This is a genomic window from Exiguobacterium sp. 17-1 (assembly GCF_023096305.1).
GTDB classification, from domain to species: Bacteria; Bacillota; Bacilli; order Exiguobacteriales; family Exiguobacteriaceae; genus Exiguobacterium_A; species Exiguobacterium_A sibiricum_A.
This window is the reverse complement of the sequence record NZ_JALIGJ010000001.1, coordinates 980,414-1,038,084: the sequence shown is the minus strand read 5'-3', so window position 1 is coordinate 1,038,084 and position 57,671 is coordinate 980,414. Positions and strand designations below refer to the sequence as shown.

Annotated in this window: 61 protein-coding genes (2 of these 61 running past the window's edge); 6 read left to right on the top strand and 55 right to left on the bottom strand. The window is 46.9% G+C overall.

The window, feature by feature from the left end; genetic code table 11:
* The 4 genes from MUN34_RS05095 to recU form a co-directional block, all read right to left on the bottom strand.
* Positions 1–845: the 5' portion of a ribonuclease H-like domain-containing protein gene (locus tag MUN34_RS05095; RefSeq protein WP_026828106.1), read on the bottom strand. Its footprint begins 340 nt before the window's first position; 845 of the gene's 1,185 nt are visible here — the first part of the coding sequence; its start codon is at positions 843–845; its stop codon lies beyond the left edge, outside the window.
* Positions 842–3,106, bottom strand: a complete 2,265-nt coding sequence (locus tag MUN34_RS05090; RefSeq protein WP_282104281.1) for a DEAD/DEAH box helicase — start codon at positions 3,104–3,106, stop codon at positions 842–844. Before MUN34_RS05090 ends, MUN34_RS05095 begins: the two co-directional genes overlap by 4 nt.
* A 106-nt stretch (positions 3,107–3,212) precedes the next feature.
* Positions 3,213–5,891, bottom strand: a complete 2,679-nt coding sequence (locus MUN34_RS05085; protein WP_247856988.1) for a transglycosylase domain-containing protein — start codon at positions 5,889–5,891, stop codon at positions 3,213–3,215.
* Between the two features lie 33 nt (positions 5,892–5,924).
* Positions 5,925–6,539 (bottom strand): Holliday junction resolvase RecU, encoded by a 615-nt coding sequence (gene recU / locus MUN34_RS05080; protein ID WP_026828104.1) that lies wholly within the window; start codon positions 6,537–6,539, stop codon positions 5,925–5,927.
* A gap of 74 nt (positions 6,540–6,613) precedes the next feature.
* On the opposite strand from recU, the gene MUN34_RS05075 reads away from it, so the two are divergent.
* The 3 genes from MUN34_RS05075 (at position 6,614) to MUN34_RS05065 (ending at position 8,852) form a co-directional block, all read left to right on the top strand.
* Positions 6,614–6,907 (top strand): DUF1798 family protein, encoded by a 294-nt coding sequence (locus MUN34_RS05075; protein WP_026828103.1) that lies wholly within the window; start codon positions 6,614–6,616, stop codon positions 6,905–6,907.
* Positions 6,908–7,162: 255 nt separating this feature from the next.
* Positions 7,163–7,408 carry a hypothetical protein gene (locus MUN34_RS05070; RefSeq protein WP_026828102.1) on the top strand — a complete coding sequence of 82 codons (246 nt, stop codon included), beginning with the start codon at positions 7,163–7,165 and terminating at the stop codon, positions 7,406–7,408.
* Positions 7,409–7,961: 553 nt separating this feature from the next.
* The gene (locus tag MUN34_RS05065) at positions 7,962–8,852 is read left to right on the top strand and encodes a DUF3800 domain-containing protein (protein WP_247856987.1); all 891 of its coding nucleotides are present in this window, start codon (positions 7,962–7,964) and stop codon (positions 8,850–8,852) included.
* Positions 8,853–8,902: 50 nt separating this feature from the next.
* On the opposite strand, the gene nth is transcribed toward MUN34_RS05065, so the two are convergent.
* From nth to bshA, 13 genes are all read right to left on the bottom strand, one after another.
* Complete coding sequence (gene nth, locus MUN34_RS05060; protein ID WP_247856986.1) at positions 8,903–9,571, bottom strand: endonuclease III; 669 nt, start codon at positions 9,569–9,571, stop codon at positions 8,903–8,905.
* A 5-nt stretch (positions 9,572–9,576) separates the two neighbouring features.
* A complete protein-coding gene (locus MUN34_RS05055) occupies positions 9,577–10,155 on the bottom strand; it encodes a DnaD domain-containing protein (protein ID WP_026828099.1) in 579 nt (192 codons plus the stop codon).
* 71 nt (positions 10,156–10,226) lie between these two features.
* Entirely contained in the window at positions 10,227–11,516 is a 1,290-nt protein-coding gene (gene asnS / locus MUN34_RS05050) for an asparagine--tRNA ligase (protein ID WP_348772889.1), read from the bottom strand.
* A 29-nt stretch (positions 11,517–11,545) separates the two neighbouring features.
* Entirely contained in the window at positions 11,546–12,727 is a 1,182-nt protein-coding gene (locus MUN34_RS05045) for a pyridoxal phosphate-dependent aminotransferase (RefSeq protein WP_247856984.1), read from the bottom strand.
* Positions 12,728–12,743: 16 nt separating this feature from the next.
* A complete protein-coding gene (locus MUN34_RS05040; RefSeq protein ID WP_026828096.1) occupies positions 12,744–13,211 on the bottom strand; it encodes a hypothetical protein in 468 nt (155 codons plus the stop codon).
* On the bottom strand, positions 13,208–13,378 hold the full coding sequence (locus MUN34_RS05035) for a YpmA family protein (RefSeq protein WP_012370646.1): 171 nt from the start codon (positions 13,376–13,378) through the stop codon (positions 13,208–13,210). Before MUN34_RS05035 ends, MUN34_RS05040 begins: the two co-directional genes overlap by 4 nt.
* 61 nt (positions 13,379–13,439) lie before the next feature.
* Positions 13,440–16,253, bottom strand: a complete 2,814-nt coding sequence (dinG, locus tag MUN34_RS05030) for an ATP-dependent DNA helicase DinG (RefSeq protein WP_026828095.1) — start codon at positions 16,251–16,253, stop codon at positions 13,440–13,442.
* Positions 16,254–16,354: 101 nt separating this feature from the next.
* Positions 16,355–16,738, bottom strand: coding sequence for an aspartate 1-decarboxylase (gene panD / locus MUN34_RS05025; RefSeq protein WP_026828094.1), 384 nt, complete (start codon positions 16,736–16,738; stop codon positions 16,355–16,357).
* Positions 16,739–16,740: 2 nt separating this feature from the next.
* Positions 16,741–17,571 carry a pantoate--beta-alanine ligase gene (gene panC / locus MUN34_RS05020; protein ID WP_026828093.1) on the bottom strand — a complete coding sequence of 277 codons (831 nt, stop codon included), beginning with the start codon at positions 17,569–17,571 and terminating at the stop codon, positions 16,741–16,743.
* Positions 17,568–18,407: a 3-methyl-2-oxobutanoate hydroxymethyltransferase gene (gene panB / locus MUN34_RS05015; protein WP_247856983.1), complete on the bottom strand. Its 840-nt coding sequence runs from the start codon at positions 18,405–18,407 to the stop codon at positions 17,568–17,570. Before panB ends, panC begins: the two co-directional genes overlap by 4 nt.
* Before the next feature lie 238 nt (positions 18,408–18,645).
* Positions 18,646–19,617 carry a biotin--[acetyl-CoA-carboxylase] ligase gene (locus MUN34_RS05010; protein ID WP_247856982.1) on the bottom strand — a complete coding sequence of 324 codons (972 nt, stop codon included), beginning with the start codon at positions 19,615–19,617 and terminating at the stop codon, positions 18,646–18,648.
* Entirely contained in the window at positions 19,578–20,723 is a 1,146-nt protein-coding gene (locus MUN34_RS05005; RefSeq protein WP_247856981.1) for a CCA tRNA nucleotidyltransferase, read from the bottom strand. Before MUN34_RS05005 ends, MUN34_RS05010 begins: the two co-directional genes overlap by 40 nt.
* A complete protein-coding gene (gene bshA, locus MUN34_RS05000; protein ID WP_026828089.1) occupies positions 20,710–21,852 on the bottom strand; it encodes an N-acetyl-alpha-D-glucosaminyl L-malate synthase BshA in 1,143 nt (380 codons plus the stop codon). The genes MUN34_RS05005 and bshA overlap by 14 nt, the downstream gene beginning before the upstream one ends.
* Before the next feature lie 173 nt (positions 21,853–22,025).
* On the opposite strand from bshA, the gene MUN34_RS04995 reads away from it, so the two are divergent.
* Complete coding sequence (locus MUN34_RS04995; protein WP_026828088.1) at positions 22,026–22,913, top strand: YitT family protein; 888 nt, start codon at positions 22,026–22,028, stop codon at positions 22,911–22,913.
* Between the two features lie 61 nt (positions 22,914–22,974).
* Here the strand turns inward: MUN34_RS04995 and MUN34_RS04990 are convergent, their stop codons facing one another.
* From MUN34_RS04990 to prsW, 26 genes are all read right to left on the bottom strand, one after another.
* Positions 22,975–23,655, bottom strand: coding sequence for a zinc metallopeptidase (locus MUN34_RS04990; RefSeq protein ID WP_247856980.1), 681 nt, complete (start codon positions 23,653–23,655; stop codon positions 22,975–22,977).
* A gap of 46 nt (positions 23,656–23,701) precedes the next feature.
* Positions 23,702–24,301, bottom strand: a complete 600-nt coding sequence (locus tag MUN34_RS04985) for a DUF1405 domain-containing protein (RefSeq protein WP_247856979.1) — start codon at positions 24,299–24,301, stop codon at positions 23,702–23,704.
* A 56-nt stretch (positions 24,302–24,357) separates the two neighbouring features.
* Positions 24,358–25,149, bottom strand: a complete 792-nt coding sequence (locus MUN34_RS04980) for a menaquinol-cytochrome c reductase cytochrome b/c subunit (RefSeq protein WP_026828086.1) — start codon at positions 25,147–25,149, stop codon at positions 24,358–24,360.
* Between the two features lie 41 nt (positions 25,150–25,190).
* The gene (qcrB, locus tag MUN34_RS04975; RefSeq protein WP_012370658.1) at positions 25,191–25,862 is read right to left on the bottom strand and encodes a menaquinol-cytochrome c reductase cytochrome b subunit; all 672 of its coding nucleotides are present in this window, start codon (positions 25,860–25,862) and stop codon (positions 25,191–25,193) included.
* Positions 25,863–25,865: 3 nt separating this feature from the next.
* On the bottom strand, positions 25,866–26,372 hold the full coding sequence (locus MUN34_RS04970) for a ubiquinol-cytochrome c reductase iron-sulfur subunit (protein ID WP_026828085.1): 507 nt from the start codon (positions 26,370–26,372) through the stop codon (positions 25,866–25,868).
* A gap of 104 nt (positions 26,373–26,476) precedes the next feature.
* The gene (locus tag MUN34_RS04965) at positions 26,477–26,917 is read right to left on the bottom strand and encodes a DUF2487 family protein (protein WP_026828084.1); all 441 of its coding nucleotides are present in this window, start codon (positions 26,915–26,917) and stop codon (positions 26,477–26,479) included.
* Positions 26,918–27,113: 196 nt separating this feature from the next.
* The gene (locus tag MUN34_RS04960) at positions 27,114–27,641 is read right to left on the bottom strand and encodes a ReoY family proteolytic degradation factor (protein ID WP_026828083.1); all 528 of its coding nucleotides are present in this window, start codon (positions 27,639–27,641) and stop codon (positions 27,114–27,116) included.
* Positions 27,642–27,669: 28 nt separating this feature from the next.
* Positions 27,670–28,932 carry a tetratricopeptide repeat protein gene (locus MUN34_RS04955; protein WP_026828082.1) on the bottom strand — a complete coding sequence of 421 codons (1,263 nt, stop codon included), beginning with the start codon at positions 28,930–28,932 and terminating at the stop codon, positions 27,670–27,672.
* Between the two features lie 44 nt (positions 28,933–28,976).
* Positions 28,977–30,230 (bottom strand): 3-phosphoshikimate 1-carboxyvinyltransferase, encoded by a 1,254-nt coding sequence (gene aroA, locus MUN34_RS04950; protein WP_348772886.1) that lies wholly within the window; start codon positions 30,228–30,230, stop codon positions 28,977–28,979.
* Positions 30,221–31,279, bottom strand: coding sequence for a 3-dehydroquinate synthase (locus tag MUN34_RS04945; protein WP_247856977.1), 1,059 nt, complete (start codon positions 31,277–31,279; stop codon positions 30,221–30,223). The genes aroA and MUN34_RS04945 overlap by 10 nt, the downstream gene beginning before the upstream one ends.
* Entirely contained in the window at positions 31,276–32,430 is a 1,155-nt protein-coding gene (gene aroC / locus MUN34_RS04940) for a chorismate synthase (protein ID WP_247856976.1), read from the bottom strand. Before aroC ends, MUN34_RS04945 begins: the two co-directional genes overlap by 4 nt.
* 22 nt (positions 32,431–32,452) lie before the next feature.
* A complete protein-coding gene (locus tag MUN34_RS04935) occupies positions 32,453–33,226 on the bottom strand; it encodes a CheR family methyltransferase (protein ID WP_026828078.1) in 774 nt (257 codons plus the stop codon).
* A 140-nt stretch (positions 33,227–33,366) separates the two neighbouring features.
* Positions 33,367–33,783, bottom strand: coding sequence for a nucleoside-diphosphate kinase (gene ndk / locus MUN34_RS04930; RefSeq protein ID WP_247856975.1), 417 nt, complete (start codon positions 33,781–33,783; stop codon positions 33,367–33,369).
* Between the two features lie 94 nt (positions 33,784–33,877).
* A complete protein-coding gene (locus MUN34_RS04925; RefSeq protein WP_034769845.1) occupies positions 33,878–34,840 on the bottom strand; it encodes a polyprenyl synthetase family protein in 963 nt (320 codons plus the stop codon).
* Position 34,841: 1 nt separating this feature from the next.
* Positions 34,842–35,549, bottom strand: a complete 708-nt coding sequence (locus tag MUN34_RS04920; RefSeq protein ID WP_026828075.1) for a demethylmenaquinone methyltransferase — start codon at positions 35,547–35,549, stop codon at positions 34,842–34,844.
* Positions 35,550–35,571: 22 nt separating this feature from the next.
* The gene (locus tag MUN34_RS04915; protein ID WP_026828074.1) at positions 35,572–36,150 is read right to left on the bottom strand and encodes a heptaprenyl diphosphate synthase component 1; all 579 of its coding nucleotides are present in this window, start codon (positions 36,148–36,150) and stop codon (positions 35,572–35,574) included.
* A 142-nt stretch (positions 36,151–36,292) separates the two neighbouring features.
* Complete coding sequence (locus MUN34_RS04910) at positions 36,293–36,565, bottom strand: HU family DNA-binding protein (protein WP_012370671.1); 273 nt, start codon at positions 36,563–36,565, stop codon at positions 36,293–36,295.
* 85 nt (positions 36,566–36,650) lie between these two features.
* On the bottom strand, positions 36,651–37,385 hold the full coding sequence (locus MUN34_RS04905; RefSeq protein WP_026828072.1) for a hypothetical protein: 735 nt from the start codon (positions 37,383–37,385) through the stop codon (positions 36,651–36,653).
* On the bottom strand, positions 37,382–37,558 hold the full coding sequence (locus MUN34_RS04900) for a DUF2768 domain-containing protein (RefSeq protein WP_034769842.1): 177 nt from the start codon (positions 37,556–37,558) through the stop codon (positions 37,382–37,384). The genes MUN34_RS04905 and MUN34_RS04900 overlap by 4 nt, the downstream gene beginning before the upstream one ends.
* 39 nt (positions 37,559–37,597) lie before the next feature.
* Positions 37,598–38,623, bottom strand: a complete 1,026-nt coding sequence (locus MUN34_RS04895) for an NAD(P)H-dependent glycerol-3-phosphate dehydrogenase (protein WP_026828070.1) — start codon at positions 38,621–38,623, stop codon at positions 37,598–37,600.
* A gap of 17 nt (positions 38,624–38,640) precedes the next feature.
* On the bottom strand, positions 38,641–39,951 hold the full coding sequence (gene der, locus MUN34_RS04890; protein ID WP_026828069.1) for a ribosome biogenesis GTPase Der: 1,311 nt from the start codon (positions 39,949–39,951) through the stop codon (positions 38,641–38,643).
* Between the two features lie 123 nt (positions 39,952–40,074).
* On the bottom strand, positions 40,075–41,208 hold the full coding sequence (gene rpsA, locus MUN34_RS04885) for a 30S ribosomal protein S1 (protein WP_026828068.1): 1,134 nt from the start codon (positions 41,206–41,208) through the stop codon (positions 40,075–40,077).
* 93 nt (positions 41,209–41,301) lie between these two features.
* Complete coding sequence (locus tag MUN34_RS04880) at positions 41,302–41,901, bottom strand: lysophospholipid acyltransferase family protein (protein ID WP_026828067.1); 600 nt, start codon at positions 41,899–41,901, stop codon at positions 41,302–41,304.
* A complete protein-coding gene (gene cmk, locus MUN34_RS04875) occupies positions 41,898–42,569 on the bottom strand; it encodes a (d)CMP kinase (protein ID WP_247856974.1) in 672 nt (223 codons plus the stop codon). Before cmk ends, MUN34_RS04880 begins: the two co-directional genes overlap by 4 nt.
* A gap of 74 nt (positions 42,570–42,643) precedes the next feature.
* Positions 42,644–43,300, bottom strand: a complete 657-nt coding sequence (locus MUN34_RS04870; RefSeq protein ID WP_026828065.1) for a flagellar brake protein — start codon at positions 43,298–43,300, stop codon at positions 42,644–42,646.
* A gap of 25 nt (positions 43,301–43,325) precedes the next feature.
* A complete protein-coding gene (prsW, locus tag MUN34_RS04865) occupies positions 43,326–43,985 on the bottom strand; it encodes a glutamic-type intramembrane protease PrsW (protein ID WP_026828064.1) in 660 nt (219 codons plus the stop codon).
* Between the two features lie 151 nt (positions 43,986–44,136).
* Here prsW and MUN34_RS04860 point away from each other — a divergent pair, with 151 nt between their 5' ends.
* The gene (locus MUN34_RS04860) at positions 44,137–45,105 is read left to right on the top strand and encodes an asparaginase (RefSeq protein ID WP_247856973.1); all 969 of its coding nucleotides are present in this window, start codon (positions 44,137–44,139) and stop codon (positions 45,103–45,105) included.
* 60 nt (positions 45,106–45,165) lie between these two features.
* Here MUN34_RS04860 and MUN34_RS04855 read toward each other — a convergent pair whose 3' ends face one another.
* The 8 genes from MUN34_RS04855 to MUN34_RS04820 all read right to left on the bottom strand — a co-directional run bounded on the left by MUN34_RS04855 (position 45,166) and on the right by MUN34_RS04820 (position 53,080).
* Positions 45,166–46,155 (bottom strand): YpdA family putative bacillithiol disulfide reductase, encoded by a 990-nt coding sequence (locus tag MUN34_RS04855; RefSeq protein ID WP_247856972.1) that lies wholly within the window; start codon positions 46,153–46,155, stop codon positions 45,166–45,168.
* 114 nt (positions 46,156–46,269) lie between these two features.
* Positions 46,270–47,535, bottom strand: a complete 1,266-nt coding sequence (locus MUN34_RS04850) for a Glu/Leu/Phe/Val family dehydrogenase (RefSeq protein WP_012370683.1) — start codon at positions 47,533–47,535, stop codon at positions 46,270–46,272.
* A gap of 131 nt (positions 47,536–47,666) precedes the next feature.
* On the bottom strand, positions 47,667–48,614 hold the full coding sequence (locus tag MUN34_RS04845; RefSeq protein WP_026828061.1) for a D-alanine--D-alanine ligase: 948 nt from the start codon (positions 48,612–48,614) through the stop codon (positions 47,667–47,669).
* 179 nt (positions 48,615–48,793) lie between these two features.
* Complete coding sequence (locus MUN34_RS04840; protein ID WP_026828060.1) at positions 48,794–49,384, bottom strand: adaptor protein MecA; 591 nt, start codon at positions 49,382–49,384, stop codon at positions 48,794–48,796.
* Positions 49,385–49,443: 59 nt separating this feature from the next.
* A complete protein-coding gene (locus tag MUN34_RS04835; protein WP_026828059.1) occupies positions 49,444–50,328 on the bottom strand; it encodes a MerR family transcriptional regulator in 885 nt (294 codons plus the stop codon).
* Between the two features lie 71 nt (positions 50,329–50,399).
* Entirely contained in the window at positions 50,400–50,597 is a 198-nt protein-coding gene (locus tag MUN34_RS04830; RefSeq protein ID WP_235188831.1) for a hypothetical protein, read from the bottom strand.
* Positions 50,598–50,636: 39 nt separating this feature from the next.
* Entirely contained in the window at positions 50,637–52,070 is a 1,434-nt protein-coding gene (locus MUN34_RS04825; protein ID WP_247856971.1) for a RecQ family ATP-dependent DNA helicase, read from the bottom strand.
* Positions 52,067–53,080 carry a YpbB family protein gene (locus MUN34_RS04820; protein WP_247856970.1) on the bottom strand — a complete coding sequence of 338 codons (1,014 nt, stop codon included), beginning with the start codon at positions 53,078–53,080 and terminating at the stop codon, positions 52,067–52,069. The genes MUN34_RS04825 and MUN34_RS04820 overlap by 4 nt, the downstream gene beginning before the upstream one ends.
* Before the next feature lie 292 nt (positions 53,081–53,372).
* Here MUN34_RS04820 and MUN34_RS04815 point away from each other — a divergent pair, with 292 nt between their 5' ends.
* Entirely contained in the window at positions 53,373–53,621 is a 249-nt protein-coding gene (locus MUN34_RS04815; protein WP_012370689.1) for a ferredoxin, read from the top strand.
* Positions 53,622–53,723: 102 nt separating this feature from the next.
* Here MUN34_RS04815 and MUN34_RS04810 read toward each other — a convergent pair whose 3' ends face one another.
* The 4 genes from MUN34_RS04810 to MUN34_RS04795 form a co-directional block, all read right to left on the bottom strand.
* The gene (locus MUN34_RS04810) at positions 53,724–54,683 is read right to left on the bottom strand and encodes an ABC transporter permease (RefSeq protein ID WP_114595539.1); all 960 of its coding nucleotides are present in this window, start codon (positions 54,681–54,683) and stop codon (positions 53,724–53,726) included.
* Positions 54,683–55,756 carry an ABC transporter permease gene (locus tag MUN34_RS04805; RefSeq protein WP_026828056.1) on the bottom strand — a complete coding sequence of 358 codons (1,074 nt, stop codon included), beginning with the start codon at positions 55,754–55,756 and terminating at the stop codon, positions 54,683–54,685. The genes MUN34_RS04810 and MUN34_RS04805 overlap by 1 nt, the downstream gene beginning before the upstream one ends.
* Positions 55,753–57,282, bottom strand: a complete 1,530-nt coding sequence (locus MUN34_RS04800) for an ABC transporter ATP-binding protein (RefSeq protein WP_026828055.1) — start codon at positions 57,280–57,282, stop codon at positions 55,753–55,755. The genes MUN34_RS04805 and MUN34_RS04800 overlap by 4 nt, the downstream gene beginning before the upstream one ends.
* Before the next feature lie 65 nt (positions 57,283–57,347).
* Positions 57,348–57,671, bottom strand: the end of a protein-coding gene (locus MUN34_RS04795) for a BMP family lipoprotein (RefSeq protein WP_026828054.1). Its footprint extends 750 nt past the window's final position; the window shows 324 of its 1,074 coding nt (coding positions 751–1,074); the start codon falls outside the window, past its right edge — the gene reads right to left on this strand; it ends in the stop codon at positions 57,348–57,350.

Genomic DNA, 57,671 nt, shown 5'->3' with positions numbered 1-57,671 from the left:
CAGACCCCAATGTTCTCACGAATCCGTGACGTGGCTTCTTGGCGGTGCGTCACAAGCCGATTACATTCGTCATATAAACTCACCAGTGTCAAACAATCATGCAAATGGTGTTCTAATACACCTTCCATAATCGCTGGATTCTGGTGTTCGACGTATTGAAAATAATGCATCGGTGCTAAAAATCCAGGTAAATCATCCATTCGTTCAAATCCAATTCGCTCCTCCATTGCCGTCAAACGGAATGAATCGTACATTCCTTTGAACATCCGTCGGCAGACATGGAGCAAATCCAAATGACCGACTTTCGGCAGACGGGGGACACGCTCCCGGACAAAAACGTGACGGGTCTTAATCTGCGGCCAATCAAAGCTTTTTCCGTTATAGGTGACGAACCGGACATCATCCCCGATATCATGCAGAAAATGATGATAAAGAGCCGCCTCATAATGCGGATGCGGTAAAAAATACTGCCGCATCAGCAACTCCCCTCGTTCAAAGCGGGCGAATCCCAACAGAAAAATCGTCGTTCCCGTCCCCTTTAATCCGGTCGTCTCCGTATCGAAAAATATGACCTGTTCGAGCGGGACATCGAGGGCGAGTGGCGGATGGGGCAACTGCAACGATTCAAACACTTCGGCATACGAACGATGTCCATGTTTGGCCTGCAGTGGATACCGGTGATCGATCCGGACAATCCATTCGTCTTCAAACGTGAGGATATCTGCTCCTCGATCCAACCAAGCGGTTTGTTCGGCTGATGTCATTTGTTCCTGATCCGTCGATGAGGAGCTTGCTGTCGGCTCGGTCTCCGTCGTCTTCAACATCCGTCTCAGCTTATTTTTCATGATAATTCCTTCTCCATTTCAGCTAGCATTCTGATTGTCCGCTCTTTTTCATCAGACAAGCCGATCATTCCGATACACGCCGGACAACCATCCTGACAAGGACAGGTCTCGATTGAATCCCGTGCGGCCCGTAGCATGACTCCACGTTGCTTATAAATCGATTCTGCCAATCCGACACCGCCAGGGTAACGGTCATACAGATAGATTGTCGGTTTTTGCGTATGGGTCGCTTTGACCTGGGGCACAACAAAGACATCACTGGCATCACACATCAAATACAGCGGGGCGACCCGTCTTAAGCTGTTCGCTACCCCCTCGATGACTTGTTCCAGTTCCGTACTCGAGGATGCTTCTTCCGGCAACGAAAACCAGACCCCCGTCGTGTGGATTTCCCGTTCTGGTAGATGAATCGGACCCGATCCGATGTTTTCATGTGTTCCGAACTTGATTTTCTTGAACATCGTGGCCATACCGCGGACACTGACATCACCTCGGGCGACACTGAAATCTCCATTCGTGTAACTGTCATCCTCATCGAGCACGGAGAGTTCGACTGAAAAATTCGCATCCGTATAATAATCGACGTCGACCGCACGAACAAAGGCTTTCTTCTCTTCAAAATCCAAGACTTCAACTTGATACTGGTCCGCCCCATGTAAATAGATCGCTTCATCGTGCAAAAGGGTCATCGCACTGAACGTATCCATTTCGCCGATGACACGATTCGGAACTTCCGTTTGGTCAACGATGATGACATTTTCCTGATCACTGGAGCGCAGAGAAATACCATGAGCTGGAAATGCATCATTCATCCAATAATAACGTTCCCCCCGTTGATGCAAGACACGTTCTTCGACTAGATACTCGAGAATATCCTCTGTCTCCAGTGTCCCGAATGACTCACCACGGCGAAACGGCAGTTCAAATGCCGCACATTTGATGTGATCAACCGCAATGATAAGATTATCTGGATCAAGTCGTGCAGCTTCCGGTGATTGATTTAAAAACAATTCAGGACGTTCTGCGACATACTGATCGAGCATCCCGGAAGAAGCGACTAAAATAATCAAAGCATCGTCTTGACGCCGACCGGCCCGACCGGCTTGTTGCCATAACGAAGCAATCGTTCCCGGATAACCGTTCATGATACAGACTTGTAGTTGTCCGATATCGACACCGAGCTCTAACGCATTCGTCGAAACGATACCTGTAATTTCACCTTTACGCAACCGTCTTTCAATATCGCGGCGTTCACTTGGAAGATATCCGCCACGATATCCTTCAATTGATTTCGGCCCCAGCTCAAACCGGATCAAACTTCGGAGATAAGTCAGTAACACCTCGACTCTTACCCGTGAGCGGGCAAAAACAATCGTTTGAAACTTCTTTTTGATGAATCGCGACGCCAATTGTTTTGTCTCAAGTGTTGCTGAACGACGGATGCCGAGCTGCGCATTGACGATTGGTGGTTGATAGACGATAAAATGTTTTCGCCCGGTTGGTGCCCCGTTGTCGTCAATCAATTGAACTTTTTTCTCTGTCAAACGTTCCGCCAGTTCTTTTGGATTGGCAATCGTCGCACTCGTCATGATAAAGATTGGATCACTGCCGTAATAACGGCAAATCCGTCGCAACCGTCGGATGACATTCGCAACATGGCTTCCGAACACGCCCCGATACGTATGCAGTTCGTCAATCACGATATGCGATAGATTTTCAAACAGTTCAATCCATTTCGTATGGTGTGGCAAGATTCCGGAATGTAACATATCCGGATTCGTAATCACGATATTCCCGGCTTTTCGAACTTTTGTCCGAATCGTGGGTGACGTATCCCCATCGTACGTAAAACAGCGGATTGGTGCTTCCATCTCATCAATCAGTTCCAGCAACTCACTGTTTTGATCTTGAGCCAATGCTTTCGTCGGATACAGATACAGTGCCCGTGCATTTGGATTTTTCAAGAGATGGGATAAAATCGGTAAGTTAAAGCAATAGGTTTTCCCTGAAGCCGTCGGTGTAACAATCACCGTCGATGCACCGCTTTGAACGGTTCGAAATGCTACTTCTTGGTGGCGGTACAACGATGTGATGCCTCTGCCTTCTAGTGCCTGGCGTAAACGCTCCGGCATCTCTTTTGGAAACGGTGCATAACGTCCGGCAGTCGCTTCCATCGTTTTCATATATGTGACACGTTCCATGAACGAACGATCGGCTTTTAATTCTTCTAAATAGGTGACAAGTGATTGTCTTGATTCCATTGCCCCACTTCCTTCCTGAACTCCATTATACAAAAAAAGAGAAGCAAGACCGAAGAAACATACCCGTTTCTTCGGTCTTATCTTCTTCAAGTAATCTCTCTACTCGTTATTGCTGCGTTTCTGATTCTGATTGTGGATCGGCGGGCGCATTATCCTGACCGCGCCCTTGGTTACCGTTCGATGCATTTCCTCGGTCCGACTGAGTAGATACTCCGTCGCTTGAGGCTGGATCGTCCGTTGCCGGTTCGTCCGTCGCTGGCTGATCTGTTGTCGGTTCATCCGTTGCCGGCTCATCCGTCGTTGGCTCATCCGTTGCCGGTTCGTCCGTTGTTGGCTCATCCGTTGCCGGTTCGTCCGTCGTTGGCTCATCCGTTGTCGGTTCGTCCGTTGCCGGTTCGTCCGTCGTTGGCTCATCCGTTGCCGGTTCGTCCGTTGCCGGTTCGTCCGTTGTCGGTTCGTCCGTTGTCGGCTGATCCGTTTCGACGTCTGCAACCGTCACAGTCGTTGAAACGGGACCCGACTGTTCACCAGACGCTTTCGCAACAACCGTAAATGTCGTCCGCCCCGGATCCAGTCGGTTAATTCCGATCCGATTCGTCGAGCTGGTGCCAAGCACCGATTGTTTTCCGTCCGGGTCAGTCATTGATACTTCAAACGACACGCTGTCATAGCCGTTAGTCCGAAGCGCTGAATCATTATAACTCCAGGTCAGTTCACCAGACTCCGAGTCTTCATTGTAAGATGCTTGTAAGCCAGTCGGAGCTGGTACTGCCTTTTTTTCGACAACCGGTTCTTTTGTCCCTTTGACATACAGTTCTTCCCCGATACTGAGGACAGAACTTGGTTGTTCAAATGGCGCAGGAGTCCGGTCACGTGTTTTTGTGACGAAATCTTTCCAAATATTTTGTGCCATTGTACTGTTTGTCGGTCCGCTCAAACCTAACTCGTTGTTGTTCCCCGACTTAGTTGTTCCGGTCCAGACACTGATCGAGACATCTGATGTGTAACCGGCAAACCAAACATCTTTATAGGCATTGGTTGTTCCGGTTTTACCTGCTGCGTCGAAGGCAAGAGCAGCACTTGGGAACGTCCCACCCGGTTTGAGAACATCACGCAACATATCCGTTAACATGTAAGCTGTATAATCTTCCATCGCTTTTTTCGGTTTGACAGGTGATTTGATTTTTGAGCCGTCACTGTATTCAATCGTTTTGATGATGTGCGGTTTGATGTAGTCACCGCCATTACCAAGCGTGGCATAAGCAGAAGCCATTTGTGTCGTATTGAATCCGTGTTTCATTCCACCGATTGCATAAGCCGGTGAAATCGATTCATCTTTTTGTAAGCCTAATCCAGACTTAGCTGCAAAATTTTCGACCGTGTCGCCTCCGATTTGTTGGAACGTTTGAATGGCAGGCGTATTGGCAGAAATCTTCAGCCAGTGGCGGATCGTATTAGTTCCACGGTAACCGTCATAATAGTTGCCGATGTTTTTGCCGTTGACTTCTGTTTCCTGGTCCGTCAGCATTTTAGCCGTTGACCATTTCTCATTTTCAATGGCTGGTCCATATGCGAAAAATGGTTTCGCTGATGAGCCGGGTTGATGCGGTTCTTTGGCAAAGTTACGACGCGAAGTGCCTGTACCAGGCTTTTTCCCGTCAACGATTCCTAAAATCTCACCCGTTTGTGTATTAACTGCCGTTGCCGCTGCTTCCGCATAATCCGGTAACTGGACAATCTGATCTTTTTTAATGGCTTCATTCATATAATCGTGCATCGGCTTATCGATGGATGTATAGACTTTTAATCCTTGGCCGTAGATATCCTTGCCTTCTAAACCAAACACATCTTCTAGCTCTTGCGAAACCATATCAAAGATGACACTGTCGTAAGCCGCATCGTCTTTTGATTTCGGTGCCGGATCAATCAATTTTGAGATCGGTTGATCGACTGCCTTATCACGTTGTTGTTGCGTGATGACACCTGTCGTCAACATGGCATCAAGAACCTGTGTCTGACGCCATTTCGTTAACTTCGGACTTCCTTGAATCGGATCGTAAGCCGATGGACGTTGCGGTAGACCGGCAAGCATCGCAGCTTCTGCATAGTTCAGCTTATCGACCGTCTTGTTGAAGTAGGCTTTTGACGCCGTCTGAATACCGTACGATTCTTGACCGTAATAGTTTTTATTTAAATACATTTCAAGAATCTGTTCTTTCGTGTAGTCCCGTTCCAGACGAATCGCTAACCATTGTTCCTGGACTTTCCGGGTAATGGTCTTGTCTGAGCTTAAAAACGATTGTTTGATGACCTGTTGCGTAATGGTCGAAGCGCCTTCTGAACCAAATCCATCTGTGATGTTGGCAATAATGGCGCCGCCTAAGCGACGGAAGTCGATTCCGTTGTGCTGATAAAAACGCCGGTCTTCGATTGAAATAAACGCATCTTTCACAACATCAGGAACTTCTTTAATCGACACATACTCCCGACTCGTCCCACCCTTTTTAATCTCTTCTTTATTGCTCGCATAAATCTTTAGCGGGAGGGCATCACGTAACTTTGATTCATCAAGCTCCGGAGCGGTCGCAACGGCATATGCCGCAAACCCTCCACCCGCAATCATCATCAGGATAAATACTCCTGTAGCGATTAATAAAAGCTTTTTCCAAAGCGGACCTTTAACACCGGAACCGCTTGTTTTTTTCTTTTTCGGACGCTTTGTCCGATTCGTTTGTTTGGCTGACGTCTTCGTCTCTTCACGACGTGCGACACGACTTCTTTCCATATGCTATCCTTCTCCTTCAATCTGTAAAGTTTCTCAAGTGAAATATAACTCGTCCACTGCCGGTAAATAATCAATCGCAGGAAACGCACCTGTCTCGAGTTTTTTCCCGTGCCGTTCGATTTCGTCTAGCGGAATCGATTTTCTACCCGTTTCCAGTTGCTCCCACCATGGGAACAGATGCTCGGCAGATAACACATATTGCACATTATACATACTGAATCGAATGATGACAAAACAAATTCCTCCATGTGCGATACATTGACGCATGTGCTCGATTTGATGGGTATGAAAGTTTTTTAGTGGGAAGGATGTTTTATGATTGGTTTCCTTCGCTTCAAAATCGATGTATTTTCCGCGGTACACACCATTGTAGTCTGTTGTCGAAGGTTGCTTGAAGTACGCTTCCTTGACGACGGCAGCCGACCGTTTCGGATAATCAACTTGGACGATTTGTAGAGGGGTAGGTTTCTTGTGAATGATTGCCCGATTATGCGTCAAGTAAAACATATTACTTTCATTGATGAGTTTTTCAAGCTTCATTCCGCGATTTGAAAAAGTCGATCCCTTGGAGCGTGCACTTCGGATCGCCATACCATGCGGTTCTACTGGTTTTTGAAATTTTTTACCATTCGGGTAATTCAAAACGATTCCCCTCCTAACGCGTTTATTGTACCATGATATGTGATTGTATCGTATCGGCCGAGAGGAGTAGTTAAAAACAAATGACAATAGAACCGTTACTTCAGGATATTGAACGGATTTACCAAGCTGGACGAAATGGTCAGGAATATGACTTTCAAACCGATGTCATCCCCTTCGTCGCGCAAGCAGACGTCCTGATTGAAGCCTGGCAACAAAATGCACAGAACAGTCCTTATTTGCGCCCGGCGATGGTCGAGAGTGCCGTTGATCAGCTGAAACAGTTGTCCGTTCAGGCATTCCAACCGAAAACCAGTTTAAAACGCTTTAACGAAACCATCAAGTCTGTCCGTTATATCGATCAACTGATGCAATAATCAAAGGAACTCTGTTTTTCGTCACGTAATCCCAAATCTAAAATGGACATTCTGAATATGTAATCTGATAACTAGATGACATGTTTTGGTTAACAGTTTGAGAGTATAGATTGGAAAATGAGCTGATTCCCTTATGATTTTTGCATATTTAGAATGATTGTATGTATGATGAATTGACTAATTTTCATCAAACCAAGCATAATGATAAACAGCAAAGCGGTACACAACCTGCTCTGCTACGAAAGGATGTTGTTTATGTCAGCAAAAAAAATGTGGTCAGTAGAAGGTTATGAAGAACACGGCGTAGAGAACCATCGTGAAGCAGATAAGACTGAATCGTTCACGAATGAGGCTGAAGCCCGTACAGCCGCTAAAAAAATGGCTGATAAGTTCGATAATCTCGATGTATATGTCATTTATACGAATACCGTGAATGGTAAAACAGAAGAAAAATTCTTTAATTCTGATGGATCTTACAGTGAAGAAGGATTTGAATGGTAACATCGAAGCCGTCTAATTGACGGCTTTTTTTGTATGAAAATAGTCTGGTTAAAACGTGCTCCCCCCTCCTCTACCAAGCTGCTCATTACTTTTCCAACTAGAAACATCATGTGTCTTTTTCTAAAGCTACTCCCATTTGAGTAAATGTTTGGTTCACTTCATCGCGTTACTCTTCTTAATTTTTTTAGATGTTGTGCCGTTTGGTCCATCGTCAATTTTACGAAAAATATCCCCACTGTCATAATCAGGCAGGAAGGAGAAGCTATATGACGAATATAAAAAAAGAACCCTATTACCGGTAAACGGGCAGTCCGAACCCGCTTTAAATGCGATGAACAAGAAAAGCAACAATCCTCTCGTATGCTTTGGCGAAGTCAACGGAACAGTGTCCAGGAAAGATTGGTCATGCAAGTTGTGCAATAACCATGGATTTATATAGCCGTGTCAGTGTAAAGTTACATAAAGAGGTAACAGATGTGCTTGGTCTTAATAAAAGTGTGCAGTATGTGTGCAATTGGAGGAGATTCGCTTGAATAAAAGAGAACCAAGAAACGTGAAAAACGTTGATGTCAAAGGATTTCCTAGGACTACAAACTCAACACCCAAAAAATATGTCATGTTTGTCGATGAGACCGGAACACCAAAAGGAAATACCCAATTTAATCTGACCGGCGTCTTGATGGAATATAAGTATGCCATCGACTCAGACGAAACCGGTGAACCCAGTCCATTACGCAAACGATTGATGGAATTCAAATCGTCTGTTTTCGAAGATCCGCACATTCCGCTTCATCTGAAAGAAATCTTAAAGGCGGAACATCCGTATGGCAAGGAAGATGGCATCACGATTGATATGTTACGTCATTTTTGGGTTGCCTTACCGGACTTTTTAGTCGACATCGATTGTACGATTGTCAGCGTTGAAGTCGATAAACAAAAATTACAGGAATTTTATTCGACACCGAAAGATCCGTATGTCGTTGCCTTTGCCCACCTGATGAAATCGTTTTACGCATTCCTTGAAGAAACGGAAGCGACAAGCGCCCGGGTCGTGCTCGAAAGTCGGGATGATTATCAGAATCTGCTGATTCAAAAAGCATTTTTTGATATCTTCAACTCCGGGACCGTTCATTTGGACGTGGAGAAAAGCCGTCAAAAAATCAAAGGCTTTATTTTTGCTGAAAAGGATAGCGACCTCTACCAATCTGGTCTTGAGATTGCCGATCTTGTCTGTCTCCCTCTTTCCCGCGTCAGACGTGGCGTGATTGAGGTGAAACCCCGGTTTGTCCATTATGGGGACGAAAACCGAATTTTCAAAGCCATCAAAAATAAGATTTACATTCGCCGTGACAGTCCCGATCAGGATTTCCGCAACTGGGGCTTTAAAAAGGTTCCGATCACGAAAAAACGCCGCGAATGGTCCGATACACCGTGGAACGGATAATTTTTTAACCAAAAACAGCGTCCTGCCAAAAGTGGCAGGACGCTGTTTTGTCATTCCCCCGCAAGCGGCGGCAATAATCCTTTTGTCCGCTTTTTTCCTTCCCGGCACATGTCGAGCAACGGGCACTCCAGACAGTTTGGCCGTTGCGCCTTACAGTGGTATCGCCCAAAAAAGATGAACTGATGATGCAGCTTCGACCACTGCTCTCGCTTAAACCGTTTCATCAAGGTCTGTTCGACTTGCGTGACATTGTCCTTCCACCGACAGATGCCGAGACGTTTTGACACCCGTTCGACATGCGTATCAACCGCAAACGCCGGCACGTCAAATGCAACAGACAAGACGACGTTCGCCGTTTTTCGTCCGACTCCCGGTAAGGCTTCGAGCCCTGCGCGATCCGTCGGAACTTCACCATCATGTAACACCAGCAATTGCTCTGCTAACGCTTTAATGTTTTTTGCTTTGTTGCGATACAACCCAAGCCGTTTGATTTTTTCTTCAATCTCTTCGACCGGCGCTGCAGCTAACTGATTCGGAGTCGGATACGCGGCAAATAGCCCCGGGGTCACCTTATTGACCAATACGTCTGTTGCTTGCGCACTGAGAGCCACGGCAACGACGAGTTCAAACGGATTTTGGTGAACCAATTCACAAAAGGCATCCGGAAACATCTCTTCCAGTGTCGATTCGATCCGTTCAATGTCTGCTTTTCGTAACATCCCCGTCAGCTCCCTCTCGTCGCCAAATCTTCGAGCGTTTTGATACCTTCTCGTTCCCATGTCCGTAAAATTTGATTGATGTACGTCATCTTCCGGACATTATGGTAGACGGCTTCCCGTAAGGCAGCAAGAACAAGCTCTTCTGCAATGTTTTCAATCGTTAGCCATTGAATGATCTGTTCCATCTGAAACGGTGACATCATCCCAAGCTCACGCTCAAAATGCTGGAAGACAGATGGATTGATCGTATCGAAATTTGGCGCTTCCTGTTCCGGTGGTGCCATTAACTTTTCATAAAGCGGCACCAGGGAATAACGTTCCGAGCCGGCGACATTCTCCATCGCGAGTAATCCTTTTTGAAGCAGTCCAAGTGTCGTCTCAATCGTTTCCGTTTCCGAAAGTCCGAGCCGGTTGCTGAGTTCCTCTGGTGACGGCATCTCCATCCCTTCGGCGCGACAGGCAAACAATTGTCCGATCAGTGTAAACTCAACAAAACTGATTCCAAGACGTTTAGCTTCTGTAAACAATCGTTTGGGGAGGACAACCGTTCCTTCCTCAAACAGCTGAATTAAATTATGATCCATGATACTTCCTCGATTCTTTATTGTAAGCAAGAAATCGACCCGTCCGAGGGATGGGTCGATTTCAATCACTATTACGGATACAATCGGTTCAGCAGACGTGGGAATGGAATCGTCTCGCGGACGTGTTCGACTCCTGTGATCCAAGCGACAGTCCGTTCAAGACCAAGACCAAAACCACTGTGCGGTACTGATCCATATTTACGTGTTTCCAAGTACCATTTGTAAGCACCGGTTTCATCCAGGTCATGTTCCTTCATACCGGCAAGCAGCTTCTCATAGTCTTCTTCCCGTTGTGAACCACCAACGATTTCTCCGTACCCTTCCGGCGCAATCAAATCGTCACATAACACGAAGCCCGGGTTTTCCGGATCTTCTTTCATGTAGAATGGTTTGATGTCTTTTGGCCAGTGTGTAATGAAGACGGGACGCGCGAACGTGTTGGCGATTGCCGTTTCATGCGGAGCACCGAAATCATCGCCGAATTCGATATCGTCAAAGCCTTGTTCTTTCAGCATGTCAATCGCTTCCGTATATTTTACACGCGGGAACGGGGCTTGAATGTTTTCGAGAACCGTCAAGTCACGCTTGAGCAACTCGAGCTCTGGACGACAGTTTTTCAAAGCCGATTGAACAAGATGTGACACATAGTTTTCCTGAACTTCGAGATTCATGTCGTGATCATAAAACGCCATCTCCGGCTCCATCATCCAGAACTCGATCAAGTGGCGGCGTGTCTTTGATTTTTCGGCACGGAACGTCGGGCCAAATGAGAAGACTTTGCCGAGTGCCATCGCGGCTGCTTCCATATAGAGTTGACCGGATTGTGACAAGTAGGCATCTTCGTCAAAATATTTCGTATGGAACAATTCAGTTGTCCCTTCCGGTGCACTGCCTGTCAAAATCGGAGGATCGACTTTAATGAACCCTTCTTGGTTAAAGAATTCATATGTCGCCCGAATCAGTTCGTTCCGGACAACCATGACGGCATGTTGACGTTTTGAGCGCAACCAGAGGTGACGGTTATCCATTAAGAAGTCCGTTCCGTGTGCTTTTGGTGTGATCGGATAATCGACTGCTTCATGAATCACTTCAATCGCCGTGATTTCCATTTCATGACCGATTGCTGTCCGTCCACCATCCGATTTGATGACACCTGTCACCCACATCGATGTTTCCTGCGTCAATCCTTTAGCCGTTTTGAACAAATCTTCCCCGACCGTTTCCTTGACGACGACTCCTTGCATGAAGCCTGAACCATCCCGCAATTGAAGAAACGCAATTTTCCCGCTCGAACGTTTATTGGCGAGCCAACAACCAATCGTGATTTCCTCGCCTACGTGTTTCTCTACATCCCGAATCATTGCTTTCAAAAGTCAACATCCTCTCTCTATTAAACGGCCGTATGTGCCGTGATAAATCCTTCAATCCGGTCTAATGCTTCAAGTACCCGTTTCGGGTCTGTCGCATACGATAACCGGACATATTCTGGTGCGCCGAAGCCGGATCCCGGAATCAGGGCGACCTTCGCTTCCGATAAGACCGCTGTACACCAGTCATCGACATTCGAGAATCCACACATTTCGGCTGCCCGTAATGCATGTGGGAACAGGTAAAATGCACCTTCCGGCTTCAGGCAGGTTAAGCCTGGAATTTGAATCAACCGGTCGTAAATTTGTTCCAAACGTTCTTCAAACACGACACGCATCGCCTCAACCGGCGCATCACCTTCCGCATAGGCTGCGACAGATGCCGCTTGCGCGATGGATGTCGGATTGGAAGTCGAATGACTGGCCAGGTTCGTCATCGCACTGATGATATCTTTCGGTCCGATGGCATAACCAATCCGCCAGCCTGTCATGGCATGCGATTTCGAAACGCCGTTGATGATGACCGTCCGCTCACGCATATTGGGTAACGTCGCAATGGATAAGTGCGTCACACCGTTGTATAACAGCTTTTCATAAATCTCGTCACTGATGACAAGAAGATTATGATGAATCGCTACATCCGCTACCATCTCGAGTTCTTCCTTCGTATAGACCATTCCCGTTGGATTCGACGGCGAATTCAAGACAAGCGCCTTCGTTTTCGGTGTAATATGTTGTTCCAGTAATTCACGTGTCACTTTGAAGCGTGATGCTTCCGTCGTCTCGAGAATGACAGGAACACCGTCACTCAGTTTAATTTGTTCCGGATAACTGACCCAGTACGGAGCCGGGACGATGACTTCGTCGCCCGGATCTAAAATTGCCTGGAACAATGTCGATAAGGCATGCTTCGCTCCGGAAGCGACCATGACTTCCGAGCGGTCATATGATACCCATAAATCACGGCGGGTTTTTTCGATGATGGCATCTTTTAAGGCAACCGTTCCGCCGGACGGCGTGTATTTCGTATCGCCCGCTTCTGCTGCCGCAAAGGCCGCCTGGATGATGAATTCTGGAGTGTTGAAATCCGGTTCGCCCGCACCGAGTCCGATGATGTCTTGTCCTTCTTCACGCAATGCTTTCGCTTTTGCAGTAATCGCCAGTGTCGTTGACGGTGTCAGTTGTTGTACCCGTTTCGATAACATCCTGTCCACTCCTTTTTTAATTGATCCGTAATCGTTTGATGAAGGACCCTTCTTGATAGGTATAATACGAATAATCGTATCCGGTCGTCGTCTTAGTGACAATTTCAATCAGCGCCCGGTCTTCAAAACCGTATTTCGCTGAAACGATGTTCTCCGGATTGCCGGCTTGTCGAATGACATCGGCAATCTTCATTCCATCCTTGACACGTCTCGTCTCGATTTTACCCTTTTTAGGAACGAAGGCCCGTAATGCTTGACCATCCTGTTTAATCGTAAAGACACTATACTGGGTTTTTCCATTAAATACATAATCAAATTGAGTCTGTTGCGGTGCCAATTCTTTTTTCAAACGTGATTCCGCCTGTACGGCGACGGTTTGTTCACGTTCTTTTGCCTCAGCGACGGTGAATTGATACACACCCGTACCGAGGAGCGTAATCAAAAGGATGAAGCCGATCAGACCAATGACGATCTTCCACTTCATGTGCGGTAGATGGTAAAGACCATCTGCTCCTTATCTTTTTCGTCCAGTGCCAGACCAAACATCAAATCTTCTGTTTTTAACGTGCGATTCAATAAGTCTACAATCTTGTACGTATCGTCATGGCGGTTGACCTTGACGGTTGCTAGCGTCTCGATTTTCGAATCCATCTTATATCCTCCCTCATTTTTCTACATCTATTATAATGCGATAATGCTTATTTTAACAGACTCAATCCGTCTCATTTAAGAACAATTCCAACTCAGCCGTTAATTCGTCGAGCGGTTGCGCTAAAAGCGGGACATTGGGCAGACTGGAAACAAACCGTTTCCCGTAACGTGTCGTCTCGATGCGTCGGTCAAAAATGAAGACGACACCCCGATCGTTCGTCGTCCGGATCAATCGGCCAAATCCCTGTTTGAAGCGAATGATGGCTTGCGGCAAACTGTATTCAAAGAACGATGATTTCCCTTGTTGTTCAATCTGCTCTGAGCGCGCTTGAACAATTGGTTGATCGGGTGGTGCAAACGGCAGGCGGACGATGACGAGACAACTCAGATCGTCACCCGGAACGTCGACCCCTTCCCAAAAACTAGCTGTACCGAACAGGATACAGGCATCGAGCTGTTTAAATTGTTTCATCAGACGCTGTCGTGACCCTTGGGTGATTCCTTGGGAAAGCAGCGTAAACCGTTCTGGCAAGGCCATTTTTGTCGCATCATGCGTTTGGCGCAACATTTCGTTTGATGTAAATAACACCAACATCCGTCCTTCGGTCACTTCGGCAATTCGGATGATCGCATCCGCGATGACTTCGGAATACGTCGCTTGCGGTACATCCTGCAATAACGGTAAATCTGTCGGGACCATCAGCCGGACTTTTTCTGCATAGCCAAAGGGCGACGGGACGATGAACCGTCGTGTCTCGAGTTCCGATAGTCCAAGTCGTTTTTCGATGAACTGGAACTTATTCGAAACCGTCAAGGTCGCAGACGTTAAGATACAGGTCCGTTTCGAAAATACTTCCCGGTGCAGACGGTCTGAAATATCAATCGGTTGCGTATAAATCCGGGTCAATTTCCGATTTTTAGCTGTCGTTTCAATCCAGGAAACCGTCTCATCGTGTGGCGCGAGCATCGTCTCAAAAATCGCCTGTTCGACTTCTTCCAATTGACCGATGACGGCCTTCAAATCGGCTACGATCGAGCGCTCGCGGTAACTCATATGTTCGCGTTGATCATGGAACAGTTTATGAATCGCCCGAATGGCTTGCCGTAAACGTCTTAAGACGAGTTCGACCCGTTTCGCGCTCTCCTGCACTGCACGCATTGAATGATCCAGTCGTTTGAAACGAACCGTGACCCGTCCTTCGCGACGTTCTTTCCGTGAAGCGAGTTCAAGACCATAGGCCTGAATGATCGTTAACAGTCCGTCCGCTTCTTCGAGCAGTGCCGTCAACGTCTCATCGATCGTTTCACTATGCGCTTCGACCAACTCCGTCAAATCATATTGATCCGATAAACTAATCAAGCGCGTCAATAATTTTTTATCCGAAGAGAATCCAAGCTGTCTGAAAATCCGATCAAAGGAATGTCCATCAAAAACCAATCCAAAATGATGACTGGCCACTTCTTCGATTTGATGCGCTTCATCTAATATCAACGGACACCCCTTTGGCAAGACTCCGGCTTCGTATTGAATATCACTAAATAACAAGGCGTGGTTCGTGACGATAATCGTCGCTTGTTTCGCCCGTCGGACGGCATGATGGAAAAAATCACGGCTGTACCACGGGTCAAACCGTCCAAGTTGCGACTGGCTGTCCGACTGAATCAGTTGTTTGATGGCGATATTGCCTTGCGCTGCTCCACCGGGTAAACTGACTTCCTCCAAGTCTCCTGTCTCGGTCTGCGTCAGCCAGACTAACAAAATTGCTTTAGCGAGCGTGAAGTTATATGGTTCTTCCGTCTCGCTGAGGAAAAACTCAAACTTACGTAGGTCCATGTAATTACTGCGGCCTTTTAATAAGGTGATGTCGACCGGTGCTTCAAACAATTGACGTAAAAGTGGCAGGTCCCGGGCAAATAACTGTTCCTGTAATTGAATCGTGTGCGTACTGACGATAATCGGCGTTTCATGTTCAATCGCATAATGCGCCGCCGGTACAAGATACCCAAGTGATTTTCCGGTTCCCGTTCCCGCCTCGACCAGTAATGGTGTCTCTTGGTCAAGGGATTGATAGACGTGACGCATCATTTCAAGTTGTCCCATACGTGGTTCATATCCAGGGAACAGTTGCGGGAAGACCGTTTCATTTAACCGGTCGACAAACGGACTGAATGGTTCCAGTTCTGTCCGCTCCATCCATTCTTCCGGTTCAGTTCGTTTCTTTAAAGCCAGCTTACGAAAATAATCAAAACGGTCGTCCGGCTCCAGTCCCACCATTTGAATCGCTTCGTCAATCTCCTGTTCAATCGCGCTAAACAGCTTTCCGGCTAAACGACGTAAGTGTCGTAACGTATCGAGCGGTAAATCCTGTAGACGGGTAAGTAGATGGAGCAACAATTCTGCCGTTGCCTCTGCATCGCTCCCGGCCCGGTGTGCTTCATGGTGCGTCAGTTGTAACGCTTCCGTCAAATGGGACAAGGAATGACTTTCAGCAGTCGGTAATAAAATCCTTGCTAACTCAACCGTATCGATGACAGGACCAGAATACGGCAAATAGCCTTCTTCTTCTAATGCTTCGTTCAAAAAGGTCAAATCAAACTGCACGTTATGTGCCACGAACACCCCACCATCGAGTAATTGGAGTACACGCGGTGCAATGGTCGCGAATGATTCCGCCTGCGACACGTCCTCATCCGTAATGCCGGTCAATTGAGAAATGAACGGCGGAATCGGTTTTTGTGGACGGACAAATGCCGACAGACGATCTGTAATCTGACCATCTTCAATTACTGCCACTCCGATTTCAATCATCTCATCGCCGGATTTAATCGAATGTCCGGTCGTCTCTAAATCCACTACAACAAACTTCTTTTCCACGACTCATCTCCACCTTTAACCACCCATATCTTATACATATGGCATCTCAAGTTCCATCTTAACAAAAAAGAGACCCGAATGTATCTCGGGTCCCTCAAAAATCATAAGATCGTATGTGCGATTTCCTGCGATAACATCTGCTTGATTGAATTATCCTGATCAAGGACTGCCACTTTCGGAACATGTGATGAGATTTCTTCGTTCGTCAATTGCGCATATGCCATGATGATGACTTCATCTCCGATTTGGAAATGGCGGGCTGCTGCTCCATTCAAACAAATCACACCAGAACCTCGGGCTCCCTTAATCGCATATGTCTCAATCCGTGCTCCATTTTGATTGTTCGTCACTTGGACTTTCTCATTTTCGAGAATACCGACAGCATCGAGTAAATCTTCGTCGATTGTAATCGAGCCGACGTAATGGAGATTCGCTTCCGTCACACGGGCTTTGTGTAGTTTTGCATGCATGAATGTTCGTAACATGATCATGCTCCTCTCGTGTATAGTAAATTATCAATTAAACGAGCCGATGCAAATTGAACGGCAACCGCAAGTAAAATCGTTTCTGTTGTCGAATCGACCTGTCCGAGTGTCGGATAGGCGACGGCTTCGACATAATCAATCGTCGTGCCTTCAAACTGAAGTGACGCACGGGTTTGTGCAAGAACGGTTTCAAGTGGTACCCCTGCGTCGAGTGCTTGTTTTGCTTCCTGCAATGCGTGTTGAATCCCCGGCGCTTGCGTTCGTTCCACTTCCGACAGATAAACGTTACGCGACGATTTCGCCAGTCCGTCCGCTTCGCGAATGATCGGACACCGTTTGATTTCGACCGGGACAAAGTAATCTGAGACGTATCCTTCAATCAATGCCAACTGTTGCGCATCCTTTAATCCAAAATAGGCGCGCTTCGGTTGGACAATATTAAACAATTTACTGACGACCGTCAAGACCCCGTCAAAATGTCCCGGTCGTGACGCACCACATAAGACATCATCACCTGAGCGAACTGTGACCCGTGCCATATCGAGCGGATACATGACGTCATTCGTCGGATAAAAGAGATAATCGACGCCTGCTGCTTGCGCCATTTGTTGATCACGCTGTTCGTCCCGCGGATAACGGTCTAAATCTTCGTTCGGACCAAATTGTGTCGGATTGACAAAGATGCTCAAGACGACGATATCATTTTCCTGCCGTGCCTGGTTCAGTAACGAGGCATGTCCTTCATGCAAGAACCCCATTGTCGGGACGAAACCGATTGACGTTTGTCCTGCCAACGCTTCCCGCAGTTGTTCCACACTCTGCATGATTTTCATTCTTTTGATCCTCCATATAACGCCCCGATCAATTCTTCATCCATCACGAAAGAATGGGTGAGTTCAGGGAACGTTCCGTTTTTGACTTCTTGGACATACTGCGCGATGGCTTCCGTACCTGATGTGTTCCAATCAGCATACGCTTTGACGAATTTTGGAAGCCGACCGACACCATACGTCAAAAGATCATGATAAACCAATACTTGTCCTGCGACATCAGCCCCTGCACCAATCCCGATGACAGGAATCTTCAGGAGTTCCTGGACGCGTTTCGCGAGAGGATGCGGCACACATTCGAGGACGAGCATCTTCGCTCCCGCTTGTTCTGCTGCCAAACTGTCGGCAATCAACTGTTCCGCTGCTGCAAGCGATTTCCCTTGGACTTTGAATCCTTCGAGCACCCCAACAGATTGTGGTGTCAGTCCTAAGTGCGCGACACACGGCATCCCGGCATCAGTCAGACGACGGATCGTCGTCAAGATTTCTCCGGCCCCTTCGAGTTTCAAGGCGTCCGCTCCGCTTTCTTGGAAAATACGGGCTGCCGCTTCAAGCGTCCGGTCAAACGAACCATGGTAACTGGCAAACGGCATGTCGACGACCATGAATGTCGCAGGTGCCCCCCGCCGAACGGCTTTCGCATGATGGACCATATCATCTACTGTCACGGCAATCGTCGAATCATAGCCGAGAATGACATTCCCGAGTGAATCACCGACCAATAGTAAATCGACATGTCCAGCTTCTGCCAGTTTGGCTGACGGATAATCGTACGCCGTCAGCATGACGAGTTTTTCGCCCGCCTGTTGTTTTTTTAATAAAGGTGTCATCGTATGCATGTGTGTTCTCTCCTTCGTAGTTTAGAGAGGACAAAAGGAAACACCTTCCTTCCTAAAATAATCCATAGGAAAGAAGGCGTGGATAAGTGCAATATCATCCTTCTGTCCCTGTCCGAGTAGGATCAAGGCAGTCAAATAAACGTTATGAATAAAAGCCTCTAACCGGTATGACTCCAAATGGCTATCATCCTCGCACTCATTATACATGATTCAAAAAGCAGACTGCAAACGTCCGAGCTTACATTTCCGTCCAGTAAATCAATTCAGCAGAATGAAATGTTTTCAGACCCGTCTCCGTTTCAATCTGCAAGGTACCATCCGTTCGAATTCCACGTAAGATTCCGGTCACGGTCTCTTGCCGTGTTCGTAACGTTACCAGATCGTTTAACCGATCGGCATATTTCTCCCATGCGGGGACAAATGACGCGAATCCGTCCGTCAACCACTTCCGGTACATCGGTTCGAACGTATTTAAAAACAAAGCAACGATTTCAGCGCGGACAATTGATTTACCTGTCGCTAATTTTAAAGATGTCGCCCGGTCCGCCAAGACTTCCGAAAACTGTTCATGATGGACGTTGATGCCGATTCCAATGATGACGGAATTAATGCGATCCGCTTCCGTTTGCATTTCCGTTAAGATACCGGCTACTTTCCGTCCTGCAATCAACAAATCGTTCGGCCATTTAATCGTCGCCGGGACATCGAGTGTCCGTAGCGTCTCAGCTAAGGCGATCCCCGCGAGTAATGTCAATTGACCGGCTTGGTGAAGCGGTGCTTCCGGACGCAAAATCAAACTCATCGCAATGCCCGCTCCCCGCGTCTCGTGCCACGTGCGCCCGAGTTGCCCCCGACCGCCGGTTTGAAAGTCACAGACAATCAGTGTGCCTTCGTTTGCTGCTTGCTGGGCTTGTTCATGGGCGATCCGTTGCGTCGTTTCCGTCTGCTCAAGGTGGATGATTTGTTGTCCGAGCGTTTGCGTTCGCAAATGTTGTTGAATCGCAAGCGGGGTCAACCGGTCGCCTTGATCGGCTAAATGATAGCCTGTTTTTTTATTCGCTTCGATGATGTACCCGGATTCTTTTAATGCCGCTATTTGTTTCCAAATAGCGGTACGTGAAATATTTAATTGATCAGCCAACTCTTGTCCCGATATCCAGTCGGTTTGCATCAATGCGTGGAGGACTCGGTCCCGTGTTGATTTTTCCAACTCATCACTTCCTTTAACAGCATCTCGCGTTGATTGTCCAGTTGACGGTGCACGACTTGTCGCTCCAGGTGATGAAGCGCTTCTTTAATCTGTTTTTTTTGCAATCCGAGTTTGATCATGTCACGCCCGTTGACCGTTAAGTCTTGTAAACGTCGGATTGGCAAGGACGTTCGCTCTTCATGTCGGCGTCCTGTCATCTCGTTCAAATGTTCCAACTCTTCGTCCGACAACCGGTAACGTTGCCAATCGGATAACGTCTCTTTCTGAACAAGCGGAGCCAGTGTCTTCGCGCGCCCTTCCTGTTTTTTCGAACGTTTCCAGGCCCGTAGTGCTTCCGGACGGAGTCCTGCGACTAAGACGAGTGTCCAGACGTCATCTGACGATACACCGTTAAACCGGAGCGCCATCAACTGCTTGATGATCGTCTCGTTCAGATGAGGCATGTACTGCTGGATTCCGGTCCGGAGCATCGCCGCTAGGGCCGCTTCACGTCCGGGACCTAACAATAATTTTTCAAACTCTATCGCAACTCGCTCGATGGCGACCGATTGAAGATGCTGTTTTTGATGTTTGATTGCCTGTTCCGTCTCCTGGTCGAGCGTAAATTCCAACTGACTCATGAATCGAAACGCCCGAATCATCCGCAGGGCATCTTCATCAAATCGTTCTTCCGCTCGACCGACCGTCCGGACAATTTTTGCTGCCAAATCGTCTTGACCACCAAACAGATCCACGAGCCCGGCCGGTTTCAGCGCCATCGCATTGATCGTAAAATCACGACGCGTCAAGTCTTCTTCTAAGCTGACGCCGAGCGTCACTTCATCCGGACGCCGACGGTCACTGTACGTACTTTCTGAACGAAATGTCGTCACTTCGAACGGAATGTGGTCTAGGACGACCGTGACAGTGCCATGATCGAGTCCGGTCGGGATAACGACCGGAAACAGTCGCATGACCGCATCCGGAAGGAATGACGTGGCCAAATCGTAATCCCCGGGTTCTCGTTTGAGCAACATATCCCGGACCGCTCCTCCGACGATATAGGCTTCGCCGCCCGCCTCTTCAATCGTCTGAATGATGTGATTGGCCGACTCAAGCATTTTCATAGCGTGCACACACCCGTTCATACAGCAGTTCATAGGCACGAACGACCTGATTGGAATCAAACCGTCTTCGGGTATCCCGAATTCCTTCCTCTGCTAATTCTTCCCGCAATGTCGCATCATCCGCCAACTGTCCAATCCGGTCCGCTGCAGCCTTGACATCATACGTCGGTACGATGAATCCAGTTTTTCCATCCTGAATCACTTCCGGTAACCCACCGGCACTCGAGACGACACTCGGCACACCGACGGCCATTGCCTCGAGGACGACAAGCCCGAACGCTTCTTTTTCCGACAACAGTAAATGAATATCACTGATTGCCAGCAACTGGGCGACATGCTCCTGTTTGCCGGCAAAAATGATTTTGTCGTAAATCCCCAGTTCCTTTGCCCGGCGTCGCGTCTGCCCCATTTCCGGACCGTCTCCGACTAGTAACAAGCGCATGGCACGATCCTTTGAAGCAATCGCAAAGGCAGCGATTGTATCATCGATTCGTTTGACCGGTCGGAAATTCGAAATATGGATGACAACGACCTCATCCGGCTCGATGCCGTAGTGGCGTTTCAATCGTTCATCCCGCATCGGATAATACATACTTTCATCGATTGAGTTCGGAATCACTTCAATCGTATACTGTCCGTTTAACGTCATGTTTGTTTCAAGCGCCAGACTTTCGGAAACTGCCGTAACGGCATCCGAACTTTCGATGCCATACCGGATCGCCGGTTGCATCTCTAAATCCTGTCCGATGACGGTAATATCGGTCCCGTGTAAAGTCGTTACGACAGCCACGCCCTTTTTCTTCGCCATGTTTCGCCCAAGCTCCGCACAAACCGCATGCGGCACAGCGTAATGGGCATGAATGACGTCAAGATCAAACAAATCAATGACTTCCGCTACTTTCGACGCCAGCGTGATGTCGTACGGTGGATATTTAAAAACCGAATATTGATTCACCTCGACGAGATGGACGGTAATGTTCGGCCGGTACTCCGTCAGTCGAAACGGAATGCTGGATGTGATGAAGTGGACATCGTGTCCCCGGTCTGCTAATTTCATGCCGAGTTCCGTCGCTACGACACCACTGCCGCCGACCGATGGATAACAGAGAATCCCAATCGCTTTTTTCATATCTACTCACTCTCTCTTCACTAAGTAATGTCCTGTCCCCTGCTCATTGTAATCAAATTGCCGACTAAAAACTACATCTGCCACTTTTCGAACGATTTTCGTCAGAAAAGCTAGTCTTTTTTGACGTCTGCCGTTACCCTAGAGAAAGAGTCATGTCAGAGAGGAGCAATCAGATGGCACCCCCATTCCAGTTTCCGATTCGTATTCAAAATATCATCTGGATTTTGATCGGATCCTTTATTTTCGCTTTTGGTATTTATCATTTTAACGTGCAGAACGAGTTGGCAGAAGGAGGATTTACAGGCATCACCTTGATTTTAAAGGGATTGTTCGGTTTTTCCCCATCCGTCACCAACTTACTGCTCAACATTCCGTTATTCCTCGTCAGTTACAAGTTGCTTGGCCGGACGACGTTCGTCTATACGCTGATTGGAACGTTCAGTTTTTCGATTTGGTATGGATTGATCGCTAAATATTCTCCGCTTGAGATTTTCTTGAAAGATGATATGGTCCTCGCGGCCTTGTTTGCCGGTGTATTCATCGGTGTCGGTCTTGGCATCATCTTCAATAACGGTGGAACGACCGGCGGTGTCGATATCATCGCCCGCTTAACAAAACGGTATTTTGGCTGGTCGATCGGCCGAACGTTTATGGTATTTGACTTTTTTGTCATCATTGCGTCGTTAAGCTATCTCGACTACAAACAGGCGATGTATACGTTACTTGCCGTCTATGTCGGTGCTCGTGTCATTGACTGGATGCAAGAAGGGACGTATGCCGGAAAAGCCGCCATGATCATCAGCGATCAACGGACGGAGATTGCGGACGGTATTCACGCGACGATGAACCGCGGGACGACTCGCTTGATCGCCAAGGGCGGTTACTCGGGACGCGATTTGGAAGTGTTGTACGTCGTCGTCGCCCGCAATGAAATCACACGATTGAAGACACTTGTCAAATCAGTCGATCAACATGCCTTCATTACCCTGCATGATGTTTATGAAGTGACGGGCGAAGGGTTCACCTTCGATGAAAACCGAATCCCAATCAAAGAAACGTGATTGGGCACAATACAAAAAGACGAGAAATCCAGATCGGATTCCTCGTCTTTTGTTTTTATTCTTAATCATCACTTGACGGAGCGAAGACGATCAACGCCAAACGGACGAATTCGGCAATCGCTACGAGCGTCGCGGCGACATATGTCCAAGCCGCTGCATTCAGGACACGACGCGAACCGCGCTCTTCTTCCGCGTCAATGATACCGTGTTCCGTCAACTGGGCCATCGCCCGGTTAGAAGCGTCAAACTCGACCGGTAACGTCACGAGTTGGAAGATGACGGCTCCGAGCATCAAGATGACACCAAGCATGGCCAGTCCACTCATCCCCGCCAAGAAACCAATCATCAACAACGGGAACGACAAGTTAGACGTAATCGAAGCCACCGGGGCAATCCGGTGACGAACCCGCATCATTCCGTAATCGGTCGCATCTTGAATGACGTGACCGATTTCGTGTGCGGCGATCGAAACGGCTGATACCGTAGAACCGTAATAGACATCTTCCGACAGGCGGACGACTTTATTCGTTGGATCGTAATGATCGGACATCGTCCCACCAATCGGCTCAAGACGAACATCGGTAATCCCGTTTTGCTTCATGATGAAGTCTGCGACTTGTGCTCCAGTCACCCCACTGTGAATCGGAACTTCCTGATATTTTTTGTACGTCTTTCTGACACGCATCTGTGCCCAAATCGGCACGATGATGATGATGGCTAGATAGATTAAATAGTTCGCCATGTCGTCGCTTCCTTTCATAAAAAAAGATTATAGTCTTATTTTATGTTCAAGCGACCTTATTGTCAATCGAATCGCGTGCAATAAACCAATATCCCATCAAAAGACATAATCCGGTCAACCAGAAGGAACCGTACCCAATCCACTGGATGTGTTCAGCAAGTGCCGGATACCGCGGCCACTGTCCGAGCACATAATCCACGACATCGTTATGAATGACCCAAATCGAGACGAGGACCAGTTCCTTGACCCGAAACGTCATGACAGGCGCATACAGGAGCGCCTGAAACGCCATCGCACCATGTGAAACCATCAGCATCAAGGCCATCGCCGTCAAATAGGAATCATCCGTTCCGAGTTCCTGTAGCATCAACGCATTCATGACGACTGCCCAAACCCCATATTTGATCAAGGTGACGAAGGCAAGGGCTTCAAATAAACGCGATCGCCGATTGAAAATCCATAAAAAGACGATAATCGTGAAAAAGAGAGACGCTGTCGGACTATCCGGAATGAACGGATAATAGTACCACTTCGACTGGACCAGTTGGGGTTGATACCAGTAATAGCCGTATAATGTTCCGCCCAGGTTGATTAAGGCAAGCGCCCAAAGCACAGCTTTATGTTTTAACAGATGAATGAACGGCATGTATCGTCACCTCATGATAGACAAAAACCGGAGGAAGATTCCCCCGGCCGGTTGTCTTATTTATTGTTTTCTCCGCCTTCACCGTATGAAGCGATGAATTTAGCAAGTTCTTTATGATCGGCGTCTGAACCTTTGAACTGTCCAGCAGGCATCGAACCGACACCTTTAACTGCGATATCATAAATTTCTTTTTCTGTCTTCTTCGTTCCAACGAGGGCTGGAGCAGCTGCGCCGCCTTCGAGGTTCTTACCATGACAGTTGACACATGATTGATTCGAGTAAATCTCGAAGCCTTTTGCTGCTGTATCGATTTTTGGACCTTCGTTCATTGTCAACTCACCTTGTTTATGGATAGTATCCCAGTGTGTTGTCTGAACTGATTCCCATGTCAAGAAGACGATCGATACGATGGCAAGTAACATCATGCTGACGGCGATCGGACGTTTTGCCGGGCGACGTTCGAGTCCTTGGTCAAGCCATGGTGCAACAAGCAGTGCCGTAAACGCAAGACCCGGAAGAATGACGGTACCCATCAAAATGTACGGACCAGCCGCAAATTGATATTTCAAGAGCTGATAGAGGAATAAGAAGTACCAGTCCGGAAGTGGAATGTACGACGTATTCGTCGGGTCAGCGATATTTTGAAGTGGTGCTGCCTCAACGATTGTCAGCGTCATGAAGCCGATCAAGAAGACCGCTCCTACCATCCATTCGCGAAGCAAGAAGTTTGGCCAGAACGCTTCCGTCCGACCTGGATACTCCGAATAGTCTTTTGACTTATTCGGCATCCGGTTATTAATCGACACCCGTGAATCGGTGACGAATTTCATTCCTTTACCACGATGCATCGTGTTCTCCCCCTTTTAGTTGTCTAATGATAAGTGTCGGTTTAAAGTGGTCCAGAGATCCCTTGTTTACGGATCATCATGAAGTGGGCCCCGAGCAAGACGAACAATGCTGCAGGAAGGAAGAAGACGTGAATCGCAAAGAATCGAGCGATTGTACTTGCACCGACGATTTCTCCACCCGCCAGGAGTGTTTTCGCGATACCACCGATGACAGGAATACTTTCCGCAATTTGAATCGTAACTTTCGTTGCGAACAATGCTTTCATATCCCATGGCAACAGATATCCTGTCAGACCAAGTGCTAAGACAACGAAGAATAACAGTACGCCGACGACCCAGTTCAATTCACGTGGTTTTTTGTATGAACCTGTGAAGAAGACACGTAATGTATGTAAGAACAACATTACGATGACGACCGATGCGCCCCAGTGGTGCATACCACGGACGATTTGACCGTGCGCTACTTCATTTTGAAGATAGTACACGGACGCATGCGCATTGATGATGTCTGGTACGTAATACATTGTCAAGAACATTCCTGAAAGAATCTGGATGACAATCGTGAAGAATGTCAACCCGCCAAAACAATAAACGAATGCTGAGAAGTTATGGGCCGGGTTAACGTGTTCTGGAACTTCATGATCGGCGATATCTCGCCAAAGTGGCGTAATATCAACGCGCTCATCAATCCAATCATAAATTTTTTGCATCATCGCTTACGCACCTCTTTCGACTGGTTTACCTAGGTAAAGGAAACCATCTTTCTCTTGCTTTTCATATTCATCAAGCGGTTTCGTCGGAGGCGTACCTGGTACGTTGACGCCATCTTTCGTATACCGGCCGAAGTGACATGGGCAATAGAATTGTTCTGGGTGCGTCGGATCCGCTCCAAAACTGACCTGGCATCCTAAGTGTTTACAGATCGGTGATAAGGCTAATACTTCGCCTTTATCGTTTTTGAACACCCACGCAGATAACGTTTCTTCAAACTCATACCACGCATCCTGTGTTTGTTTTTTGAAGTCGACCCGTTTTGGTTCTGTCGTGATGTCCGACAACTTCATTACTTTTACTTTATCGCCTGCTCCTGATTTCTTCAGGACTGGATCAACTGCAAAGTTGACCATCGGCATGACCATCGTCGCCGCCATAAAGCCGCCGACTCCAGTCAATGTATACGTCAAGAATTGACGACGTGTTACGTTAGACCCGTTTTGAGCCATCTCGATCCCCCCTCGTGATGTACGCTGTGCCCCAAGACCACAGTACTTCACACAAATTTCTCACATGGTAATAGTATCTTAATAAAATCATTGCGTCAACCGCTTCATAGCGCGGTCCAGCGGTTTCCTAACTGCTCTAAGACTTGCCCGACAAAATTCCCGACCATCTGACCTTGTTGATCGCGACTCATCGTCTCAAGCGATAAACGTGGGACATAAATGATGTCCGTGACCGATGTCTCTTTCCACCGTAAATCGGCAGTAATGAACGTTACAAATCGAAACTGCTCTGAAGATGCGGCTTGCTCCCAACTGGTAAGCTGATCGATGGACGGTTCACCAATATACGTCATTGACGGAACAAGCATCGCACGTCCCGACAATTGCCGTTCGACTTCCGTCGCGACGGTCATCGTCATATCTGCACATTCCGAGAAAGCATGCATCGCTTCGTCGAATCCGACGGGAATCAATGGGACAATCAACGTATCGATATACGCTTGTTCGTTTCTCGTCCTTTGAACATCGGATGGTTTGAAACGCAAGTCATTCCCCCCTTTCCTGTTCACTTACATTTCGTCACATTTAATGTATCATATCCGCTTTTGTAACTGCTTCTTTAATGTGAACGTTTTATGAAATTAGCTACAATTTTTCTTCATATTTTCCCCTTAGTTTCGATTTCAAAAAAAAGCCTCCCTTCGGTGCAGTCGAAGGAAGGCGAACGACTCGATTTCCCGATCAAAGCTGGCTGCGAATGATCCGTAATTCGTCCGAAAGCGATTGGAAACGATTTTTATCCCGGGCATCAAGCGCCTCGTCAATCAATCGGACCAAACGTTCTTCTTCCTGACGGTTGACGGATGCCGCAATGAAATTCATCGCAGCATCCGCCAGTTTCGGTTCAACGGCTACTTCCGGTCGAAAAGGATTTTCCTCTAACAGCGAGAGGTACTCGTCATCCATCATCATCCCTTGAAAGTTTAACTCGATATAGATCGGCTCATCGGTCAAACGAATATCATGATAGGCTTTTTCCGGATCGGTCGTCTTGACCTCTCCTTTTTTAAAGAGAAAAGGGTCTGCATCAAATCCATAGGTCGTAATGATTATTGCTTTTGGCGCAAACATGGCATTTTGAACAAAATGAACCTGTTCGAGCTTCGAATCGTTTCGAAGCCAATAATCGATGATCCACTTTGATTCCCGACGTTTCAACGTATAATAGGTCAAGATGCGGCGCAAGAAACGCTGCTTTCTCTCTGTCATCTTAATCCTACTCCCTTCTCCAGTGAAGTCATCCATCCATTCGTTCGACATAGTCGACTAAATCTGCATCTTCCGGTGTCAGATTGGCCGCCCGGCGTAATAAGACCAACCCTTCGTCCCGGCGTCCTTCTTCCACAAGAGCATATCCATACTCTTTTAAGAATAACGCATCATCTGCAAAAGCAGCTTCCACCTGCGCATATTTCTCCATCGCCTGCGTATATTCTTCTAACGCATATAGTGATCGGGCACGATACCAGGTTAGAATCGGCGCCGTCACATGTTCTTCGATGGCGGAAATCGTCTCGAGCGTCGCGTCATGATCTTCGTCTTCCGCGAGCAATGCCAATAATCGTTCCGCTGCGACAAGCGATTCTGGATTGAGGGCCAGCGCTTCGCGTAACGCTTTGACGCTGCCTTCCCGATCGCCGAGTTTCAAGAGGAATAACGCTTCCATCGTCCGTAACTCATCATTATAATCGTCGCGCTCCATTCCTTGCTTGATGACATTAAGCGCTTCTTTCGTCAAACCGAGTTCCGCCTGACTTTCAGCATACGGAACATACGCCGACGTATAGTCAGGATCCTGAGCAATCAGTTGTTGGAATGTCTCGACTGCTTTTTGATGTTGCCCGACCCGGTGAGCCGTCATGGCGAGACCGAATAATGTGTGCAGATCCGATCGTTCGGCAACAGCGCGTTCGTAGAGAGGAATCGCTTCTTCAAACTCACCGATCATCGCCAGTGATTCCGCATAGAGGGCATCAAGCGGTAACTCTTCACGCAAGACCGGATCAGCTGCGATTTCCGCAAACAACGGAACTGCTTGGTCGAATGCACCAAGTGTCATATAGAGTTCTGCCAGTCCATAAGCAAGCAACGGTTCATTTGGCGCCAAGTCACGCGCTTGTTTTAATTTAGCCAATGCTACCTCATCTAGCCCTTGAGACTGATACAAGTCAGCCAGCAAAACCAATGTCCGGGGACCGTTTTCGATATCCGTCACATCGACCTGTTCGAGCACCGTGATGGCCTCTTCTTCCCGGTCCAAATCGATGTAACATTCTGCGAGTAACAACGCTACACCAGCATTCCCTGAATAATCCACATACAAAGGTGCCAGTAAATCGACTGCCCGGTCAGATAATCCTAATTCGATGTACAAATCAGCCACCGCTAAACGATCTTCGTCCGTCCCGGTTTTTTCAAGCTGTTCGAGCGCCGTCAACGCTTCTGACGTGTGACCGTGCTCGAGACTTTCGACGATCTCTTTTAATACGTTTTCGTTCAAGGCAAACGCCTCACTTTCCTCTATTTCACTGTTCGAAATCTTTTTCAGGGATTCGTTTGTTGCAGTGTCTTTAAATCATCATAAAACGTCGGGTAGCTGACTTCAACTACTTCATCCCCAAGGACTTGGATTTCCGGTTGTAATGTCGAGGCAATCGTCAACATCATCGCCAGACGATGGTCCCCCGCACTGTCGACCGTCGCCCCCACAAGAGGTGTCGGTCCATCAATGATCATACCGTCTTCAGTCGCCTCAATCTTCGCCCCGATTTTTTGAAGAGTCGATACGACCGTCTCAATCCGATCGGTCTCCTTAACACGCAGTTCTGCCGCATCCCGGATGACTGTCCGTCCCTCTGCTTGCGTCGCAAGCAAGGCAAGCAACGGGATTTCGTCAATCAATGAAGGAATTTGCTCTCCTTCGATTGCCACTGCCTGTAAGTGAGTCGTCGTCAGGGTTACGTCCGCTGTCTCTTCTCCCGCCATTTCACGGCGGTTCGTAATTTCGACACTGGCTCCCATCTGGCGTAACACTTGCAAAAATCCGGTCCGGGTCGGATTCATCAAGACATGTTCCGTCGTGATTTGGCTATCGTCCCCTAAAGCCGCCGCTGCCCACCAAAAGGCCGCCGAGGAAGGATCACCCGGAATATCGATCGTCGTCGCCTTTAGTCGGACCGGTCCTTGCAGACGAATCCGGCGTCCTTGCTCCTGTTCTTGGATGGTAAGATCCGCTCCGAATTTCGGCAACATCCGCTCCGTATGATCCCGCGATAAAATCGGTTCGACGACTGTCGTCTCTCCTGTTGCAAACAATCCGGCCAATAACACCGCACTTTTGACTTGAGCGCTCGCTACCGGCAGTGTGTAGGTCGTGCCCACAAGCGGCTGACCATGGATCGTCAACGGCGCATACGTCCCCTCAATGTCCGCGCCAAGTGTCGCAAGCGGAACAGTCACCCGGTCCATCGGCCGTCGCTGCAGCGAAGCATCTCCTGTCAAAGTGTATGTTTCCTGTCCACCGGCCAAAATACCACTCAACAAACGAATCGTCGTTCCTGAATTGCCGCAATCGATCGTTGCCGCATTCAGAGAAGCAGTACCGGTAATCCGGATGTCTTGTTCCGTCCGGTGAATGTTTGCCCCAAGTGCCTCGACTGCTGCGAGCGATGCCAGGCAGTCTGCCCCTAGCAAGGCGTTCGAGATCACTGTCGTCCCCTCTGCGATTCCGCCCATCAAAAATGCACGATGGGTCATTGATTTGTCTCCTGGTACGCGTACTGTCCCTCTTAAGCCCACTGTAAACACCTCACTGTTTGATCATATGCGTCTTCTAGACGTTCCCGATTGATTGCTTCTAAGCCAAATCCGTCTTGACCTTGTAAGACAAATCGAATCGACGCATCATTTTTTTTATCCCGTTTCATCAACTCCAAGTATCTTTCAAACGGTTGACGTTCCGGTAACACGACACCTAGTCTTTTGATCAGCTCCACCAATTGACGGGCTTGACGTTCATTTCCTTCGAGTAACGATACAAAAACCAGTCCAATTCCGACCGCTTCTCCGTGGGAAAGATCCACACTCGCATATTCGACCGCATGGCCAAACGTATGTCCATAATTTAAAAAAGCCCGGATGCCCGCCTCACGTTCATCCTGCTCGACGATGTGTTGTTTCACTTTAATCCCGGCTGAAATCCAGTCTTCCAGTGGCAACTGTTTGATGTCTGCCAATCCAAATCCGATCAAGTCTTCTGCGAATGTCGGACGCGCCAATAATCCATGCTTCAATAATTCAAAAAAACCGCTTCTCCATTCGCGGCCAGGCAACGTCTGTAAAAAGGCGGGATCATATAACACGGCAGACGGCTGATAAAAAGCACCTACTAAGTTCTTACCCCAACGTAAGTTTAATCCAACCTTTCCTCCGACACTCGAATCATGAGCAAGCAGCGTCGTTGGAATTTGGATGAACGGAACACCACGCAGGAAAGTCGCCGCAACGAATCCGGCCAAGTCACCAATCATGCCGCCTCCGACTGCAAGAATCATCGTCTTACGGGTTGCCCCCTGCTCAATTCCCTCTTCCAGTAACCGTTGATAGACGGATAATGATTTGCTTCCTTCTCCAGGCTCGACGGTACTGACACATTGGGGTGTCACCGGAAAACAGATCTCGAGTTGACGACGAATCGACACCATGTGCAAATCCGCTACGGTTTGATCTGTAATGATCCAGAACTGATCCGCTTCTTGCGCTTGTTTGATTTCATGAATGTGAAGGATGGCCTCTGCTTCAACATAAACCGAATAAGGACGGCTCGCCTGGATGGTCAGATGCGTCAAAAGAGACGCACCTCCTCCCGGTAGTCTGTAACAGCCTGCTTGAGACGGTCAAGCGTCGATGTACCAAACATTTCAAGAACAGCTGCCGCAATCTCAACTGCTACAACGGCTTCCAGTACGACCGCAGCAGCCGGAACGGCACATGCGTCGCTTCGTTCAATTTGGGCAACAAACGGTTCTTTTGTTTCAATATCCACCGACTGCAGGGGACGATACAGGGTCGGAATCGGCTTCATCGCTACTTGGACCCGAATCGGCATCCCGGTCGACATACCCCCTTCGATTCCTCCAAGATGATTCGTTTTGCGGAAGTAACCGGTCTCGTCATGCAGAATTTCATCTTGCACGGTACTGCCTTTTCGTCGAGCCAGCTCAAATCCGTCTCCGAATCCAACTGCTTTCATCGCATTGACACTGATGACAGCGCGGGCGATGCGACTGTCGAGTTTCGTTTCGTTTTGCGTAAAGGAGCCGATTCCCGGCATGACACCCGTCACGACCACTTCGACTTCCCCGCCTAACGTATCTCCGTCTTTTTTGGCTTGATCAATCGCTGCCATCATCCGCTCAGCTACCGCTTCATCGGCACAGCGGACAGGGGATGTCTCAATCACGTCACGGTATTCCAGTGGATTGATGACATCTGCATCGATGCCACCGATTGAACGGACATGAGAAAATAAATCAATGTCCAGCTGGCTCAATAGTTGTCTGGCAATGGCGCCAACAGCAACACGTGCCGCCGTTTCCCGGGCAGACGAACGTTCGAGGACATCCCGTAAATCCCGGTGCCCGTACTTCAATCCGCCGACTAAATCCGCATGTCCCGGTCGTGGACGGGTTAGCGTGCGCGGCCGTTCCAGCTCTTCTTGCAAAGGTTCTGCCTGCATGACTTGTGTCCAGTGTGTATGATCTTTATTTTCAATGAACAGGCTGATGGGTGCCCCCGTCGTATAGCCATGACGAATTCCTCCACGGACATCTACCGCGTCCTGTTCGATCTGCATTCTCCGCCCACGACCATAGCCACCTTGACGGCGCGTCATCTCACGTTGTACTTTGTCAAAATCAATGATAAGACCAGAAGGGATTCCTTCGATGATAACCGATAATCCTTTACCGTGTGATTCACCTGCTGTCATATAACGCATGTTACCTCATCCCCCTCTTACCTTAGATTTTTTCGTAAAAAAAGCTTTGCTTCATCTTCAGACCGAACCGTTCCGGTTGAAAAATCTGTTCTGTCCCACCCACAAACAAAATACCGCCCGGTTTTAAGGCTTCGACGAACGACCGGTAGACATGCGCCTTGGCTTCCTCTGTAAAATAAATCAAGACGTTCCGACAAATGATTAAATCAAATCCTGTATCATATCGGTCACCCAACAAATTATGTTTACTGAACCGGACGAGACGTCTGATTTCAGGAACGACTTCAAACTGTTGTTCTTGCTCGATGAAATAGCGTTTTTTTCGCGCTTCCTCCACTTCATTTAAAGCAGATGCCCCGTAACGGCCTTGTTTGGCCTTTTCCAGGACCAGGTCATCCAAGTCCGTTGCTTGAATCGTAAATTGTGCAGGATCCATCTTTTCGTTTAAGATCATCGCTAACGAATACGGTTCCTCCCCTGTCGAACAGGCGGCACTCCATGTCCGGATCCGTCCATGAGCACGGGCTTGCAAAACCGGCAAGATGTCCTGTTCAAGTTGTTGCCACCGAATCGGATTCCGGAAAAACTCACTGACGTTAATGGTCATGCGATCCAAAAATTCTTCATACAATGTCGCACTTTTTTCCATCGCCTGCATATAAGAAGCAAATGTACTGTATCCTTTTTTATCGCGTAGCGCTGTCAATCGCCGCTTCATCTGGGCTTCTTTATATTGTCCTAAATCAATTCCTGATTTTTTTAAGAAACGTTGGATGAAAAGCTCATAGTCCTGCATAGTCCACCTCACAAATCCTCTCTCTTACGGGATTGCTTTCAAGGCACTCCCTGTCTTATTTTCTATCTTAGCATAAAGCTATTTCCTTTCCAAAAAACAAAAAAAGACGATCGAGCAGTTGCTCAATCGTCTTGCCGCCATCATACGTTTAATGGTTGTCCTTGAAACCAAAGACCGAGTTCACGCTCGGCACTTTCAACGCTGTCTGAACCATGAATGACATTCTCACTCATCGTGTTCGCGAAATCACCCCGAATCGTTCCTGGAAGTGCTTCTGTCGGTTTCGTTTTACCGATCATCATCCGTGAAACTGTGACGACATCTTCGCCTTCAACACGAATCGCGACGACTGGACCAGATGTCAAGAAAGTGACCAACTCTCCGAAAAATGGTTTTTCTGCGTGTTCCGCGTAATGAGCTTGTGCCAATTCTTCAGATGCTTGCATCATTTTCATTTCACGAATTACGAATCCCTTACGTTCGATACGAGCGATGATTTCCCCAATCAAACCTCGTTCAACGCCATCCGGTTTTACCATTAAAAATGTTTGCTCCATTACTAGTTCCCCCTATGAAATACAGATAAAAAAGCGCTTACATAGTAAGTTTACTGCGTAAATGGACAAGCGGCAAGAAATTTTTTACATTTTTTCAACCTTTACGTTTCCCAACATATCGGGCGACCTCTTCCAAAGAACGTTTTGCGGACGATTTCGGCAGATGATTCAAGCGGAGAATGGCCCGTCGAATATATAAATCGACCGTTTGTTGCGTTCGCTCCAAAGCATCAGATTGCTGCAACCGGTCTAGTAAAGGAGCGACCTCTTCATGACTCGGCATCGAACGGATTTTTTGCAACTCTTGAAAGAAATCTTGATCTTCTGAAGCATAAAATACTGGCAAGGTTTTATGGCCATGCCGTAAATCTTCTGCAACAGGTTTTCCGAGTTCCGTCCGCTTGGCTGTAAAATCAAGCAAATCATCTGCAATTTGGAAAGCTAGACCAATGTCACGCCCAAATTGTCGTAATGCCTTTGTATCTTCCGGTGAACAGTTCGCGACGATCGCCCCAAGATGACAGCTGGCTTCAATCAAAATCGCCGTTTTGCGTTCAATCCGCTTGATATACCGTTTGATGGATTGTTCCCAGTCGTACTGATCGTAAATCTGCTCGATTTCACCCTCACAAATTTCGCGCATCGTATGGACCATCACTTGAACGAGTTCCGGTTTCCCGACTTCACCAATCAATTTAACCGCTTCACCAAATAAAAAATTACCGGAATAAAGGGCAACTTCTTCATCAAAGTGTTGCATGACGGTTGGTTTTCCGCGTCGCAATTCGGCATCATCAATCACATCATCATGAACAAGCGAGGCCATATGGACCAGTTCAAGACTGGCTGCGACACGCACGAGTTCATCGCGGTCTGCCCGACCAAATTTTGATGCCAACAGAACGAAGGCAGGCCGGATCCGTTTGCCGCCTGCTTGAAGCAATTGTTGTCCGGCAGCATCGATTGTCGGGTCGTTTGATGCGATATGACTGACTAAAAATTGATCCACTAAATTAACTTCTTTTGTTACATCTCGATAAATTGAATGCAGTGACATCTCACCACTTCTTTCCGAGGTGCATTGCAGCCGCCCCACCTGCAAATGCTTTTACTTCAACTTGCATAAAGCCGGCCTGTTCAAACAGTTGCTTCAGCTCGACACGGTCTAAAAAGACTTCGGTCGACTCTTGCAGCCAATTGTATTGATCATAGGATTTCGCAAACAAACGGCCGACTTGCGGCATGATTTTTCCGAAATAAAGGGAGTAGGCTTCTTTAAATAACGGGGCTGTCGGCTGGCTCGTCTCGAGACAAACGACCGTCCCGCCAGGTTTTAAGACCCGATGCATTTCTTTAATGACTTGCAGGTAGTCCGGAACGTTTCGGAGTCCAAAGCCAATCGTCACATAATCAAAAGAATGATCACCAAACGGAAGATCCATCGCGTTTCCATGAATCAACTCGACATTTTTCATTTCAAGCGCTTCAACTTTTTCCACGCCGACTTTCAGCATGTTTTCAGAAAAATCAAGTCCTTTAATCACACCGGTCGGACCGGCTGCTTTCGCGAGTTGAATCGTCCAGTCGGCGGTTCCACAACATAAGTCGAGACACTTCGCGCCTGGAAACACATTCATCCGCCGCATCGTTTCTTTTCTCCACAATTTATGAAGGCGGAAGCTGATAATGGAATTCATTTGATCATAATTACTTGAAATCGATTGAAACACTTCATATACTTTTTTCTCTTTTTCTTGTGTCTGCACGCAGTTCACCCTTTCGAAGATATTACGCTACTGCCATCTGTTCTAGATGTGATAATAACAGTTGTTGAGCACTTGCCTGTAAGCTTTGTGCCCGTTGGCGGATTAAACGCTGTCCGTCCTCCGTCAACCAGTCTCTTCCGCTAATCGTTGCTAATCCTTGAACCAATCCGAATTCTGCCTTTAACCAGAGCAAGACATACTCTTCGGTTGAATCGTAGTTTTCCTCATGAAGAGCACATTTTGCTTCGTTCACATGCTGAACGGTCCGCCCGAGTGTTACGAGTGCCGTTTGGGGAAGATATGCCAATTCTTCAAAGAAATAGCTCGAAAACAAATCTCCCGCCAAAACCAGCAATTGTCGTTCTTTCGAACCTCTTTTGGTCTCTCCGACACGTTCGTGTAACAGTAGCGCCACTTGTGCATAGTGCACACCTTTGACAAGTGATTGCCAAGCCAACGTTTCATTTTGGGCGACATCGATCAACCAACTGATTTGTTCACGATTGATGGAAGGGAAATCCACATGCCGAGCCAGTTGTGTTGTTTGTTTTGTAGTGAGTGCGGTGACCATTTCTTCCACGATCAGCTCTTGATGATTCATGCTTTTACCCCCCGATCTCCAGTGCCATCTCGTTGATGGATTTTCTTCTTTTTTAATATACCATAATCAATCCGTTTTCTCGTCTCTCAATGTCCACAAAAAAAGCCGTCCGAGGATTTCCTCGAACGACTATGTAGCCGAATTACTTAACCGCATCTTTCAATGCTTTACCTGGTTTGAAAGCCGGTACTTTGCTTGCTGGGATTTCGATATCTTCTTTTGTACGTGGGTTGCGACCTTTACGAGCTGCGCGTTCACGGACTTCGAAGTTACCAAAGCCAATCAATTGGACTTTCTCTCCAGACTGAAGTGTCTCAGTGATCGATTCGAATGTTGATTCTACAACTTTCGTCACGTCTTTTTTAGTCAGACCTGATTTTTCGACAACTGCTTGAATGAGTTCAGTTTTGTTCATTACGTTCACCCCCTCCCAATCACTTCTTCGAGGCTAATCATACCTTATAAACGTTGATATTACAACATTTTCGTTAGAATCCCTATTAATTTTCTGATTCTTCGATCGATTCTTCAGAAAACACAGGTTCGCCTTTTTTGTTGATTGTGTAGCTTTGAGAGTATGCAGGAACAAAAGGTTGCTCATCGTAAAGCAAATGCCGAATATCTTGGCCGACTTTTGGCTTTTTCTTCGCAGTTTCGACCGCTTTTTTGAGTTCAGGCAAATAGTTGATAAACAACTGACCTTGTCCATCGACATAGATGGACAGTTTTTCATCCGAATACGGACTCGGCACTTTTGGTTCCTCTTTAATAAACAGCTTCTTATAATCAAGTGTAAACTGATTTTTTCCAATCGAACCTTTGAAGGGATACTTGTCATTTTTCTTACGATACGTATCAATCCGAACTTGCAGCTTTTGAAGTTCTTCCGCCACAAGCAAATCCATCAATTTGACGGTCGGTTTTTTTTCGACATCGACGAGTAGATAAATGAATGTACCACCGCCTTCAAAACTGTTCGGAGGCGGGTCACTCATATATCGCGGAATCAGACGTCCGAGCTCGATTTGATAGCGTTCCATTAATGGCGTATTTGCTTCTCGTGTTTTAATCGGCAAAACCCCAGTATCTTTTTGATAGGCGTCTACTGCATTTTGTACCGTCCGAATCTGTTCTGGATAAGGAACCCGATTCGACGGTTTTTGACTATCCGGAAATAAACAGCCGGATAACAACATTACGGGGATCAGCATGAAGACAACTAGAAGTTTTTTCATGCGCTCGGACCTGCCATGACGATAAAGACCATGATGATCGATGCGACGATAAAACAAAGAAAAGCAATGGTCGACATCAAAAATTGCCAACCTCCGGATAATTTCGTCCGACTGATCGTGACCAATAAGACACTGATGGCAAACAGACCAATCCCGGCGAACGAAATCCACATTTTTAGTAATCCAGGACTCAAGGTTTCCACCCCACTCCGTTAATCTTTCATCGTAAACAGATGTTCAATCTCATTTTTCTGCGGACGGCGCATCAACTTCTGTACTTCTTCGGCCGGAGTATGTCCGTCAAATAAGACATGGTAAAGCGCTGTCGTGATTGGTAACTCACATTGTTTTGTTTCTGCTAAATCGTAAGCGGCTTGCGTCGCCCGGACACCTTCGACGACCATTCCCATGTTTTCGAGAACGGTTTCGAGTTTTTCACCCCGGCCAATTGCATTTCCAGCACGCCAGTTCCGGCTGTGGACCGATGTACATGTAACAATCAAATCTCCCATGCCGGTCAATCCCGTAAACGTCATCGGATTAGCACCGAACAACGTGCCGAGTCGTGCGATTTCAACCATACCACGGGTGATCAAGGCGGCTTTGGCATTATCGCCGTACCCTAACCCATCCGCCATTCCGGCTGCTAGGGCAATGATGTTCTTAAAAGCTCCGCCCAGTTCTGCTCCGATAATATCGGCATTCAAATAGACACGGAAGTTATCATTCGTAAACAATTCTTGCACACGTCCTGCCTCTTCCATGTCCGTTGAAGCAACTGTCACAGTCGTCGGCTTCCGCAAAGCAACTTCTTCCGCATGGGATGGACCAGTCAAAACACAAATCGCCGAACGTTTAGAGGCATCAATTTCTTGTTCCATCAATTCCGACAGCCGCAAGTGTGTTTTAGGTTCAATCCCTTTCGAAGCATGAATCAACACGACCGGTTCTGACAACAATTCATTGAGTTGACGCGATACAGAACGAATCGCAGAAGAGGGCGTCACAATCAAGATATGTGAGGCCCCTTCGACAGCTTCGCTTAAAACAGTTGTTGCCCGAAGTGATTCCGGCAACGTCACACCTGGTAAGAACTGCGTATTTTCATGATTTTGATTAATGGCATCAACATTTTTTTGATCCCGACCATAGAGAGTGATCTCATGACCGTTATCGGCTAAAACGAGTGAGAGTGCGGTTCCCCAACTCCCTGCTCCAATGACTGCGATTTTTTTCATCATGATTCACCTTGTCCTTATTGTTTTTGACGTGCCAGAATCCGAATTGGTGTTCCTGTAAAATCAAAGGCTTCACGAATCCGGTTGTCCAGATAACGTTTGTATGAGAAGTGTAACAATTCTGGATCATTGACGAATAAGACGAATGTCGGTGGACGCGAAGCGACCTGTGTCGCATAGTTGATTCGCAGACGAACTCCTTTATCCGTTGGGGCAGGATTCATCGCTACGGCATCTACGATGACATCATTCAAGACACTTGTTTGAATGCGTTGCGCATGACTCTTCGCTGCTTGTTTGATGACAGGAAGTAACGTTTGTAAACGACGTTTTGTTTTCGCCGAGACGAAAACGATTGGTGCATAATCAAGGAATCGGAATTCTTCGCGAATTTCCTCTTCCATTTTTTTCATTGTTTTATCGTCTTTTTCAACGGCATCCCATTTATTGACGACGATGACGATCGCACGGCCTGCTTCATGGGCATAACCGGCAACTTTTTTATCTTGCTCGATGATACCTTCTTCACCATCTAATACGACACAGACGACATCCGCCCGTTCGATGGCTTTTTGTGCACGCATGACACTGAATCGTTCTGTTGATTCATAGACTTTTCCGCGTTTGCGCATACCTGCTGTATCGATGATGACATATTCTTGTTCATCCCGTGAGAACGGTGTATCGATTGCATCGCGTGTTGTACCGGCGACACTTGAAACGATGACCCGTTCTTCACCGAGAATGGAGTTCGTCATACTTGATTTTCCGACGTTCGGACGTCCGACTAAAGCAAACTTAATCGTATCCTCATCGTACTCGATCTCTTCTTTATCCGGTGCAAGCTCAAGCACACGGTCAAGCATATCCCCGAGCCCTAAACCATGCGTTCCGGAAATCGGATACAAATCACCGAATCCTAATGAATAAAACTCATACATCAAATCACGCATTTCAAAGTTATCGACTTTGTTGACCGCAATGACGACGGGTTTATTTGAACGGAATAACATATTTGCGACTTCTTCATCCGCTGATGTAATGCCTTCACGGCCGTTGACCATGAAAATAATCACATCTGCTTCATCGATGGCGAGTTCCGCCTGATGACGCATCATTTGAAGTAGGGGCTCATCCCCAACTTCGATTCCACCTGTATCAATCAAATGAAAATGACGATTCAGCCATTCTCCAGTTCCGTATATACGGTCGCGGGTAACGCCTGGCTTGTCTTCTACGATCGAAACCCGATCTCCAATCACCCGGTTAAAAATCGTCGACTTTCCGATATTTGGGCGACCTACGATCGCCACTACTGGAATTGCCATCCCAACACCTTCTTTCTCTTCTCTCGCTTCATAGCCGTTCTATTGTACCAAATGGAGCGGTTTTATACCATATCTATCCGAACATAAAAAAAGTGAACACGTTTCGTGTTCACTTTTACTACTTTATTCTTTTGAATCCGATTCCTTCTCAGCAAGATCAGCAACCGAAAATCCTTCATTTTGATCCGTGTACTGAGAATAATCATCGTCCGACGATTCTTCCTGTTCCAAAACACGTGTCGACAAGGAAATCTTATGCTCTGCAAGATGCACTTCAAGAACTTTTGCTTCGATTTCCTGACCTTCTTCAAGCACTTCTGACGGCGAACCGATATGGCGGTTTGCGATTTGCGAAATGTGAAGCAGTCCTTCAACCTGTGGCGCCAGTTCGACGAAAGCACCGAATTGAACGATGCGGCGGACACGTCCTTTGACGATGTCTCCCGCTTCGATTTTGCCTTCCATTTGTTGCCATGGTCCCGGCTGCGTTTCCTTGATCGAGAGTTTTACTTTTTCCGTATCCCGATCAACACCAAGTACCTTCACTTCGACTTGTTGTCCTTCCGTGACGATATCAGACGGTCGTTCCACACGGTGGTGTGCCATTTCGGAAATGTGGACTAACCCATCCACTCCGCCAATATCAACAAACGCACCAAAATCCGTTAAACGTTGAACCGTTCCTTCTAAAATCTGGCCCACTTCAAGCTGTTCGAGCGTTTCTTTTTTCTTCGCATTCAATTCACCTTCGACAACGGCTTTATGCGAAAGAATGACGCGATTTTTTTCTTGATCCAGTTCGACGACTTTAACAGCAATCGTCCGACCGATATAATCTGAGAAGTCTTCCACATAGTGTCGTTCTACAAGAGAAGCTGGAATGAAACCACGAACACCGATATCGACGACAAGTCCACCTTTGACGATGTCTTTTACAACAACTTCAAAAATTTCGCCCGATGCGTATTTCGCTTCAACTTTTTCCCATGCCTGTAAAGCATCCACTTCACGCTTGGAAACAACCACTTCTTCATCTGTTATTTTCTTGACCTTTACTTGTAGTTCATCACCGACTTTGAGCGCACCTTGAATGTCATCCAAGTGGAGACTCGATACTTCGCTAATCGGCAGGATTGCTTCTGTCTTATATCCGATATCAATGAGTGCTTGCTTGTCTTCAATCTTCACGACCGTTCCGGTTATTACCTGGTCCCGATGAATTTCAAAATCAGGCATATCTTTCATTTCTTCGACCATTCCAACACAACCTCCTCACGATGAGTACAAGAAACGTATGACTACGTTTATCCTTCTTCTAACTTCTTACAATTCTGACTATTTGTCAAGGCATTACGCGTGATTGAAGTAGACGGTTTTGATTTCTTCCAAAATCCGTTCGGAAATCGCCTTCGCCGCCCCTCGTTGATCTCTTAAATCCGTAATGTCAACCGGTTTCCCAACGACAACGCGCATTCTTCGGAACGGACGGTAATCCCCGATGATTGCAATCGGTAAGATTTGGGCCGGTGAACGCAAAGCGAAGAATCCGACGCCGGGTTGGGCTGATGTAAACTCTCCTGGTGCCGATCGGGTGCCTTCAGGAAAAATCCCCACCGTTTCATCCGAATTCAACAATTCAATCGTCCGCTTCAACGCTTGACGATCACCTTGTCCGCGACCGACCGGATACGTTCCGGCTGAAATCATGATTTGTTTGAGAACCGGGATTCGGAACAGTTCCTCTTTCGCCATGTAACGTACGGAGCGACTTGTCGGAATGGCACTGACTAAAAAGACCGGGTCCCAGTTGGAACTATGGTTGGCACAGACTAAGAGTGATCCGTCAGACGGAATATTTTCCTTTCCCGTCACTTTTAAACGGAACACCGTTTTGGCAATCATCAGGACGATGAATCGTGCTAATCGATAAACAAAGTCGTTCTGGTTCATTTTAAGACACCTTCTGCAAGTTCGGTTAACCGTGCTACGACCTGATCGATGTTCAATTCTGTCGTGTCGAGATAAATGGCATCTTCTGCTTGCTTAAGCGGTGAAACCGCCCGTTCGCTGTCCCGCTGGTCACGCAACGCAATTTCTTCTTGCAGTGCTTCTAAGTCGCTATCCATTCCGCGGGCAACATTCTCACGATGACGGCGGCTGGCTCGTTCTTCGACTGATGCCGTCAAAAAGACTTTCAACTCGGCCTCTGGCAAGACGACTGTCCCGATGTCACGGCCGTCCATAACGATGCCTCCTCGCTCCGCCAGTTTACGTTGGGCAACGACAAGCGCTGACCGCACTTCGGCTTGGCGGGCAACAAACGAAACATTATTCGTCACTTCATTCGTTCGAATCGCTTCCGTCACTTCCCGTTCTCCGATGAAGACACGTTGTCCCTGTTCTCCTGGTGTCAGACGAATATCAAGGGATTTCATCAATTCTCCAAGAACCGGTCCATCTTCTAAATCAAGCCCCTGTTCTAACGCAGCAAGTGTGACTGCACGATACATGGCTCCTGTATCAATGTACACATAATCGAGATGCGCTGCTAATTGTTTGGCAATCGTACTCTTCCCGGCACCTGCAGGTCCGTCTAAGGCAATTTGAATATTCTTCATGAGTGACTTCGTTCCTTCCATCTTCACCAACAGTGGTGTGTAGTATCGACCGTTATCATAGCAAAAAAATGCGCTTACGTGAATGGATTCGTTCCACGTCGTGAATATTTCATTTGCGCTTGGTAACAGTGCCGTAAAACAAGTTCACGACTTCGATCATTGATCCGAGTAAACTGAAAGGCTAATTCATAACGGCTTTCTCTCGGGTCAACACGTACAAGTTCTGCCAAAACATCTACCGTATGTGTCACGCCGTCTCCCGTCGGCAATAAAAAGGTCAATTCCAACTCGTCTTTCACTTCGATTGGAATTTGATTGGCCAACACTAAAATACCGCCTGCCGATAAATCGAGCGTCACGGAAGTAAACGGCTCAAAAGAGATTTTATGCGGATGAACAGCAACATCCAACAATTGAGGCACACGGACGAACTGCCGGCGCTGGACGCGCTGAATCATATTTTCTTCCGGTCGGCGCAATGCATAACGTTGACCTCGTAACGGATCATTTTGCCGTTCCACGACTTCCGTCTCAAATCCATAGAGTTTTCCTTTTTCCTTGAAGAAGTAAAATCCGACTTGTTCCTGATCTGATAAGATAAAGGTTTTTAACGTCGAGACTTCACTTGGCGCTTCAATCCAAATCAATCGGTTGGTCACAGCCGTTACTTTCGTCCGTCCTTGACGGTCCTCCTGATTGGTCAACATGACTAAATCTCCAGTTTCTATCATCTTACTCTCTCCCAGTCCATTCTATTCAATTGCTTTTTCTGTTGTGTCGTTGATTTAAACGATTTGCGCTTCGAATTTGATAAAGACCGACCATCCATAATCCAACCATAAATAGAATTGGCACAATGGATATACCACCATTTTCCAATATTAACAAATTAAAAATAGCATGTACAACCATCGGAACGAAAATTGATAATCCGAGCCAACGATACGGATGATTCGAAAACTTAGCTTTCCCCATAAAAAATCCCATAATGACTGCAAATAAAGCATGTCCTGAGACTGGTAACAATGCACGGAAAATCATATGTTCAACCGTTCCGTTAACCATTAAATATAAAATATTTTCCAATGTAGCAAATCCTAATGAACAAGCGACTGCATAAATGATGCCATCATAATAATCATTAAACCGTTGATGGATGTAGACGGTATAAAAGACAACAAACCATTTTGCAAACTCTTCCGTCACGGCCGAACGAACTAATTGAATCGATTCCAGTCCTCCAAACTCACTTTGGATGATATATTCGATGAACATTAAAGGAAAAACAAGAAGTATCCCGAAAATAAAACTACGGAGGATATACCCTACCGGCTCTGATTCGTGTTCGTGGCGCAAATAGAAATATGTCAACAATGCAATTCCTGGGGCAATTCCTGAGAAAACGATTGGTAACACGTCTCCTCCCCCTTCCTATTCTCTTAGAATAAAGGTTTCTACAGGAAAAGAAAACCGCACCCATTGTTTCTCTGGAAAAAAAGGGTACAATGTTAATGAAAATGACCGGAAAGAAGGTGAAGGTTGTTCGTTTTGCGACGACGACCATTTAATGAAAAAACTACTTTTGATTCATACCGGAGGCACCATCGCGATGGCGCAAAACCATTCCGGTCACGTTTTACCCAATGAGATCAATCCGCTGGACGCCTCATTGCCAAAAGCGACCGATATTGCTGATATTACGACGCGTCACTTCTCCAATCTACCGTCTCCCCACATCACACCAGAAATCATGTTACGACTTGCTCACTTCATCGATGAGGAATTACAGGACGGTGGGTATGATGGCGTCGTCATTACACACGGCACGGATACGTTGGAGGAAACGGCTTACTTTCTCCAGCTCACGATTGGTGCGCCGATTCCGATCGTTTTGACCGGTGCGATGCGCTCTTCTAATGAGGTCGGATCAGATGGTGAATTTAATTTAATTACCGCCTTACGCGTTGCCGTCAGTGCGGCTGCTCAAGACAAAGGTGTCCTTGTCGTCTTCAACGGGGAGATTCACTCTGCGTTTAACGTCACGAAAACCCATACTTCTTCAGTCGATACGTTTAAATCCGTCCATTTCGGAAATTTGGGTATGGTGACAAAAGATCACGTGTACTTGTTCAACACACCACTCCTCAAACCGACTCATATGGTGACGCAATTGAGCAAACGTGTCGCTGTCTTAAAAGTATATGCCGGGATGGACCCGGATTTATTGCTTGCGATCAGCGAACTCGGTTACGACGGACTCGTATTAGAAGTACTTGGTCAAGGAAACGTGCCGCCAAGCCTCGTCGATGCAATCCAGACTCTGACGGAACAAATGCCAATCGTCATCGTCAGCCGGTGTTTCAATGGAATTGTCCAGGACGTGTACGGTTATACCGGGGGTGGACAACAGTTAAAAGAACTCGGTGTGATTTTCTCGAATGGACTGAACTCTCAAAAAGCGCGGTTGAAACTAATGATCGAACTTGAGATTGGTGCCACGCACCATGCGTTGGAAGAATCCTTCCGCGTCGAATAAATGTGCAGACAATAAAGGGAGAGGCCTCTATCGATGCCCCTCCCTTTATTTGTGTATACATTATGTTCGAGCAGTTTCTTGTTTCAGACGATGCAGGAGACTGTCTGCAATCAACCCACCATGGAATCGCCCGTTTTCGATGAAGATTTTATTGGCATCATATCCGGCTGCAACGACACCAGCGATATAGATGCCGGCGATGTTCGACTCCATCGTCGTTTCGTCAAATGCAGGAACCCCTGTTTCTGGATCGATTTCAATTCCGGCATCAGCAAACAGTCCGATATCCGGCGTATATCCCGTCATTGCGAATACGAAATCCGCTTTGACAGCCAACTGTTGACCATGGACAGAATACAACACTTCAGCATTCGTAATTTCTTCGATTGTCGCGTCAAACACCATCGTCACTTTTTCTGCCCGGACTAAGGATTCGAAATTCGGCAATACCCACGGTTTAATCGAAGGACTGTACGATTCGCCGCGATACAGCATCGTCACATGGGCACCTGCTTTTTCAAGTTCAATTGCCGCATCAACACTCGAATTTTTCCCGCCGATGACGACAACATCCTGGCCATAAAACGGATGACCTTCTTTGAAGTAATGGAAGACGTGCGGCAATTCTTCACCCGGTACATCCATCTTATTTGGCAGCCCATAATATCCGGTCGCCAGAACAACCGATTTGGCTGTCCGTGTCACGACTTGCCCATTGCGGAGTGATGTCACGTTAAAACCATCTTCAATGCGCGTGACGTCTTGAACCGTCTCAAATGGTCGCACGGTGACCTCTTTTCGCCGCACTACTTCCCGGTAATAGACAAGGGCATCCTGCCGTTTCGGTTTTAGTTCTTTATTGATAAAAGGCACACCGCCGATTTCTAATTTTTCACTGCTTGAAAAAAACGTCTGGTGTGTCGGATACTGATAAATCGCTTCCACGATGTTTCCCTTTTCAATCACTTCGACAGACAGTCCAAGGTCCTGCATTTCAATTGCCGCGGATAACCCGCAAGGCCCTGCGCCGATGACGATACAATCCAACATATTTCTTTCGCCTCTTCCACTTGCTTTTTTTTCATCTTAGCAAATCTTTCCCGTCGAAGAAAGAAATAACCATACAAAAAAGCTCACTTCGTTTAGAAGTGAGCTTGACTTAGATTAAACCCAACCGCGGAATCGTGATGCTTCCGCCATTTTTCGGACACCGACCATATATGCCGCAAGTCGCATGTCGACATTTCTTGTCTGCGCTGTCTGATACACCTGGTTAAAGGAATTCACGAGTACTTTTTCAAGTTTTTCATGAACTTCTTCTTCCGTCCAGTAGTATCCTTGATTATTTTGAACCCATTCAAAGTAAGAGACGGTAACGCCACCACTTGAAGCAAGAACGTCCGGAACAATCAAAATATCACGTTCCGCTAAAATTTTCGTCGCTTCGTTAGTCGTTGGACCGTTCGCCGCTTCGACGACGATACTTGCTTTAATGTCATGAGCATTGTCTTCTGTAATTTGATTTTCGATGGCTGCCGGTACTAAAATGTCACATTCCAGTTCAAGCAACTCTTTATTCGAAATCGTGTTTTTGAAAAGTGTCGTGACGGTACCAAACGAGTCACGGCGATCAAGTAGATACGGAATATCAAGACCGTTCGGATCGTGCAACGCTCCGTAGGCATCACTGATGGCGATGACTTTCGCACCGAGATCATGCATGAACTTCGACAAGAAGCTTCCGGCATTACCGAATCCCTGAACGACGACACGTGCCCCTTCAAGCGTGATTCCTTTTTTAGCAGCCGCTTCTCGAATCATGATGGCGACACCTTTTGCTGTTGCCGTCTCACGACCATGCGAACCACCAAGAACTAATGGTTTCCCTGTAATGAAGCCTGGTGAGTTGAATTCATCGATTCGACTGTACTCATCCATCATCCAAGCCATGATTTGTGAATTCGTGAAGACATCCGGTGCCGGAATATCTTTCGTCGGACCAACGATTTGACTGATGGCACGAACATATCCGCGACTCAATCGTTCAATTTCACGGAAACTCATTTCACGTGGGTCACAGATGATTCCGCCCTTACCACCACCGTAAGGTAAATCGACGATTCCTGCCTTGAGACTCATCCAAACGGACAATGCCTTGACTTCGACTTCCGTTACGTTCGGATGGAAACGAATTCCACCTTTCGTCGGACCTACAGCATCATTATGCTGAGCACGGTACCCGGTAAAGATTTTTGTCGATCCGTCATCCATCCGAACCGGAATCCGGACTGTCAACATCCGAAGTGGCTCTTTCAACAATTCATACATCTCGTCTGGATAACCAAGTTTTTCAAGTGCTTCCTTGACGATTTCTTGTGTTGCTTCGAGTACATTTTTGCGATGATTTGCGTGTTGTTGGTCAGTGATCATTCCAACGTTCCTCCCCATAAGTGGCATCCCCTATGCCGTTTCCTTGTTCGGATAAAGTATACCTTTTTCCGAGCCGTAATGAAAGGGGTTGCCACCATATTTGTAAGCGCTTTCTACCTTCCACTTCATTTTCACTTTTTTTTGCTTGCCGATTCACTTTGATGACGCGTAATCGCCAGTTCAATAAATGTTTCGACGAGTTCCGGATAGTCGATTCCGACAGCCCGCGCACCATCCGGGAAGAGACTCGTAGAGGTCATCCCCGGTAACGTGTTCGTTTCTAAAATAACCGGTGCCCCCTCATCGGGAACGAGGAAATCGGTCCGCGAATAGCCGGCACACCCTAATACTTGATGGGCTAAAACGGCCCATTCCTGTAATGTTTGTGTCGTCTTGTCATCAAACTGTGCCGGACAGATATGTTCCGATCCACCGATTGCATATTTTGACTCATAGTCATAAAATTCATTTTTCGGAATGATCTCAATCACCGGCAAGGCTTTTTCTTGCCCCTTCGCGCCGAGAACCGGCACTGTAACTTCACGCCCCTTGATGAATTGCTCAATTAAAACAGCGTCGTCTGCCTGGAAAGCCAGTTCGATGCCTTGACGCAACATCTGTTCATCCAGCGCAATCGTTAAACCATTTGAAGAACCTTCTTGTGCGGGTTTGACGACACACGGGAATTGGTTGCCCCATTGGCTGACTTTTTGTTCGATGTCATCCCCTCGTTCGACCAATACATCACGGGCGATTCGAATTCCTGCTTTTTCGAAATGTACTTTCGAGCGCGCCTTGTCCATCGCTAACGCTGACGCCAATACTCCTGAACCTGTATATGGTATACCCGCCATCTCGAGTAGCGCTTGGACACGACCATCTTCACCAAACTTGCCATGAAGGGCAATGACAGCGGCCTCTACTTGTAGATTTAAGATTTCGTCTGCACGCTCTGGATGAAAGTCGACGGCAACGACTTCATGCCCTTTGCTTTCCAGCGCATTAATTACCGATTTCCCACTATTTAATGAAACTTCACGTTCACCAGAAATTCCGCCAAACAATACTGCCACTTTCATCTTGTTCACTCCTTCATCTTACGTTCAATGCTTATCATACCATCACTTTTTGTATGAAAAAACACAAAATGGTCGCAAGAACCGTCCTGACATATAAAAAGTCACTTCCCGAATGTGTTCGGTGAAGTGACTTTTTAGCTACATATTGACGATTCACCCGTTAAAAAGGATCATCCGAATCAAGGTGTAAAGGTGGCAATCAGAGCCGGAACCGCTTGTTCTAACAAAATCGTTTTGCCGTATTCGGACATCACGAGCGGACTTTTCGGACTTGGTACTCCGTATTCCGACAGAATCGTTGTCACCGTCTGCTCAACGTGTTGTTTCATTTGTTCTTGGAAGTATAAATAATAGCGGCCTTCAAAGAAATACAACGTGCCGCCTGTCTCGGTTTGACCGATGTGCCGGCTCAAACTATGACTTGCTTGAATGACATCCTCTAACTGGTCCAATTGATATAAGACATGATGCACGATATCGACTGTCATCCGAATCTCCACTTGATCAAATTCTTCAAATGTTTCTTCCGGCAAAGCACCTTCCCGCCGAACATCGACCAACATCCCGTCGTTCGGGAAAAATGTTACGAAGAAGTCGAGTGTCCCGACGGCATGAAATCCGTAATTGGATTCTGCTTCTTCTAGTAGATTACGTAATAATGCTTGTCCTTTTCCGACAGCCAACGTTTCTGGTCGAACGTCATGAACAGACAGTTCCTGCTTCGACACGAAGACCCGTAAGTGACCTTGCTTAAATTGCTCAAACCTCATGTTAGACTCCTCCAGTTACTCGGCAGAGTACAAAAGCTCTCCGTTCGATATGACTCACACTATACACCAGTTGTCGGAGTGAGTCGACTTAACCAACTTTTCCAAGCCGTGTCATCTGATCCAAGCAACATATCCCCGTACTTTTCCGGGTGTTGGTCAACGGCATAGCCGCCTAAACCGATTTCCGTTTGCGGCGCATGCAGGTGAATCTCGTCAATCGCTTCATCCAAGTCCTTTAAATGATCGGAAACCGTACAAGATAACACCACTGCCCGAGGAGTCAGCTGTTTCGTCACTGCCACAAGGTCGGGTACTGGAATACCCGCCCCAAGAAAGATGACATCGAATCCGCTCTGACGTAGATACAGCGTAAAGAACAACAATCCGAGTTCATGTTCTTCTTCCGGTGCACAGACACACAGGATGCGTGGTAAAAATGGATTGATCGGCATTTGAAGGGATAACGTCGAAAGACGCGCCCGTAAGAATGCTGTCGCAAAATGTTCATGGGCAATCGTAATCGTGCCCTTTTCCCATCTCATGCCGATTTCATGTAACAACGGACCTACGATATCTTGAATGACCTTATCAAAGCTAAACATCGAAAACGCTTTGTTCATGATGTCATGCGCATGCCGTTCTTCAAAACTCGTCAGCGCCTCGAATAGTTGGTCACGCAATTCAATCCCATAATCGGTCGGAACCTCCGTTCGGTTCACAGGCATTTCATATAGTTGAATGGCTTTTGAAACCGATAGCCCCTCTTTTTGTTTATCAACGATCCAACGTAGCTTGGCAACATCGTTATCGCTGTAAATACGATGTCCTGATTCGCTACGATCCGGATCCAATACTTGATACCGCCGTTCCCAAGCACGAATGGTCGTCGGATTGAGTCCCACCAATGCAGCAACTGCCTTGATATTATATTTCCCACGATCCATGCACCGTGCCTCCTTTCTTCTTCCTTTTAGTATACCCGTAAAGGAAAAAAATCTCCGTTCACAATGTGCGCTTACATCATGAAACCGATGGAGACAAAGGCAATGATAATGGTAATCATCAAAACTGTGAGTGTAATCGCGAGTGGATTTTTAGCAAATGGTTGTTTTAACCGTTCATTTCGAACGTGTTCGATTCTTGAGGAACGTGGAGGTAATGTTGTTCGTTGTTGTTCGTCTTGCCGATTTTTTCGTTGGTCGTGTTTACTCAATTTCATCACCTTTTCTAAAAAATAAGGAATACTATTAGTTTACACTGAAGGACGGGATGAAAAAAAGACTTCTTCTAATCGGCGTTTCCAGTTCAGTTGGTCGTCTTCCATCTGGATGATTGGTTTATCTTCCGTCAAGTTACCGCAAAGATCACAACATCGGTCTTGCACAACAGCTGCCTCATCAAAATGCTGCAAAATAAAGGCACGCCGACATAATGCATTTTGAATATAATTTATCATTTGCATAAGTTCACGTAAACGTATTTTTTTCCGTTCCTCTTGCCAATCAATGATCTGTGATTTTGTTTTCCCTTCCATAAGTTGATTTTTCAGTAAACGATAGGCAGGATCATCCGGTTCGAGATGCAGGCGTTGTTCAATCGACTCAAACGACTCCCCCTGTCCGCGGAATTGTGTCACCTGATCAATCCAAAGCAACGACGCATATTGTTTATCCACTAAGAATTGCTGCAGTTGTTGATCTCCCGGTGCATAGAGTAATACAGCGGTCGATGGTTGACCATCCCGTCCCGCTCGCCCGATTTCCTGCATATAGGCTTCAATCGTCGCCGGCATCGTATAATGGATGACAGTCCGGACATTCCCTTTATCGACACCCATACCAAAGGCACTAGTACAGACAAGACAGTCAATTTCGTCGTGAAGGAACTGTTGTTGAATCAATTGTCGATCTTCCGGTTCAAGACCGGCGTGATAATAGGCGGCATGAGGAACAAAGGAAGCGATGCGTTCGGCTTCTTTCCGCGTCGTCGTGTAAATGACACACGGACGATTGACGGTCTTCAAACGTTTTGTCAACGCAGTATCTTTTTCACTCGACTCCGTTTGCTCGACGATGAGTTGAATTTCCGGTCGGTTGACGGAATGACGAATCCGATTGGGTTGCGTGAGTGTCAGTCCTTGAATGATATCTTGTTCGACTTGTTTCGTTGCCGTTGCCGTCAAGGCTAAGCAGGTCGGATTTCCGAGTTGTTCCCGGATGAATCCTAGTTTTGCATAATCTGTCCTGAACTCATGCCCCCATTGCGAAATGCAGTGGGCTTCATCAACGACAAACAGATTGATTTTAATGTCCGCTAACCGTTGTTGGATCTGCGGGACAGCCAATTGTTCAGGTGACAGATATAAGTAACGTAACTGATTCAGATGGCGCAAAATATGTTCTTTCTGGTCGCGGGACTCAAGCGACGTCAGCTTGGCGACGGATCGTTCTCCCCGGCGCCTAATCTGCATGACCTGGTCTTCGATCAGCGAGAGCAAGGGGGATACAATCAACGTCAGCCCGGTCGGTTGCAGATAAGACGGTAATTGGTAACAAATCGATTTCCCGCCACCCGTCGGCAGGATGGCGACTGTATCATGACCGGCGAGGACCGATTCGACGATTTGCCGTTGCCCGTCTCGAAATGTATCATATCGAAAGATCCGTTTTAATACTTCTTCCATCATGGACGAACCACCTTTCTGGCTAAGACGATGCGAATTTGAAAATAGTCCATTTCCTGCGTCAATTCTTGTTTAATTCGTTTTAGTGAGAACGTGTGTAACTGGTCAGAAAGTCGGACGACTTCTTCATACTGTGCGGCAGTCACAAATTGTTCAGTCGGAAAAACAGTTGCGTACATCGCGATTTCGACGAGATGATCTTCCATCGTACTTTTTTTTAATCGTCGCCTCTCGGCAATTTGTTGCACGCTGTAGCCTTGCTTCAGCAACTCCCAGGTTTTTTGTGCGGATTGTGTCATTTTAAGATGATCAATATCGTTCCCTAATGACAAAATCAAGCCGTCTTCAGGTAACGCCCGTAAGCATCTTCGCCAGGCCATCATAAATTCCAACTGTAAGGAGAGCAGGTCCGTTCCTAGCCGTTCACTCAATTGAGGAAACGATAATCCCGTTTTTTGCCCGGATAACCGATAACTGATGAGAATCGCTTCTCGTTCTGTCAATTGATGTAACGCCTTATTGAGCTCTTGGTATACGGTCGTAATCCAAACCGATCGTTCAGGTACCTGACGGATTCGTTGTTTGACCCATTCTTTTACCCCACTGTCTTGTTGTACCGGAATAAAAAAAGTGTTTTGATCCAGACAGACGATTGATTGAATCATCAGGCTAATCCGTTTCCATAAATGGATCGGATAGCCACGCAGTTCTCCACCTAAGTCATCCAGTAAAAAAGGGGGACTGATTTGTGCTCTTCCGGCATCTGTAAGCATCAAGGTTTGTTCCCGCTTGATCCATCCCGCATGTTCCAGCTCCTGTAACAGTTGCTCAAATCGGTCTTTTTTTAATGGAAGCATCCCGAAAATAGCTTCCAGACCATAAAAATGGGCGTCTTGTAAGGAAGTGGCCGAACGTTTTCCTTGGAGCAGATGAAATAAGCTTCGATCCGTCCGTTCATTTTGCAAACGAAGAATGGCTTCTAGCACAATCTGTCGTACGATTGTTTTTTCCACGTCAGTCCTCCTTTCCGTCATGTCGCAAGTTTTTACTGTGATATATCGTTCATGTTCAGGATACATCCGGCTCTGACTTCGTACATTTGTTCTTATTTTACATTTCCTATCTGATTTACGCTATGCTGAATCAATTAATGGAACCAAAAAGACGATTTCCCTCCGTCGATTGGTTTATTCACATACTTCTGCCTCTTCCTCATTGAAATGCACGCATGAGTCCGATACAATGACTTATAGATGAGAACAGTACTTAGTTTCCAATGTTTTCGAATCGAGAGGAGAATGACCGATGGCTAAATTTACAATTGTTGACAAAGACACATGTATCGCATGTGGTGCTTGCGGCGCAGCTGCCCCTGATATTTATGATTACGATGATGAGGGCTTGGCTTATGTCATTTTAGATGATAACAAGGGAACAGCTGAAATTCCAGAAGCGTTATTTGATGATATGATCGATGCATTCGAAGGATGCCCGACAGATTCTATCAAAGTAGCGGATGAATCATTTGAAGGCGACGCACTTAAATACGAATAATGTTTGATTCACCGGTCTGCTCTTACAGGAGCAGATCTTTTTTTCGTAAAAAAAATCACTTTCCTGCGACCGGCGCAGAAAAGTGATCTAAGACAGGAAACGTTACCGTTTTCCTTTGATATACGGTACACCAACAGCTTTCGGCGCATCCGCCCGTCCAACGACACCGGCAAGTGCCAAAATCGTCAGCAAGTATGGTGCAATCAACAAGTAGACTTGTGGAATTTGATCAAGAAGCGGTAACTGTTGCCCGATGATCGAAATCGCTTGAGCGAATCCGAAGAACAGGGCAGCTCCCATCGCTCCGAGTGGATTCCATTTTCCGAAAATCATGGCCGCAATCGCAAGGAATCCTTGTCCGAGAATCGTCGTGACACTGAAGTTCAATGAAATTGATGTCGCATAAACAGCGCCGGCAAGACCACCGAAACCACCTGAGATCATGACACCGATGAAACGCATTTTCGTAACGTTGATTCCCATCGTATCTGCTGCCATCGGGTGTTCCCCGACTGAACGAAGACGGAGACCGAATGGTGTTTTGAAGATGACGTACCATGCAACGAATGCCAACGCAATCGCAATGTATGACGTGTAATAGACGTTAGCAAAAAACATCTTCAACACCGGGATATCTGATAAAAACGGGACGTTTTCTTTTGAAATCCGGTTCGGGATCGAATCTGTCTGTCCTTTTCCATAAAACGCACGAACAAGGAAAATAGCAAGACCAACTGCTAACATATTAATCGCTACTCCGAGAACCGTTTGATCGGCCCGGAACAGAATTGCTGGAATCGCGAGGAACAACGAGAACACTGCTCCGACAACGATGGCAATCAGCATGGCAATCCATGGACTAGCAGCGCCTAAACCCATCTTCGATAACGTTAAGGCCGAGACGATACCTGAGAATGCCCCCATGACCATCAGCCCTTCAAGTGCGATGTTGACGACACCAGAACGCTCACTGAAGATTCCACCAAGTGCTGCAATGATCAATGGAGCCGAATAGGCAAGTGCGATCGGTACGATAATATACAGTACTTCTAAAAAGCCCATTATTTATCGGCTCCTTTCACTTTTTTATCTTCGGGTTTCTTGACCGTGAATTTCTCGATCAAGAGACGGATCGCGTAACCCGAAGCGACGAAGATGATGATAAACGCGATGATGATTTTAATTAACTCTGGCGGGATTCCGATTTGTTGCATCGACAGACCACCGATGTTCAGACCCGCAAACAGTAAGGCGGCAAGTACGACCCCAATCGGATTGTTGGCACCTAGTAAGGCAACGGCAATCCCGTCGAATCCAACGCCCGTGAATGACGCATTCAGCGTCATGTTTTGGAATGTTCCTAACCCTTCCATCGCACCCGCTAACCCAGCAAATACACCCGAGATGACGAATGAAAGAACAATGTTCTTGTTGACGCCCATACCGGCATATTCTGCTGCACTCTTATTGAAACCAACTGCCCGTAATTCATAACCGAGCGTCGTTTTCCAAAGGATGAACCAAAAGACAAGTGCTGCCAAGACAGCAATGAAAATTCCGTTATGAAGACGTGAGAAATCCGTCAATTCTTGTAGGAACGGTGAAGCAAGTGATGCTGATTCTTTAACCGACTCCGTCCGTTCGTTTTCAATCCCGATGACGTGACGTAAAATATCATTCGTCACATATAGGGCGATATAGTTCATCATGATTGATGTGATAACTTCGTGAACGTGGAATTTTGCTTTTAAGATACCTGGGACTGACGCCCAAAGCGCTCCAGCAAGGCCTGCTCCAATCAGAGCGAGCGGTAAGTGAATCGCTGTCGGGAGATCAAACTCAATCCCGATCCAGACGGCAACCATCCAGCCGACTAACACTTGCCCTTCAACTCCGATGTTAAATAGTCCTGTCCGGAAGGCGAAGGCAACGGCAAGGCCCGCAAAAATTAACGGGGCAGCGGCTCGTAATGTTTCACCGATGCTGTATGGCTCCCCGAAGATGCCGTAAAATAATTGATCAAATCCGTCAATCGGATTATAGCCGCCAGCCAGCATGACAATTGCACCGACGACCATCCCTAAGATGATGGACAGAATTGGAATTAATATTCCGTAAAAACGTTCCAGTTTCATGAACGACCGACCTCCTCTTTCTTACCGCCGGCCATCAAGAAGCCAAGTTCGATTTCATTTGTTTCTTTTGGATCAAGGAAGGCAACTGTGCGTCCTTCATAAAGAACAGCAATCCGGTCGGATACCTGCAAAATTTCTTCCAATTCAAATGAAATCAATAGAACAGCTCGACCTTTTTCTCGTTCCAGAACCAATTGTTCGTGAATGAATTCAATGGCTCCGACATCTAGTCCGCGTGTTGGTTGTGCCGCAATCAGTAAGTCAGGGGAACGATCCACTTCACGGGCGATAATCGCCTTTTGTTGGTTTCCGCCTGACAGGGCACGAGCAAATGTTTCCGGACTTGGAGTTCGGACGTCGAACTTCTCGATTAAAGTTTTTGCTTTTTCCATGACCTGACCGTAGTTCATGATGCCTGCTTTTGAATACGGTTTTTGATAATACGTTTGTAACACCATGTTGTGTCCGATTGAGTAGTCGAGGACCAGTCCATGTTTATGACGGTCTTGCGGAATATGTCCGACTCCGGCTTCCGTCACTTTTCGTGGTTTTAAGTTTTTAATCGATTTGTTGTTGAGGAAGATTTCACCGCTGTCCGCTTTACGCAAACCGGTAATGGCTTCAATCAATTCCGTTTGTCCATTTCCATCGATTCCAGCGATTCCGACGATTTCACCGGCACGGATATCGAGGTTCAATCCGTCTACTGACTTGATACCGCGACTGTCTTTGACGACTAAGTCTTTGATGTCCAGTACAAGTTCTTGTGGAGTTGCCTTGGAATACTCCGCATTGAAGTTTACTTCCCGCCCTACCATCATCTCAGCCAGTCTTGATTGGGTCATCGTTTCATCGATATCAACTGTTCCGATATACTTACCACGACGAATCGTCGTACAGCGATCGGCGACTTCCATGATTTCCTTTAATTTGTGGGTAATCAAGATAATCGATTTCCCTTCAGCAATCAATCGATTCATGATTTGAATCAATTCTTTGATTTCTTGTGGGGTTAAAACAGCAGATGGCTCATCGAAGATTAGAATATCTGCGCCACGGTACAGTGTTTTTAAAATTTCAACACGCTGTTGCATCCCTACCGAAATATCTTCGATTTTTGCATCTGGATCAACGGCAAGACCGTATTGCTCCGAAATTTGACGGACTTTTTCGCGTGCCGCTGCTCGGTCGATTTTCAGACCGGCTTTCGGTTCTGCACCCAAGATGATGTTTTCTGTTACTGTGAAATTTTGAACGAGCATGAAATGTTGGTGTACCATCCCGATTCCCAGATCATTCGCAACGTTCGGACTCGTAATATTGACTTTTTCACCACGTACACGAATCTCTCCAGCCTCAGGCTGATACAAACCAAATAAGACGTTCATCAGCGTCGATTTTCCGGCACCGTTTTCACCAAGTAAAGCGTGAATCTCACCTTTCCGAAGCTGGAGCGTGATGTTATCATTTGCGACGAAACTGCCAAACTCTTTTCGTATGTTTAGCATCTCAATGACGTATTCCAAGAAAATCCACTCCCATGTTTAGTTTAAAAGGGGAGGCCGCAGTACTAGCGACCCCCGCTTCCAGTTTATTTCAGTGACGCTTCGTATTCTTTGTACTCGTCGTCAGTAGCTGGAACTTTGATGTCGCCAGCGATGATTTGTTTTTTGAAGTCTTCAACTTTCGTCAAGACATCTTTCGCTACATTGTCTTGCGATGGTGCGATATCAACTCCGCCGTCTTTGAGACCGAACTCAACGACTTTACCAGCTGGGAAGTTACCGTCTTTCGTATCTTTTGCTACTTGTTCAACTGCCGTATCTACACGTTTAACCATTGACGTCAATGTAACGTTTTCCGGCATACCTTCTTCAACTTGGTCACGGTCGACACCGATTACCCAAACATCTTC

Coding starts and splice junctions, on each gene's coding strand:
- MUN34_RS05055 (WP_026828099.1), bottom strand. CDS start 10,155: ATGGATCATAATTTAATTCAGCTGTTTGAGGAAGGAACGGTTGTCCTC.
- der (WP_026828069.1), bottom strand. CDS start 39,951: ATGGCAATTCCAGTAGTGGCGATCGTAGGTCGCCCAAATATCGGAAAG.
- cmk (WP_247856974.1), bottom strand. CDS start 42,569: ATGAAGAATATTCAAATTGCCTTAGACGGACCTGCAGGTGCCGGGAAG.
- MUN34_RS05040 (WP_026828096.1), bottom strand. CDS start 13,211: ATGAAGTGGAAGATCGTCATTGGTCTGATCGGCTTCATCCTTTTGATT.
- MUN34_RS04905 (WP_026828072.1), bottom strand. CDS start 37,385: ATGAAAAAACTTCTAGTTGTCTTCATGCTGATCCCCGTAATGTTGTTA.
- MUN34_RS04880 (WP_026828067.1), bottom strand. CDS start 41,901: ATGAACCAGAACGACTTTGTTTATCGATTAGCACGATTCATCGTCCTG.
- MUN34_RS04845 (WP_026828061.1), bottom strand. CDS start 48,614: ATGAAAGTGGCAGTATTGTTTGGCGGAATTTCTGGTGAACGTGAAGTT.
- qcrB (WP_012370658.1), bottom strand. CDS start 25,862: ATGATGCAAAAAATTTATGATTGGATTGATGAGCGCGTTGATATTACG.
- MUN34_RS04825 (WP_247856971.1), bottom strand. CDS start 52,070: ATGATGGAAGAAGTATTAAAACGGATCTTTCGATATGATACATTTCGA.
- panD (WP_026828094.1), bottom strand. CDS start 16,738: ATGTTACGAACATTCATGCATGCAAAACTACACAAAGCCCGTGTGACG.
- MUN34_RS04860 (WP_247856973.1), top strand. CDS start 44,137: ATGAAAAAACTACTTTTGATTCATACCGGAGGCACCATCGCGATGGCG.
- MUN34_RS04985 (WP_247856979.1), bottom strand. CDS start 24,301: ATGCCGTTCATTCATCTGTTAAAACATAAAGCTGTGCTTTGGGCGCTT.
- MUN34_RS04925 (WP_034769845.1), bottom strand. CDS start 34,840: ATGTCACTGCATTCAATTTATCGAGATGTAACAAAAGAAGTTAATTTA.
- MUN34_RS05090 (WP_282104281.1), bottom strand. CDS start 3,106: ATGGAATCAAGACAATCACTTGTCACCTATTTAGAAGAATTAAAAGCC.
- panB (WP_247856983.1), bottom strand. CDS start 18,407: ATGCATACGATGACACCTTTATTAAAAAAACAACAGGCGGGCGAAAAA.
- nth (WP_247856986.1), bottom strand. CDS start 9,571: ATGTTACGAAAAGCAGACATTGAACGGATCGAATCGACACTGGAAGAG.
- MUN34_RS04995 (WP_026828088.1), top strand. CDS start 22,026: ATGGCACCCCCATTCCAGTTTCCGATTCGTATTCAAAATATCATCTGG.
- MUN34_RS04895 (WP_026828070.1), bottom strand. CDS start 38,623: ATGAAAAAAATCGCAGTCATTGGAGCAGGGAGTTGGGGAACCGCACTC.
- MUN34_RS05075 (WP_026828103.1), top strand. CDS start 6,614: ATGACAATAGAACCGTTACTTCAGGATATTGAACGGATTTACCAAGCT.
- MUN34_RS05035 (WP_012370646.1), bottom strand. CDS start 13,378: ATGGATTCGAAAATCGAGACGCTAGCAACCGTCAAGGTCAACCGCCAT.
- bshA (WP_026828089.1), bottom strand. CDS start 21,852: ATGAAAAAAGCGATTGGGATTCTCTGTTATCCATCGGTCGGCGGCAGT.
- MUN34_RS05085 (WP_247856988.1), bottom strand. CDS start 5,891: ATGGAAAGAAGTCGTGTCGCACGTCGTGAAGAGACGAAGACGTCAGCC.
- MUN34_RS04990 (WP_247856980.1), bottom strand. CDS start 23,655: ATGGCGAACTATTTAATCTATCTAGCCATCATCATCATCGTGCCGATT.
- MUN34_RS04840 (WP_026828060.1), bottom strand. CDS start 49,384: ATGAGGTTTGAGCAATTTAAGCAAGGTCACTTACGGGTCTTCGTGTCG.
- MUN34_RS04870 (WP_026828065.1), bottom strand. CDS start 43,300: ATGATAGAAACTGGAGATTTAGTCATGTTGACCAATCAGGAGGACCGT.
- MUN34_RS04805 (WP_026828056.1), bottom strand. CDS start 55,756: ATGAAACTGGAACGTTTTTACGGAATATTAATTCCAATTCTGTCCATC.
- MUN34_RS04960 (WP_026828083.1), bottom strand. CDS start 27,641: ATGACAGAGAGAAAGCAGCGTTTCTTGCGCCGCATCTTGACCTATTAT.
- MUN34_RS04910 (WP_012370671.1), bottom strand. CDS start 36,565: ATGAACAAAACTGAACTCATTCAAGCAGTTGTCGAAAAATCAGGTCTG.
- asnS (WP_348772889.1), bottom strand. CDS start 11,516: ATGATTCGGGATGTAGAGAAACACGTAGGCGAGGAAATCACGATTGGT.
- MUN34_RS04815 (WP_012370689.1), top strand. CDS start 53,373: ATGGCTAAATTTACAATTGTTGACAAAGACACATGTATCGCATGTGGT.
- MUN34_RS05045 (WP_247856984.1), bottom strand. CDS start 12,727: ATGTTATCGAAACGGGTACAACAACTGACACCGTCAACGACACTGGCG.
- MUN34_RS04900 (WP_034769842.1), bottom strand. CDS start 37,558: ATGTGGATTTCGTTCGCCGGGATTGGTCTGTTTGCCATCAGTGTCTTA.
- MUN34_RS04970 (WP_026828085.1), bottom strand. CDS start 26,372: ATGGCTCAAAACGGGTCTAACGTAACACGTCGTCAATTCTTGACGTAT.
- MUN34_RS04855 (WP_247856972.1), bottom strand. CDS start 46,155: ATGTTGGATTGTATCGTCATCGGCGCAGGGCCTTGCGGGTTATCCGCG.
- MUN34_RS04850 (WP_012370683.1), bottom strand. CDS start 47,535: ATGATCACTGACCAACAACACGCAAATCATCGCAAAAATGTACTCGAA.
- MUN34_RS04980 (WP_026828086.1), bottom strand. CDS start 25,149: ATGCATCGTGGTAAAGGAATGAAATTCGTCACCGATTCACGGGTGTCG.
- MUN34_RS04935 (WP_026828078.1), bottom strand. CDS start 33,226: ATGCAGGACTATGAGCTTTTCATCCAACGTTTCTTAAAAAAATCAGGA.
- rpsA (WP_026828068.1), bottom strand. CDS start 41,208: ATGGTCGAAGAAATGAAAGATATGCCTGATTTTGAAATTCATCGGGAC.
- aroC (WP_247856976.1), bottom strand. CDS start 32,430: ATGCGTTATATGACAGCAGGTGAATCACACGGTAAAGGATTATCGGTT.
- ndk (WP_247856975.1), bottom strand. CDS start 33,783: ATGGAGCAAACATTTTTAATGGTAAAACCGGATGGCGTTGAACGAGGT.
- MUN34_RS05005 (WP_247856981.1), bottom strand. CDS start 20,723: ATGAAAATGCTTGAGTCGGCCAATCACATCATTCAGACGATTGAAGAG.
- MUN34_RS04810 (WP_114595539.1), bottom strand. CDS start 54,683: ATGGGCTTTTTAGAAGTACTGTATATTATCGTACCGATCGCACTTGCC.
- panC (WP_026828093.1), bottom strand. CDS start 17,571: ATGAAAATCATGCAGAGTGTGGAACAACTGCGGGAAGCGTTGGCAGGA.
- MUN34_RS04835 (WP_026828059.1), bottom strand. CDS start 50,328: ATGGATCGTGGGAAATATAATATCAAGGCAGTTGCTGCATTGGTGGGA.
- MUN34_RS05070 (WP_026828102.1), top strand. CDS start 7,163: ATGTCAGCAAAAAAAATGTGGTCAGTAGAAGGTTATGAAGAACACGGC.
- MUN34_RS04915 (WP_026828074.1), bottom strand. CDS start 36,150: ATGAATCATCAAGAGCTGATCGTGGAAGAAATGGTCACCGCACTCACT.